General features: G+C 69.8%; 50 protein-coding genes and 1 pseudogene. 27 read left to right on the top strand and 24 right to left on the bottom strand.

Going from position 1 to position 57,671, the window contains the following annotated elements; all coding sequences use genetic code 11:
- The first annotated feature begins 328 nt into the window (after positions 1-328).
- From ACH4XV_RS39510 to ACH4XV_RS39475, 8 genes are all read left to right on the top strand, one after another.
- On the top strand, positions 329-1,090 hold the full coding sequence (locus tag ACH4XV_RS39510) for a serine/threonine protein kinase (protein WP_395797913.1): 762 nt from the start codon (positions 329-331) through the stop codon (positions 1,088-1,090).
- A gap of 69 nt (positions 1,091-1,159) precedes the next feature.
- The gene (locus tag ACH4XV_RS39505; RefSeq protein WP_395797911.1) at positions 1,160-2,755 is read left to right on the top strand and encodes a protein kinase; all 1,596 of its coding nucleotides are present in this window, start codon (positions 1,160-1,162) and stop codon (positions 2,753-2,755) included.
- A 105-nt stretch (positions 2,756-2,860) separates the two neighbouring features.
- Complete coding sequence (locus ACH4XV_RS39500) at positions 2,861-3,739, top strand: hypothetical protein (RefSeq protein ID WP_395797909.1); 879 nt, start codon at positions 2,861-2,863, stop codon at positions 3,737-3,739.
- Between the two features lie 40 nt (positions 3,740-3,779).
- Positions 3,780-4,253 carry a hypothetical protein gene (locus tag ACH4XV_RS39495; protein ID WP_395797907.1) on the top strand — a complete coding sequence of 158 codons (474 nt, stop codon included), beginning with the start codon at positions 3,780-3,782 and terminating at the stop codon, positions 4,251-4,253.
- 106 nt (positions 4,254-4,359) lie between these two features.
- A complete protein-coding gene (locus ACH4XV_RS39490) occupies positions 4,360-5,511 on the top strand; it encodes a hypothetical protein (protein WP_395797905.1) in 1,152 nt (383 codons plus the stop codon).
- A 488-nt stretch (positions 5,512-5,999) separates the two neighbouring features.
- On the top strand, positions 6,000-7,682 hold the full coding sequence (gene aspT / locus ACH4XV_RS39485) for an aspartate-alanine antiporter (protein WP_395797903.1): 1,683 nt from the start codon (positions 6,000-6,002) through the stop codon (positions 7,680-7,682).
- A 43-nt stretch (positions 7,683-7,725) separates the two neighbouring features.
- Positions 7,726-9,426, top strand: a complete 1,701-nt coding sequence (locus tag ACH4XV_RS39480) for an aspartate:alanine exchanger family transporter (protein WP_395797901.1) — start codon at positions 7,726-7,728, stop codon at positions 9,424-9,426.
- Positions 9,427-9,446: 20 nt separating this feature from the next.
- Positions 9,447-11,129, top strand: a complete 1,683-nt coding sequence (locus ACH4XV_RS39475; RefSeq protein ID WP_395797899.1) for a bifunctional aspartate transaminase/aspartate 4-decarboxylase — start codon at positions 9,447-9,449, stop codon at positions 11,127-11,129.
- Between the two features lie 27 nt (positions 11,130-11,156).
- On the opposite strand, the gene ACH4XV_RS39470 is transcribed toward ACH4XV_RS39475, so the two are convergent.
- A complete protein-coding gene (locus ACH4XV_RS39470; RefSeq protein WP_395797897.1) occupies positions 11,157-11,696 on the bottom strand; it encodes a TlpA family protein disulfide reductase in 540 nt (179 codons plus the stop codon).
- A gap of 4 nt (positions 11,697-11,700) precedes the next feature.
- Positions 11,701-12,246 (bottom strand): MauE/DoxX family redox-associated membrane protein, encoded by a 546-nt coding sequence (locus ACH4XV_RS39465; RefSeq protein WP_395797895.1) that lies wholly within the window; start codon positions 12,244-12,246, stop codon positions 11,701-11,703.
- Positions 12,247-12,545: 299 nt separating this feature from the next.
- Here ACH4XV_RS39465 and ACH4XV_RS39460 point away from each other — a divergent pair, with 299 nt between their 5' ends.
- From ACH4XV_RS39460 to lepB, 4 genes are read left to right on the top strand one after another with little or no spacing between them, the layout of a single operon-like run.
- Entirely contained in the window at positions 12,546-12,734 is a 189-nt protein-coding gene (locus tag ACH4XV_RS39460) for a hypothetical protein (protein WP_380010446.1), read from the top strand.
- A complete protein-coding gene (locus tag ACH4XV_RS39455) occupies positions 12,731-12,901 on the top strand; it encodes a hypothetical protein (protein WP_395797893.1) in 171 nt (56 codons plus the stop codon). Before ACH4XV_RS39460 ends, ACH4XV_RS39455 begins: the two co-directional genes overlap by 4 nt.
- Positions 12,902-12,930: 29 nt before the next feature.
- Positions 12,931-14,805: an ABC transporter ATP-binding protein gene (locus ACH4XV_RS39450; protein WP_395797891.1), complete on the top strand. Its 1,875-nt coding sequence runs from the start codon at positions 12,931-12,933 to the stop codon at positions 14,803-14,805.
- A complete protein-coding gene (lepB, locus tag ACH4XV_RS39445; RefSeq protein ID WP_395797889.1) occupies positions 14,802-15,353 on the top strand; it encodes a signal peptidase I in 552 nt (183 codons plus the stop codon). Before ACH4XV_RS39450 ends, lepB begins: the two co-directional genes overlap by 4 nt.
- Here the strand turns inward: lepB and ACH4XV_RS39440 are convergent.
- Complete coding sequence (locus ACH4XV_RS39440; protein ID WP_395797887.1) at positions 15,339-15,749, bottom strand: hypothetical protein; 411 nt, start codon at positions 15,747-15,749, stop codon at positions 15,339-15,341. The two genes, lepB and ACH4XV_RS39440, sit on opposite strands and share 15 nt — an antisense overlap.
- A gap of 127 nt (positions 15,750-15,876) precedes the next feature.
- Between ACH4XV_RS39440 and ACH4XV_RS39435 the strand changes: the two genes are divergently transcribed.
- The gene (locus ACH4XV_RS39435; RefSeq protein ID WP_395797885.1) at positions 15,877-17,046 is read left to right on the top strand and encodes a WD40 repeat domain-containing protein; all 1,170 of its coding nucleotides are present in this window, start codon (positions 15,877-15,879) and stop codon (positions 17,044-17,046) included.
- Between the two features lie 446 nt (positions 17,047-17,492).
- Here ACH4XV_RS39435 and ACH4XV_RS39430 read toward each other — a convergent pair whose 3' ends face one another.
- The gene (locus ACH4XV_RS39430; RefSeq protein WP_395797883.1) at positions 17,493-19,100 is read right to left on the bottom strand and encodes a hypothetical protein; all 1,608 of its coding nucleotides are present in this window, start codon (positions 19,098-19,100) and stop codon (positions 17,493-17,495) included.
- Positions 19,101-19,440: 340 nt separating this feature from the next.
- On the opposite strand from ACH4XV_RS39430, the gene ACH4XV_RS39425 reads away from it, so the two are divergent.
- Complete coding sequence (locus ACH4XV_RS39425) at positions 19,441-19,944, top strand: hypothetical protein (RefSeq protein WP_395797881.1); 504 nt, start codon at positions 19,441-19,443, stop codon at positions 19,942-19,944.
- Between the two features lie 280 nt (positions 19,945-20,224).
- Here ACH4XV_RS39425 and ACH4XV_RS39420 read toward each other — a convergent pair whose 3' ends face one another.
- Complete coding sequence (locus ACH4XV_RS39420) at positions 20,225-20,641, bottom strand: tautomerase family protein (RefSeq protein WP_395797879.1); 417 nt, start codon at positions 20,639-20,641, stop codon at positions 20,225-20,227.
- A gap of 79 nt (positions 20,642-20,720) precedes the next feature.
- On the opposite strand from ACH4XV_RS39420, the gene ACH4XV_RS39415 reads away from it, so the two are divergent.
- A complete protein-coding gene (locus ACH4XV_RS39415; RefSeq protein ID WP_395797877.1) occupies positions 20,721-21,047 on the top strand; it encodes an ArsR/SmtB family transcription factor in 327 nt (108 codons plus the stop codon).
- 242 nt (positions 21,048-21,289) lie between these two features.
- Here the strand turns inward: ACH4XV_RS39415 and ACH4XV_RS39410 are convergent, their stop codons facing one another.
- Complete coding sequence (locus tag ACH4XV_RS39410) at positions 21,290-22,582, bottom strand: glycosyl hydrolase family 28-related protein (protein ID WP_395797875.1); 1,293 nt, start codon at positions 22,580-22,582, stop codon at positions 21,290-21,292.
- 523 nt (positions 22,583-23,105) lie between these two features.
- Here ACH4XV_RS39410 and ACH4XV_RS39405 point away from each other — a divergent pair.
- The gene (locus ACH4XV_RS39405; RefSeq protein ID WP_395797873.1) at positions 23,106-23,612 is read left to right on the top strand and encodes a hypothetical protein; all 507 of its coding nucleotides are present in this window, start codon (positions 23,106-23,108) and stop codon (positions 23,610-23,612) included.
- A gap of 405 nt (positions 23,613-24,017) precedes the next feature.
- Here ACH4XV_RS39405 and ACH4XV_RS39400 read toward each other — a convergent pair whose 3' ends face one another.
- Entirely contained in the window at positions 24,018-25,361 is a 1,344-nt protein-coding gene (locus ACH4XV_RS39400; RefSeq protein WP_395797871.1) for an erythromycin esterase family protein, read from the bottom strand.
- A 368-nt stretch (positions 25,362-25,729) separates the two neighbouring features.
- A pseudogene (locus ACH4XV_RS39395) lies at positions 25,730-26,041 on the bottom strand (NUDIX hydrolase); the annotation flags it as partial.
- A 158-nt stretch (positions 26,042-26,199) separates the two neighbouring features.
- Between ACH4XV_RS39395 and ACH4XV_RS39390 the strand changes: the two are divergent.
- Both ACH4XV_RS39390 and ACH4XV_RS39385 read left to right on the top strand, forming a co-directional pair.
- The gene (locus ACH4XV_RS39390; RefSeq protein WP_395797869.1) at positions 26,200-26,649 is read left to right on the top strand and encodes a hypothetical protein; all 450 of its coding nucleotides are present in this window, start codon (positions 26,200-26,202) and stop codon (positions 26,647-26,649) included.
- Between the two features lie 1,152 nt (positions 26,650-27,801).
- Complete coding sequence (locus ACH4XV_RS39385; RefSeq protein WP_395797867.1) at positions 27,802-28,983, top strand: M48 family metallopeptidase; 1,182 nt, start codon at positions 27,802-27,804, stop codon at positions 28,981-28,983.
- 629 nt (positions 28,984-29,612) lie between these two features.
- On the opposite strand, the gene ACH4XV_RS39380 is transcribed toward ACH4XV_RS39385, so the two are convergent.
- Positions 29,613-29,828: a hypothetical protein gene (locus ACH4XV_RS39380; RefSeq protein ID WP_395797865.1), complete on the bottom strand. Its 216-nt coding sequence runs from the start codon at positions 29,826-29,828 to the stop codon at positions 29,613-29,615.
- 255 nt (positions 29,829-30,083) lie between these two features.
- Here ACH4XV_RS39380 and ACH4XV_RS39375 point away from each other — a divergent pair, with 255 nt between their 5' ends.
- The 5 genes from ACH4XV_RS39375 (at position 30,084) to ACH4XV_RS39355 (ending at position 34,906) form a co-directional block, all read left to right on the top strand.
- Positions 30,084-30,791: a carbon-nitrogen hydrolase family protein gene (locus tag ACH4XV_RS39375; RefSeq protein ID WP_395797863.1), complete on the top strand. Its 708-nt coding sequence runs from the start codon at positions 30,084-30,086 to the stop codon at positions 30,789-30,791.
- A gap of 287 nt (positions 30,792-31,078) precedes the next feature.
- Entirely contained in the window at positions 31,079-32,704 is a 1,626-nt protein-coding gene (locus ACH4XV_RS39370) for a serine/threonine-protein kinase (RefSeq protein ID WP_395797862.1), read from the top strand.
- A gap of 85 nt (positions 32,705-32,789) precedes the next feature.
- Positions 32,790-34,067 (top strand): serine/threonine-protein kinase, encoded by a 1,278-nt coding sequence (locus tag ACH4XV_RS39365; protein ID WP_395797860.1) that lies wholly within the window; start codon positions 32,790-32,792, stop codon positions 34,065-34,067.
- Between the two features lie 237 nt (positions 34,068-34,304).
- The gene (locus tag ACH4XV_RS39360) at positions 34,305-34,514 is read left to right on the top strand and encodes a hypothetical protein (RefSeq protein WP_395797858.1); all 210 of its coding nucleotides are present in this window, start codon (positions 34,305-34,307) and stop codon (positions 34,512-34,514) included.
- Entirely contained in the window at positions 34,511-34,906 is a 396-nt protein-coding gene (locus tag ACH4XV_RS39355) for a hypothetical protein (protein ID WP_395797856.1), read from the top strand. The genes ACH4XV_RS39360 and ACH4XV_RS39355 overlap by 4 nt, the downstream gene beginning before the upstream one ends.
- 579 nt (positions 34,907-35,485) lie before the next feature.
- Here the strand turns inward: ACH4XV_RS39355 and ACH4XV_RS39350 are convergent.
- Positions 35,486-36,115 (bottom strand): NUDIX hydrolase, encoded by a 630-nt coding sequence (locus ACH4XV_RS39350; protein ID WP_395797854.1) that lies wholly within the window; start codon positions 36,113-36,115, stop codon positions 35,486-35,488.
- Between the two features lie 1,384 nt (positions 36,116-37,499).
- Between ACH4XV_RS39350 and ACH4XV_RS39345 the strand changes: the two genes are divergently transcribed.
- Positions 37,500-38,258, top strand: a complete 759-nt coding sequence (locus tag ACH4XV_RS39345) for a DUF2637 domain-containing protein (protein ID WP_395797852.1) — start codon at positions 37,500-37,502, stop codon at positions 38,256-38,258.
- 182 nt (positions 38,259-38,440) lie between these two features.
- On the opposite strand, the gene ACH4XV_RS39340 is transcribed toward ACH4XV_RS39345, so the two are convergent.
- From ACH4XV_RS39340 to ACH4XV_RS39315, 6 genes are all read right to left on the bottom strand, one after another.
- On the bottom strand, positions 38,441-39,166 hold the full coding sequence (locus ACH4XV_RS39340) for a DUF981 domain-containing protein (protein WP_395797850.1): 726 nt from the start codon (positions 39,164-39,166) through the stop codon (positions 38,441-38,443).
- 262 nt (positions 39,167-39,428) lie between these two features.
- Complete coding sequence (locus tag ACH4XV_RS39335) at positions 39,429-39,599, bottom strand: hypothetical protein (protein ID WP_395797848.1); 171 nt, start codon at positions 39,597-39,599, stop codon at positions 39,429-39,431.
- 239 nt (positions 39,600-39,838) lie between these two features.
- Positions 39,839-40,690, bottom strand: coding sequence for a lasso peptide biosynthesis B2 protein (locus ACH4XV_RS39330; protein WP_395797846.1), 852 nt, complete (start codon positions 40,688-40,690; stop codon positions 39,839-39,841).
- Positions 40,687-42,645 carry an asparagine synthase-related protein gene (locus ACH4XV_RS39325; protein ID WP_395797844.1) on the bottom strand — a complete coding sequence of 653 codons (1,959 nt, stop codon included), beginning with the start codon at positions 42,643-42,645 and terminating at the stop codon, positions 40,687-40,689. The genes ACH4XV_RS39330 and ACH4XV_RS39325 overlap by 4 nt, the downstream gene beginning before the upstream one ends.
- On the bottom strand, positions 42,642-42,899 hold the full coding sequence (locus tag ACH4XV_RS39320; RefSeq protein ID WP_395797842.1) for a lasso RiPP family leader peptide-containing protein: 258 nt from the start codon (positions 42,897-42,899) through the stop codon (positions 42,642-42,644). The genes ACH4XV_RS39325 and ACH4XV_RS39320 overlap by 4 nt, the downstream gene beginning before the upstream one ends.
- Positions 42,900-43,124: 225 nt before the next feature.
- Complete coding sequence (locus tag ACH4XV_RS39315) at positions 43,125-44,381, bottom strand: ROK family transcriptional regulator (protein WP_395797840.1); 1,257 nt, start codon at positions 44,379-44,381, stop codon at positions 43,125-43,127.
- 507 nt (positions 44,382-44,888) lie between these two features.
- Here ACH4XV_RS39315 and ACH4XV_RS39310 point away from each other — a divergent pair.
- Complete coding sequence (locus ACH4XV_RS39310; RefSeq protein WP_395797838.1) at positions 44,889-46,118, top strand: serine hydrolase domain-containing protein; 1,230 nt, start codon at positions 44,889-44,891, stop codon at positions 46,116-46,118.
- A gap of 114 nt (positions 46,119-46,232) precedes the next feature.
- On the opposite strand, the gene ACH4XV_RS39305 is transcribed toward ACH4XV_RS39310, so the two are convergent.
- The 5 genes from ACH4XV_RS39305 to ACH4XV_RS39285 form a co-directional block, all read right to left on the bottom strand.
- On the bottom strand, positions 46,233-47,168 hold the full coding sequence (locus tag ACH4XV_RS39305) for a PDR/VanB family oxidoreductase (protein ID WP_395797836.1): 936 nt from the start codon (positions 47,166-47,168) through the stop codon (positions 46,233-46,235).
- A 98-nt stretch (positions 47,169-47,266) separates the two neighbouring features.
- Positions 47,267-48,133 (bottom strand): alpha/beta fold hydrolase, encoded by an 867-nt coding sequence (locus ACH4XV_RS39300; RefSeq protein WP_395797834.1) that lies wholly within the window; start codon positions 48,131-48,133, stop codon positions 47,267-47,269.
- Between the two features lie 53 nt (positions 48,134-48,186).
- Positions 48,187-49,062 (bottom strand): VOC family protein, encoded by an 876-nt coding sequence (locus ACH4XV_RS39295; RefSeq protein WP_395797832.1) that lies wholly within the window; start codon positions 49,060-49,062, stop codon positions 48,187-48,189.
- Between the two features lie 21 nt (positions 49,063-49,083).
- A complete protein-coding gene (locus tag ACH4XV_RS39290; RefSeq protein ID WP_395797830.1) occupies positions 49,084-49,620 on the bottom strand; it encodes an aromatic-ring-hydroxylating dioxygenase subunit beta in 537 nt (178 codons plus the stop codon).
- Complete coding sequence (locus ACH4XV_RS39285) at positions 49,613-50,908, bottom strand: aromatic ring-hydroxylating dioxygenase subunit alpha (protein ID WP_395797828.1); 1,296 nt, start codon at positions 50,906-50,908, stop codon at positions 49,613-49,615. Before ACH4XV_RS39285 ends, ACH4XV_RS39290 begins: the two co-directional genes overlap by 8 nt.
- Before the next feature lie 368 nt (positions 50,909-51,276).
- Between ACH4XV_RS39285 and ACH4XV_RS39280 the strand changes: the two genes are divergently transcribed.
- Positions 51,277-52,140: a helix-turn-helix domain-containing protein gene (locus tag ACH4XV_RS39280; protein ID WP_395797826.1), complete on the top strand. Its 864-nt coding sequence runs from the start codon at positions 51,277-51,279 to the stop codon at positions 52,138-52,140.
- 158 nt (positions 52,141-52,298) lie between these two features.
- Here ACH4XV_RS39280 and ACH4XV_RS39275 read toward each other — a convergent pair whose 3' ends face one another.
- Entirely contained in the window at positions 52,299-53,630 is a 1,332-nt protein-coding gene (locus tag ACH4XV_RS39275; RefSeq protein WP_395797824.1) for a M14 family metallopeptidase, read from the bottom strand.
- A gap of 1,290 nt (positions 53,631-54,920) precedes the next feature.
- Here ACH4XV_RS39275 and ACH4XV_RS39270 point away from each other — a divergent pair.
- On the top strand, positions 54,921-55,487 hold the full coding sequence (locus ACH4XV_RS39270; RefSeq protein ID WP_395797822.1) for a dihydrofolate reductase family protein: 567 nt from the start codon (positions 54,921-54,923) through the stop codon (positions 55,485-55,487).
- Positions 55,488-55,764: 277 nt separating this feature from the next.
- Here ACH4XV_RS39270 and ACH4XV_RS39265 read toward each other — a convergent pair whose 3' ends face one another.
- Both ACH4XV_RS39265 and ACH4XV_RS39260 read right to left on the bottom strand, forming a co-directional pair.
- Positions 55,765-56,805 (bottom strand): YihY/virulence factor BrkB family protein, encoded by a 1,041-nt coding sequence (locus ACH4XV_RS39265; RefSeq protein WP_395797820.1) that lies wholly within the window; start codon positions 56,803-56,805, stop codon positions 55,765-55,767.
- Positions 56,806-56,980: 175 nt separating this feature from the next.
- Positions 56,981-57,211 (bottom strand): hypothetical protein, encoded by a 231-nt coding sequence (locus ACH4XV_RS39260; protein WP_395797818.1) that lies wholly within the window; start codon positions 57,209-57,211, stop codon positions 56,981-56,983.
- Between the last annotated feature and the right edge of the window lie 460 nt (positions 57,212-57,671).

Here is a 57,671-nt window from a genome sequence, read left to right as displayed (position 1 = left end):
CACGCTCAGCGGACGAGTTGATCCCACCCACCGCATCGCAATCGGACCACTGCGCCGCCACTCGGTGACCCGCGCCGCGCACGAACCCGATCGCCCTGGTCCGTGCGCGGTCGAACTGGCCTTTGTGCGACGTGACATGCACGGCGACCGCGGTCCGTCCCGACCCCCGTGCGGGCTCGGGTGACGTGATCGGAGGGTGCATTCCGATCGCGTATCCGCGTATCCGCGCATCCCCGGCCGGGGGCCGAGTGGCGATGTTCCGTCTCCCGTCACCGAGCGTCGACCGGCGTTATCATGCTCGCATGTTGCGGGGGTACGGGGGTACGTGGTGGATACGGTCATCGTGCAGTTGCCGGACCCGGATCCGGGGATCGAAGGGCATGTGTCGGACAGGCCCGCGGTGTTGCGCCTGGGGCCGGGGCAAAGTGCCGACTTCGGGCGTGGGGCGCCCGATGCGCCGGTATCGATCGTGTTGCCCGATCCCGGGGTCTCGCGGCGGGCCGGGGAACTGGTCGCCGCCGAGGACTATTGGCGATTGTCCAACTTCAGCCGCACCGTGACCTATGTCGTGGAGAACCTGGAAGGCGCCGGGGAATACCTCAAGATCGCGCCCGGTCGGCTCGGCGCTCCGGTGCCGTTCGAGTTCTCCCGCCTGGTGCTCCCGGTTGCCGACGGCGACGTGTCGTTCAAGGTCTTTGCCCCTCAACACGCCTATCTGGACCGGGATTCGCAACCTCGCGGCGGCGAACTGACGACCAGTCCGTTCGCGCTCGATCCCACGTCCAAGTACTTCCTGGTCCTGCTCGCGCTGTGCGAACCACGCCTGCGCGGCGCGCTCGACGCGGCGACGCCCGGCGCCGGCGAGGTGTTGGAACGCCTGCGCCCGCTCGCCGGGCACGCCGATCTGACCCGTTCGGCGATCAATTACCACATCGACTACCTCGCCTCCACCAAACTGCGCCTGCGGGAGGCCACCGGGGACGAGGCCGGGCGCACCGGACACAAGCGCGAGCGCCTGGTGGCCCTGGCGCTGCGCTTCGACCTCGTGCGGGAGGAACACCTGACGCTGTTGCCGCCGCGCGGCAGGTGATCCGCCGCGAAGTCGGTCCGGCCACAGCGGGGCCGGAGTTCGTCGAGGAAACGAAGAGTGATGCCGAGGATGGACCAGCCCGAACCGCCCCCGCTCGACGTACCCGCCGGCCTGGTGGTCGCCGACTGGCGGGTGATCGAACCGATCGGGTCCGGCAGTTGGGGCAGCGTGTACGCCGCGGAACGCACGAGCGACGGGTCACCCGTCGCGATCAAGTTCCTGCGCACCGACCTGCTCACCCCGGGCCAGCGCAGTTCCATGGACGAACTGGTCCACCGCGAGGTGCACTTCAGCCGGACCGCGAACCACCCGAACCTGGTACGCACGCACGCCGTGGTCACCGTCGACGATCCCGACCACCCCGAACTGCGCTCCGTGGTCGGCCTGGTCATGGATCGGGCCGCGCGCAGCCTGCGCGACGTGTTGGACACCGCCGATTCCGGGCTCGAAGTACCGGGCGCCGGGCGGATCCTGCGCGGCGTGGCCGCCGGATTGGCGCACATGCACGAACACGGCCGCGTACACGGCGACCTGAAGCCGGCCAACACCCTGCTCTCCGCGACCGGCGACGTCTGGCTCGCCGACTTCGGACTCACCGCCGAACTCGACGGCACGCACGCCTACATCCCACCCCTCGGCTCGCTCGACCACGTGCCGCCCGAGTGGTGGTCCGAACGCACCGGCGAGCGCGGCACGGTGATCCGCCCCACGGCCGACGTCTGGGCGTTCGGCGTACTCGCCCACCAAGTCCTGACCGGCGGACTGCACCCGTTCGTCGGCAGCAACGCCCGGGCCCGCGCGCTCGCCGCCCAGGCCTACGCCCGCGGGGTCAATCCGCTGCGCCTGGACGACCGGGTGCCCCAGGAGTGGCGGCGGCTGATCACCGAATGCCTCGCCCCCGACCACGAATCCCGCTCCCGACTCGACGCGGCGGAGATCGACGAGCGGGTGCGGGCACTGTCCGGCGCCACCAGGCCCCGGCGCCGACGCCTGGTGGCGGCCCTGGTGGTGACCGCCGTGGCCCTCGCCGGGGTGGGCGTGGGCCTCGGACTGCGCGGCGACGGCGACCAGCACCCGCGGGCCGAGGCGGCCCCGTCCGCCGCCGCGAGCCGGCCGGCCCCCGCCACCGGTGCTCCCGCGCCCACGGCGGTGCCGCGCCGGATCGCCGGGGACATCCCCGCGGGGTCCGACGTACCCGCGCAATTGCGGCCGATGATCGCCGACGCGGCCCAGCGCTGCACCGAGGCCGAGGTCACCCCGGCGCTGCTCGCCGCGATGCTCAAGGCGGAGAGCGGCTTCGACGCCCGCGCGGCGCGACCCGAGAGCGACGAGTACGGGATCGCCATGTGGACGCCGCGGGTGTTCAACGCGTGGGCGGTGGACGGCGATCGGGACGGTCGCAAGGACTACATGTCGCCGCCCGACGCGATCGCGACCATGGGCGTCTACGTCTGCTGGCTGGCCCAACACATCAAGCAGGAAGGGCTGCGCGAGGACGTGCCCGCCCTGACCGTGGCCGCCTATCGCACCAGCGACCGCACGGTCCGGGAGGCCAGGAGCGTGCCCCCGCGCACGCGCGCACACGTGGACCTGGTGCTGCGCTACCTCGCGGAGTACACCGGCACGCCGCCGGCTCCCTCCGCACCGGCTGCCCCGTCCGGCTGAAACCGCCGGCCATCCGGCGACCCTGACATCCGTCAGGGACCGTTCGCCCCGTGTCCCGCCTACCGTTTCGACCAGTGAAGGGATCGGCGGGAACGGGGGACGGACATGGCGGATCGCAGGCGACACGTGGCCGCGCTGATCTGCGCGCTCGCGGTGGCGACGACCGCCGGCTGCGGGTCGGACGGGACGTCGACCCCCGGGTCCGCGCCCGCACCCCGCGACCTCACCGAGGCGGAGCGGGGAACGCTCGCCCGGGCCGAGAAGATCCTGACCCGCGACTGCATGCGTGCGGCCGGGTTCGAGTTCCGGGTGACCGACGAGCCGCCCGAATCGGTGGACACCCGCTTCCCGTACGTCATCGACGACCCGGCATGGGCCACGTCGAACGGCTACGGCCGGGCGATCCGCACCCGACGCGACGCGATCGCGGACGACGACCCCAACCAGCGCTACTTCCGCGCGTTGGCGGAGCCGCGCCGGTCGGCGGCCCTGCGGGCGTTCTACGGCGACGGCAATCAGCGCCTGGAGGCCCGTGTCCCGGGATCGGGGACGATCCGGCACAGCGACAAGGGCTGCGAGGCAAACGCCCAGCGCGGGCTCTACGGCGATCTGCCGAGCTGGTATCGGGCCCGAAAGGTCACCGAGGCGCTGCCCCGTCTCGTGCGCTCGGCGGTGGTGCGGGACGCGCGCTACACGCAAGTCGTCCAGGGTTGGGCGGCGTGCATGCGCGATCGGGGACTGGTCTACGACACTCCGCTGCGGGCCCGCGAGCAGTTCCTGCGGGCCGACCGCGCGGACGAGGTCACCACCGCGCGTGCCGAGGCCGAATGCGCGCTGTCCACCGAACTCGGCACCACCGCCCGCGACATCGACCGCGCGTATCGCACGGACATCGACTCCCGGTACTCCACGGACGTCCGCGACCGGAAGGTACTGGAGAACAAGGCACTCACCCGCGCGCAGGGCATCGTCGCCCGCGGCTGAGTCGACATCGGCACGGTTCGAATCGAAGGGAATTCAGCTCATGAAGAAGCGAGTCGGCATGGTCCTCGCGAGTGCGGCGGCGTTGATCTCCGTCGCGACGTCCGTTCCCGTCGCCCAGGCGGCGCAGAACGGACCTGCGGCGTCGGGTGCACGGGCCTTCGCCGACGGCAGGATCCACGCCTGGTCCGATCCGAACCAGCGCGGCGACCACTGCGCCTGGGTGGGGTTCTCCAGAGACTGGGACAACCCCAGCAGCGCCGACCCGGGCTGCCCGGGAATGAAGAACCGCGCGTCCTCGGTGGCCAATTACGGCATCCCGGGCGGGCGCGACAAGGTCAACCTGTACTACAACGAGGATCAGGGCGGTGTCTACGCGTGCATCGGCCAGGGCGACACGTGGTCGGATCTCTCCGGCGGCCGCTACATCTTCGACCACGGCTGGTGGTGGTGGGAAGCCAAGAACACGTCGATCGACAACAACATCGCCTCGCACGGTTGGACGGACAGTTGCTGACCGGGCGACCCGCGTCCGGGGCCTCCTCCCCCGCGCGCCGGGAGTCGCGCTGACCCCGGCGCGCGGTGACCTCGCCGCCTCGGCGGCGGGGTCACCGCCCCGGAGGGTGGGCCGACTGCTCGCGATGCTGGTGCCGGTGCTGTGTGCCGCGATCGTGGCCGGAGTCTGGAACGGGAGCCCGGCCGCCGGCCGACCGGCCGCTTCGTCCGGCACGGCGGCGGGACCGAGCGCGATCCGGGTGCCCGCCGGCGTGACCGCCGGAGTCGCCGTGTTCGATCGGCAGACCGGTACGTTCACCGAACAACTCGACGCGAACCGGCGGTTCCGCTCGGCATCGGTGGTCAAACTGCTCATCGCCCTGGACTACCTGTGGAATCGCGGACCCACATATGCGATTCCGGCCGTCGATCGACCGGCCTTCGACCGCATGTTGCGCGGCAGCGACGACGCCGCGGCCGGGGACTTGTGGACGCGGGCCGGATACGGGGCGATCGTCGAGCGTATGGTGACCCGACTGCGTCTGGTCGACACCGCGCCGCCGGACGACCCGAACTTCTGGGGCTACACCGCGCTGTCGGCCGCCGACGTGGTCCGGATCTACCGCTACCTGCTCGACACCGCGCCGGCTCCGATGCGCGACGTGGTGATGGAGGATCTGCGCAAGTCCACCCGGTGTGCGGTCGACAGCTTCGACCAGCACTTCGGGATCCCATCCGCCTTCGACCGTCCGTGGGCGGTCAAGCAGGGCTGGTCGGGCTTCGACTCGGGCGGTTGCGGGCCGACCGCCGCCGCGCCCTCGGCCGCTCCCGCCCGTACGGCGACAACGGCCGGCCCGGTCGACCTGACCAGTCCGGCACTGCACACCACCGGCACCGTCGGGCCCGGGGACCGGTCGATCGTGGCGGTTCTGACGCTCCATCCGGCGGGCACGTCGTACGGGAAGGCCTACACCGACGTGGGCCGGCTGACCCGTTCGCTGAACGTACCCGGCGCGGTACGACCGACGGGAACCCGATTCGGCACGTGGAGCACGGGGGTGCACGTGCGGAATGGGTCGAACACCGGATCGTCGGTGGTGACGACCCTCCCCGCCGGGGTGGAGGTCCTGGTCGACTGCCAGGTCGAAGGGGAGGAGATCACGGTCCCGCCGTACACCAACCAGTGGTGGGCTCATCTGCCGCAGTACGGGGGTTACATGACCAACATATACGTCGGGTCACCCGACGACCGACTACCCGACGTGCCGCTGTGTCCGTAATGCAGGCGCGGACGCCCAGCACGCACAGAGGGTGGAAGTCCGGCGGTGTGTAACGGGGTTCGCACTACGATCCACCCATCGTGGTGACGGACGAGGAACAACCGGGACGGATCGCCGGACGGCGAATGGCGGTGCCGTGGGTCAACCACGGCACCGCCTTTTCGCTTCGAGAGGCCGTGGCCGTTGGGGCAGGTCCCTGGTCGGCATCGGCCCACCACGACGCGGCATGCGGTCGGCACCGAGCCGGACGCGACCGTGTCCTCGCCGACCAACACCGATGGCGGCGGCGTCATCCTCCGGCGAGGTCCGCGGAGCACGGTTCGGCGGCTTCGGGGCCCGATCTTCGCACGGAGTCGACGACGGGCCCTCCCGGTTCACCCGTTCGGCGCGTCCGACAGGAGCGTCGGGATCGATGTGGAATGTGATGATTCAGACGGCTCGCCGACCACGTCCCGTGGGTGAGTCGCGCGTCGTCACGGAGGGTCCACGTGCTCAACCTCTTGCGGGAGAACGCCGTCCTGGCGCTCTTCGCCTGCCTCGCGCTGGGCCACCTCGTCGGGAAACTGCGGATCGGACCCATCACCCTCGGCGGGATCTGCGGCACGCTGATCGTGTCGATGCTGATCGGCGCCCAGGACGTCGGCGTCAACGCCGATGTGAAGAACGTGGCCTTCGCCCTGTTCATCTTCTCCCTCGGCTACATCGCCGGTCCCGGGTTCGTGGCCAATCTGAACGCCAAGGGCCTGCGGTTCGGCGCCTTGTCGATCATGGAAGCCGTGTTGGTGGTCGTCCTCGCGGTGTCGATCACCTCGATCGGCGGACTGGACGTGGGCACCGGGGCCGGGATCCTCGCCGGCGCGGCGACCGAATCCGCCGCGGTCGGCACCGCGCAGGAGGCCATCGCCCATCTGAGCGGGATCACCCCTGCCCGGTCCAAGGAGTTGCAGGCGCACGTCGCGACCGCCTACTCCGTCTGCTATCTGTTCGGGCTGATCACCATCGTGATCCTGACCAGCCAGCTGTTTCCGCGTCTCATGAAGATCGACCTGGCCGATGCCAGCCGCGAGCTGTGGCAGAAGATGCGCGGCGACGACGCCACCCTGGAACCGGGTCAGGAAGCCTCGATGCCGGCGCTGGTGGGCCGCACGTATCAGGTCGCGCAGGGCGACGGCAGCACCATCGCCGCTCTGGAGGACGCCGTCGAGCGGGGTGCCTCGATCGAAGGCGTCAAGCGGGGGCGGAAGGTGTTGTCCGTGGCCCCCGACCTGGTGCTCGCCACCGGCGACCGGGTACTGGTCGTGGGCCGCCGCGAGGCGGTCATGCGCGTCGGCGACGCGCTCGGTCCCGAGACGACGGGCGTTCCGGGGTTGGAAAGCCCGATAACGGTACGGGAGTTCGTCCTCACCGACCGCAAGCTGTCGGGGGAGACCGTCACCGCGGTCAACCACGCCCACCCCGTCGAGACCGAAGGTGTGTACCTGACCGGCCTCCAGCGCGTCGGTCAGGACCTCCCGGCGACCGGCGAGACCGTGCTGCGCCACGGCGACACCCTCACCGTGGTGGGCATGGCGTCGAAGGTCGACCGGTTCCAGAAGAAATTCGGCGCGAAAGTCCGGACGGAAAGCGCCGACTGGATCTACATCGGCCTCGGTATCTGCCTGGGCGTGCTGCTCGGCGAGGTGGTCATCCACATCGGCAGTGCCAACCTGACGCTGGGCACCGGCGGCGGTTGCCTGATCTCCGGTCTGGTCTTCGGCTGGTTCCGCGCGACACAACCCACATTCGGCGCCTATCCACCGGTGGCGGCCCAGACCATGAAGGATCTCGGGCTCGCCATGTTCATCGCGGTCACCGGCCTGGCGGCCGGCCCGGATGCCGGGCCGCTGCTCAAGCAGTACCCGCTGCTTCTGCCGCTCTCCGGGATCCTCATGGTGGTCGTACCGGCGTTCCTGGGCCTGTGGATCGGACGCAGGTTCCTGAAGATCGAGAAGCCGATCCTCATCGGAGCCATCGCGGGTCAGCAGTGTTCGACACCGGCGATCACCGCGATCACCAACACCGCGAACAGTTCCGTCCCCATGCTCGGCTACACGATCACATACACCCTCTCGAACTTCCTTCTGCCCCTCACCGGGCCGGTGTTCGTCGGGATCATCGGACTCAGGACGTGACGGCGGCGTACCACCCGCACAGCCGTCCACAGGAGGTGTGCGCGTGGGGTGGCTGAAGGACGAGATCTTCAAGCCCTACCCGGAACTGTTGGTCTTCCTGACCGTGGCCTTCGGGTTCCTGCTCGGCAAGATCCGGTACAGGACCATCGCGGTGGGCGCGGTGACCGGCTGCCTGATCGGCGGGCTGCTGCTCGGCGCGCTGATCGAGGTCGGCATCAACGGCACGGTGAAATCGCTGTTCTTCATCATGTTCCTGTTCGCCCTGGGCTACAAAGTCGGCCCCCAGTTCTTCCGCGGGTTGAAGAAGGACGGCCTGCCGCAGGTCGTCAACGCCGTCATCGTCTGCGTCACCGGTCTCCTGGTGTGCTGGGGGTTCGCGGAACTCCTCGACTACGGCCCGGGGTTGAGCGCCGGCCTGCTGGGCGGCGCGCTGACCCAGTCCGCGGTGATCGGCGTCGCCCAGGACGCCATCTCCCAACTCCCCGGCAACGGCGGCGCCAAGGGCCAGGCCGAGGGCAACCTGGTCGCCGTCGGCTACGCCGTCACCTACCCGCTCGGCACCATCCTGTGCGCGGTCCTGCTCGCCAACATCTATCCCGCGCTGCTGCGCCGGAACCTCGCCGACGAGAGCGCGAAGCTCGCCCGCGAGCGGCACGTTCCCAGCGACGACCCGGACCTCGGCGAGGGGTACTACGAGACGGTCCTGCGCGCCTACATCCTCACGCGGTCGGGGTACGACGGCCTGACCGTGGCCGGTTTCGAGGCCGCGCAGCAGGCCGCGGGCCGCCGTATCTACATCACCCGGATGCGGCGTGACGGGCGCCTGCTCGACCATGTCGACGAGACACCGCTGCGCCGCGGCGACGTCCTCGCGGTCAGCGCGCTGCGCGAGGACCTGGTGGCGTTCGACCCCGAAGCCGCTCTCGGGCCCGAAGCCGACGACGTCTCACTGCTCAGCTATCCGACCGAGAACCTGCACGTCGTCGTCTCCGCCAAGGACCAGATCGGACGCAGCATCACCGACGTACGCAGGGAGCCGTTCATGGCCGGCGTCTACATCGAGAAGCTGTACCGCGCCGGATCCGCGTTCCCCTTCGAACTCGGCACCACCCTCGACCGCGGCGACACCGTGGTCCTGACCGGACCGAAACGGCTCGTCGGGCCCGCGGCCGAGCGTCTGGGCACGCCGGTGCCGACGAGCTACGTCACCGACATGGTGTGGATCGGGCTGGGCATCTTCCTCGGCGGCTGCCTCGGCATCCCGGCGCTGCACGCGGGCGGTGTGCCGATCAGCCTGTCCACGTCCGGCGGCGCGCTCATCATGGGCCTGGTCTTCGGGTGGTTGCGCGGGAAGTACCCGACCTACGGAAACGTGCCGCCCGGCGCGCAGTGGTTCATGGACACCCTCGGGCTGTGCATGTTCGTCGCCGTGGTCGGGATCAACGCCGGGCCGAGCTTCACCAGCGGCCTCCGACAGGCCGGATGGGGCCTTCTGGTGTTCGGCGCCGTCGCGACCGTCGTGCCCCTCGTCGTCGGATTCGTCTTCGGCCACTTCGTCCAGAAGATCCGACTCCCCATCCTCCTGGGAGTGCTCGCCGGCGGACAGACCACCACCGCGGCGATCGGCGCGCTCAACGAGAACGCCAAGAGCCAAGTCCCCACCCTGGGCTACACGGTGCCGTACGCCGTCGGGAACGTACTGCTGACCATCTGGGGCTCGGTCATCGTCCTGCTGACCCACTGACAAGCCGAAGGATTCCGACCATGCCGAAAGCCACCTACAGCCGCGAGAAGATGCGCGCGCTCTCCGAGCTGAGCCCGTTCGAACTCAAGAGCGAGTTCATTCGACTGGCCGAGCACCACGCCGCGTCCGCGCCCCCGGCCGACCGACAAAAGCACGTCGCCGCCCTCGCCATGCTCAACGCCGGCCGGGGAAATCCGAACTGGAACGCCGCGGGGCCGCGCGAAGCGTTCCTCGCGCTCGGCCACTTCGCCGTCGAGGAGAGCCGGCGGGTATGGAGCTCGGACGACCTGGCCGGAATGCCCGCACCCGACGGCGTCGCCGCGCGCTTCGACGTGTTCCGCGCCGCTCACCCCGGCCTCCCCGGGGTCGAACTGCTGCACAGGTGCGTGCGGTACGGCGTCGAAACGCTCGGCTTCGCGCCCGACCCGTGGGTGCACGAACTCGTCGACGCCTGGATCGGCGACAACTACCCCGGACCGGACCGCATCCTGGTCCACACCGAGCAGGCCGTCCGCGCCTATCTTCATCACGAGATCTTCGACGGCGCGGTCCCCCAGGACGGTCGGATGAGCCTGTTCGCGACCGAGGGTGGCACCGCCGCCATGTGCTACATCTTCGACTCGTTGACGAAGAACGGCATCCTGCACCGCGGCGACCGCATCGCGTTGATGGTGCCGGTCTTCACGCCGTACATCGAGATCCCGGAACTGGACACATACGGCTTCGACGTCGTCGATATCGAGGCCGACCTGTTCGCCGAGGCCGGGGTCCGCGAATGGCGCTACCCGGAAGCCGAGATCGCCAAGCTCGCCGACCCCTCGATCAAGATGGTGTGCCTGGTCAACCCCAGCAACCCGCCCTCGTTGGCGTTGTCGAGCCGTGTCACCGCGCAGATCAAGGACATCGTCGCGAACCAGAACCCCGACCTGGTCATCGTCACCGACGACGTGTACGGGACGTTCGTCGACGGCTTCCGGACCCTGGCCGCGGATCTCCCACGCAACACCCTGCTCGTGTACTCCTACTCCAAGCACTTCGGCGCCACCGGCTGGCGGCTCGGCGTCATCGGACTGCACGACGACAACGTCATCGACGCGCGAATCGCCGCCCTCCCCGATCCCGAGAAACAGCGCCTCCACCGGCGATACGAGACACTTTCCCTCGATCCCGGCTCCATGCGGTTCATCGACCGGCTCGTCGCCGATTCCCGTCAGGTCGCGCTCAACCACACCGCCGGGCTCGGCTGTCCGCAGCAGGCCCAGATGGCACTGTTCTCTCTGTTCGGCCTGCTGGACGAAGGACAGGCCTATAAGGAGCTCCTCAAGCAGACCGTGCACCGGCGCCTCGGGCTGCTCCTCGAAGGCAGTGGCATGAAAGTCTCCGACGACCCCAAGCGTGCCTGCTACTACGTCGAACTCGACCTGCTCGCCGAGGCCGGCCGCGTGTACGGTCCGGGCTTCGCGAAGTTCCTGGAGAACAACTACGAGCCGGTCGACCCGCTGTTCCGACTCGCCGAACAAACCTCGGTGGTTCTTCTCAACGGTGGCGGATTCGACGGCCCGCAGTGGTCGATCCGGGTGTCTCTCGCCAACCTGAACGACCTCGATTACCTGCGCATCGGCCACGCGATCCGCGACATCTTCCGCCAGTACCACGACGAATGGGCGGACGCGGGCAGGCCCGGCGACAACGGGGACCGGTAGGGGCGGGCTCCGGAAGGTCGTGTGCGGTCAGGTCGTCGAGTGGGCGGACGCGGTGAGTCGTTCGGGGTCGAGGCCCGTCGCGGTCACCGTTCCGTGGGCGTCGATCAGCCCGAACGCCGGATAGCCCGTGATCGCGAAGGCGGTGCCCAGCGGTCCGCGGGGTGACGCCTCGACCACGACGCGGGCGACGTCGCGCAGGGCCTCCGCCTGTGCGCGGGTCGCCGCGTCGTCGCCGTGGAGCACGGCGAGCACGGCGAGCGCCTTGCGACCGCTCTCGCGTCGGGCCGCCTCGACGAACCGCGGCAGCCGCTCGGTACACGCGGGACAGTTCGGCGAGAAGAACCCGAACAACGTTTCACCCAGCCCCTCTCGCGTGATGGTCTCACCGGTCGTCGTCACGGCGGAGAAGTTCGGCGCGGTCGAGCCGACGGGCAACGCGAGAGCGGCGGGCCCGGGGCGCGAATGATCGCGCTGTGCGCGGAGTTTGCGGACGATCCCGAACGTCAGCAGCAGATTCAGCAGGCACAACACGGTCAGTACCACGACGGCGGCGATCAGGAACGGCATGGCGTTACCTCCCGAGGGGGCCGGGCGCGGAGCCGAGATCGAACAGCTCGGCCAACTCGTCGGTGGAGATCACCACGAGTGCCCCGATCACCGCGCACGACACCGCCGCCAGGGCGCCGGCGAGGTGTGTCGGGGTCGCCGCTCCGGCCGCGCCGAGGGCCAGTCCGTTTGCGGCGACCGTGATCAGCACGGCGTTGCGCACCACGTGCCGGCGGCCGATCGGTGTCGCGGACACACCGAAGCACGCGCACGACGCGTTCGTTCCCCGGCGCAGCGCGCCGAGGATGGCGATCGTGAAAGCCGCCAACAGAGGCAGGGCAACGGCGAATCCCGCGAGCCCGCGCGGTGCCGCCGCGAGCGAGAGCGCCGCGGCGATCTCGCCCACGACCACGGCGATCGCGATCGAGCGCGCCCACCGGGCCGGCGCGCCCAACTCCCTCGCGGCGGCGACGAACGCGCGAAATGCCGTGCCGCCGTGTAGTTTTCCGCCTGCGGAGGCCACCAGGACGGTGCCCAGGAGCACGCGGCAAGCAAGTAGCGCGTATCCCATCGATCGCCCTCGCTTCCCTCCACCGGACCGACCGATCGAGGCAATGTAACGCGTTGCCCGGCGTTCCCGACAGGGCCGGCGCACGCCCGCTCTGCGCGCCGGCCGAGAACGCCCGGCGATATATCAACTTGCTTGCGTGGCAAGCGTGTTGGTGGCACGGAGCATTCCGCTCCAGGGGCCGCCGGCCGGGTGGCGCCGCTGCGGGCCCGTGCCGGCCGGACCCCGCCGGGGCACTCGCGAGCACACGTTCGACGGCCCTATTGCGGTCCGCCGACCGCACGCCCTAACGTCTCGTTCCGGTGAAGTCGCTTGCCGGCTTTCCCGGTTCCACCCGTGCCGGAACATCCGCGATGAACCGTGTGATCGAAACCCCGGGTGATGAAACCGGCGTGATCGCTTTTCGGAACGACCGTTCGGGCACGTCCCCGATCACGATCGGCGTGGTCACGTCGATCGACTGGACGACGGACTTCGGAGGTTCACGATGAAGGGCACCATCGCAAAACTCGGCGACCGGCTCCTGGAACTCGCCCTCGGCCGGGAACGCGCCGGCGCCTGCTATGACGACATGGGCCAGACGTGCGCGTGTGTCGACGGCTACGAGTATCGCTACGACTGCTGGGACCGCTGCCTCCCGACCCGCTTCCCCTGCTGAGGGCGGGCAACGGTGGGGATTCCCCGCTGATGTCGACCTCGGCCGAGGCCGCCGAGGGTGACGCGTCCCCGGCGGCCCGGCTGCGGCCCCGGGCGGTGAAAGTCGCCCTGACCCTCCAGTTTCGGGCGGCGCCGGTCGGGGCGACGCTCCTGTTCGCCGCGACGGTGGCGGTCGGCATGCTGCCGGCCACCGCCGCGTGGCTCACCAAGCTGCTGTTCGACGAACTCACGCACGGCGATCGCATCGACAAAAGCCGTGTCGTCGTGCTCGCGGTCGCGCTTGCCGGGATCGGCGCGGTTACTGCCACGCTCGTGCAACTCACGGGATATCTCAACGAGTTGGTGCGACGCAGACTGGTCGCGGCGGTCGAGCGCGACCTGTTCGCCAAGGTCGACGAGTTCCGGGGCCTGCGCCGGTTCGAGGATCCCGCCTTCCACGATCGCCTGCGGCTCGCGCAGCAGGCGTCGGAGGACGCGCCCCACAACATCACCATGTTCACGCAGGAGGTGCTGCGCTCGGCCGTGTCCCTGGGCGCGTTCGTCGGTGTGCTCTTCGCGGTGTGGCCGCCGATGGTCGGGCTGCTTCTGCTCTGCGGCGTGGCCGCGCTCCTGGCCCGACTGTCGATGGCACGGCGTCAGGTCACGGTCTGGGAGATGACGTCCGGGCGCCAACGCCGGCGGTTGTTCTACCGCTCGTTGCTGATCGACCCGCGCGCGGCCAAGGAGATCCGGCTGTTCGGGCTCGGCGGATTCCTGCACGCGCGGCTGGTGCGCGCGCTCGCCGACGCCACCGATGCCGAGCTCGCGGTCGCGCGCCGCACCGCGCTCGTGCAATCGGGATTCGCCGCGCTCAACGCGCTCGTCGCGGGTCTCGGCCTGGTCGTCGTCGTGGTCGGCGCCGCCGACGGCCGATTCGGCGTCGGGGACGTGACGCTCTTCGTCGCCGCGTCGGCCGGCGTGCAGGGCGCGTTCACCGGGGTCGTCATGCAGGCCGGCCTGGCCGCGTCGGGAGTCCGCCTCCTCGGCCACTACCTCGCGCTCATGGACACGCCCGACGACCTGCCCGGCGGCACCGATCCGGTACCCGCCCTGCACGACCGCATCGAGTTCCGCGACGTGTGGTTCCGCTACGACGCCGACGGGCCGTGGGTGCTGCGCGGCGTCGACCTCGTCGTCCCGGCCGGCCGCGCGATCGGCCTCGTCGGGCGCAATGGCGCCGGCAAGAGCACGCTGGTCAAACTGCTGTGTCGGTTCTACGACCCCGAACGCGGCACGATCCGGTGGGACGGTGTCGACATCCGCACGATGAGCGTGGTCGAACTGCGCCGCCGCGTCGGGGCGACCTTCCAGGACTACATGGCGTACGACCTGACCGCCGCCGAGAACATCGGCGTCGGCGACATCGCGCACCGCGAGAACCGCGAACGGGTGCGCGAGAGCGCGAACCTGGCCGGGATCGACGCCGACCTCGCGCGTCTTCCCGAGGGATACGACACCCAGCTCAGCCGCGTCCACCGCGACCGGGACGACGCCGGGGGCGGCGTCACGCTCTCGGGCGGGCAGTGGCAGCGGGTCGCGCTGGCCCGGTCGCTGATGCGCCGAAACGCCGACCTGCTGATCCTGGACGAGCCGAGCGCGGGTCTGGACCCGGAGGCCGAACATCGGGTGCACCGCACGCTGCGCCGGCATCGTCGGGGCCGGACGAGCCTGCTCGTGTCGCACCGCCTCGGCGCCCTGCGCGACGCCGACACGATCGCGGTGCTCGACGACGGCCGCATCGTCGAACTGGGCTGCCACGAAGAGCTGATGGCGTTGCCCGATGGGCACTACGCCCGGCTGTTCGCGCTCCAGGCCGCCGGGTACGCGAACCCCACGGGGTCGACGGTCGTCGAGGAGACGCGGTGATCGGGAGGGGAGGCGAGACGACGAGCGTGCGGGCGGTGCCGGGTGGCGTGGGGGTATCGGCCGTTCTCGCGGCGGTGATCCTGGTGCTCGCCGGAGTGCGCGCTTTGCGCTCGCGCCTCGCACTCGTCCGGGTGACCGGCACGAGCATGGCGCCGACCTTCGCCGACGGCGAACGACTCCTGGTCGACCGCGCCGGGGCGGTGCGTCGGGGGGACGTCGTCGTGTTCCGCAACCCGACGGCGGCCCTCGGCGCAGATCGGGATCCGCGCTGGCTGGTCAAGCGGGTCGCGGCGCTGCCCGGCGATCCGGTGCCGGCCGAGGTGCGCGATGCCGTACGCGCCGCGAACGACGCCGTCGTGCCCGCGGGTTCGCTGGTGGTACGCGGGGATGCGCCGCGTTCCCACGACTCACGCCATTTCGGATACGTGCCGGCGTCCACCGTCCTGGGCGTGGTCGGGACCGGCACTCGAATCCGTCGTGCGCCGATCGAGCCGGCTCGCCCCCACGACGACCGAGGGGGCGGGCCGGGGTCGTCACGAGCGGGGTGACACCGACTCCCGGTACGCCCGGGCCAGGGACCGGATCAGCGTCTCCACGACCTCGTCGTTCGAGCCGAACGTGAGGCGGACGTGCGTGTCGGGGGCGTGCACATCGGCGCCGCGGATTGTCGGGATGCCGTTTCGGAGCAGCGTCGCGTCGATATCGGCGGGCGTTTCCCCCAGGTGCGCGCGGTTCACGAGCATGAATGCGCCGGCTTGGGGCCGCCCCTGTTCGGTGAGGCCCATTTCGGTGATGCCGTCGCAGATCAGGTCGCGCCCGGTGGTGGCGATGGTGCCGGGGATGTCGTGCGGTCGAAGGCGAGGCCGCGATCCGTCGCACGCATGGCTCGCCTGGCGCCCGCCATCCGTCCCACAACTACCGGTTCCTGCGGCCGTCTTCGGCATGGACCGGGCCGTCGACGGCGTGGCGGCACGAGCGGTCCTCGATGATTCCGGATTCCCGAGCGCCGCCCGGTGTGCTGCCGTACGGTTCTCGTGTCGTGCTGTGCAGCCGCGTCCGTCGGGGGGATCCGTGCGCCGTCTCCGTGTGCCGTTCGTCGCGGCCGGCCTTGCCTTGATCGTCTGCGGTTGTTCGGGCGGCGGGGGCGGCTCCGCCGCTCGTACGCCGACCGATCGGGCGCCCGCGTCGGCCGGTCGGGCCTCCGGGAGTGCCGGCACGGACGGTGGGGATCCGGGCCCCGCATCGACTCCCGCCCTGCCGAGTACCGGTCGGCTCGTCCGCACCTTCACCGACGAGTCGGGCGCGCGGCTGGACGGGCCGCTGGCTTTCAGCCCGGACGGTAAGCACATTGCCGGCCCCGGTCAGGGCGCCGACGCCTTCGTCTGGGACAGCGCGTCCGGTGCCGCGGTGAAACTGACGGACCCGGTCTTCCCCGGGCGTCCCGTGTCTTCGCTGTCGTACACGCGCGATGGCAGGGAGTTGGTGACGACGGGATATCAGGACCGCGCCTGGGATCCGGCCACCGGGGCACTGATGCCGGGCGGTTTCCCGCCGCTGACAGCTGCCCAGAACGTCGGTGGGAACCCCGACCAGGGCCTCGGGTTCGGCCGCGACGGCACGACGTTCTACGTCTATACGGGGGTGTCCGCGCCCACCGTGGCCGTGGGCACGTACACGCTGTCCGGCACCGCGCTGGCCCCGGGCGCGTCGCATCACCTGCCGTCGGCGCTCGATACGGCGGCCTACCCGCCCGTGGTCAGCCCGGACGGCCGCTCGGTCATCGGCGCCGCCGCCACGGCCACCGCGCACGCCCCTTCCCTGGTCGATCTCGCCTCGGGCACCGCCACCCCGGTCGTACTCCAACCCATCGACACGAGTCCGGGTACCGATACGACGGCGGTCGGATACAGCCCGGACGGCAAGCTCCTCGCCGTGGCCCGGTTGCAGTCCGGCGGGGAGGCGGTGACCCTGTACGACACGACGACCTGGACGAAGACCGTCTCCTTCCGCGGAAACGCGTTCGCTTTCAGTCCCGACGGCAAAACGCTCGCCGTCGGAAGCAACGACACGGGCCCTGGGGTGCAGCTGTACGCCGTCGCCGACGGCAAGGGCATCGGAACCCTTACGATGGCGGGCGAACTCGCCCATTCCCCGGGGGCCTTGGCCTTCAGCCCGGACGGCGGCGAACTGGCCGCGGCTGAGGGCTTGGCGGGGATCGAACTGTGGAGCGTGCGCCCTTAGCACTCCGTGCGCCGCACTCCCCCGGCGTCGACACGGCCGCTCGCGCGCTCGGCGGTTCCGTACCCCGGTTGTGCGCCCAGGGCGGTAGGCATCGGGAATGCGGCGTAATGGCGCGCTGGTGAAAGCCCGCCCGCCGAATCTTTCGCCCCAGAGGATGTCGATGCATTCCTCGCCATCCCCCGGGCGGTTGCGATACCGGGCGGTGGCGAATAGGGCGCGACCGCCCCACGCTGTCGCTCCGCGCCGCCGATCACGATCGCCTGCCGCATGCGAGAACGCCCGGTGGCGGGGACGCCGCGGCCGGTAAGTGGCCGAGTCGTCCCGCGCCACCGGGCGGGTAAAGCGGCACCGTCTCGAAGCGTCGACATCCGCACCTCCCGACGCGTCGACTCGGTGGCGAACATCTCGAGTTCGGTTGATTCGAGTTCGGTCGACTCCCGCTCGGGCTAACTCAGGCTCAGCGTGAGTGCCCCCGAGTAGGTGCCCGGGCGTACGAACGCCGGGGTCGTCAACGTCAGGGCGGCGTCCGCCGAAACGCTGCCGCCCGTGGCTCGGCCCCCGACCGGCGTCTGTGTGCACAACTGGGCCTGGTCCGCCCCGAGCGGCCCCGGAGTGCCGGGGGTGACCGTTCCGGGCGCGCCGTCGGCCGCCACGCACGCGGGGGTCCAGGACACGCTCCCCGCCGGGAGCTTGTCGGTGCCGTTCTCGGCCGTCAGCTCCGACATCGTGCCGGTGAGCGACCACCCGAGGTCGGTCCCTCGGGCATCGACCACGGTGACCCGGTTGAGCGCGGCGTTCAGGCGCAGCGGTTTGCCGTCGATCGTCGCGCTACCGAAGTCGATCCGACCGCCGGCCTGGGACATCGTCAGGCCGCCGGGCTTGATCTGCCCACTGACCGACTGGGTCAGCTGGGCCGGGCCCTCGCCCACCGTGTACGGCGTCCGCTTGCCGATCGCGGGGTTGCCGAACTCGTACGCCGCGACCGCGGCGGTGGTCGCCGCGGTCACCGTGAACGTCGCGGTGAACGAGCCGTTCGCGTCCGCGGTGGTGGTCACGGCGTCCTCCGTCGGTGCCCCGGGCTCGTCCTGGGGTTGGACGGTGATCTGGGCGTTCGGTGAGAACGCGGTACCGGTGACGGTCACGCGGGTGCCGACCGGACCGGTGTTCGGGCTCAGCACGAGGCCCCGCCCGCCGACCGGTACGGACACCACGGTCAACGGCGCCTCCATGGCCACCGATCCCGATGTGACCTTCAGGATCGCCGCCGTACTGGGAACCGCGCCGGCGACGTGCACCCACCCCGACAGCACGCCGTCGACGACCTTGACGTCGCTCGCGGCGATGGTCGAGTAGCCGTTGTCGCAGAATCCGCCGAACTCGGGGAAGCACATGGTCAACCCCACCGGACCGGCCGGCCAGTGCGCGCCGGACAGCGTGACCCGGGAGTTCGAGTCGACGGTGCTCGGCGTCGCGGTCAGCGTGGGCGCCTGACTGCCCTGTTCGACCGTGTACGACGCGACCACGCCGTTGCCGGAGATCGGCACGCACGTCGCCGTCGCGAGCAGGTTTCCGTTGACGATGGTCTGCACCACGATCGACTTCAGGGTGAGGTCCACCGTGGATCCGGCCGCCGCGCCGACGATCGTCGCGGGCACGGTGAACGGAGGCGGCACGATGGGCGTGTTCACCTCGATCGGTGTTTCGAACGACGGCGGCGCCACCGAGAGGTCATCGGTCGTGCCGCCGGACATGGCGAACGTGTACACGGACTTGATCGTCGCGAGCGGAATCGGGATCGGGCTGGTCGCCGGACTCCCGCCCGCCACGACGTGCATCGAGGTGGCGCCGTCACCGTGCGTCGGGTCCAGGGTCACCTCGAACCGCTGCTGCCCCTCGGGAGCGCCGACCGGGGTCGTGCACCGCATGACCGGGGTCACGGTGCCCGCGCCCGCCGACGGCGCGAGGGCCACCAGGCCGCCGCCGAGGGCCAGGGCGGCGGCGGCCGACACGGCCCAGCGATGGTGGGTCAATCTTCGGGATAGCCGTTTTGACACGTTGCTCCTTCGTGTGGACGGCCGGTGCGGACGACCTGTTCGGAGCCCGTCGGAAACGAAAGGCGTAGCGAACCATTCGCACATTTGGATCATCCATAGTCAAGAGCAAGATGCGACCCGATTCATTCGACACGTGTCACCATGATCGAGAAATACCCGGGAAACCGAATATTCTTTGCCGATATGAGTGGTCGTGAATTGCGATCATGAATTATCGATCTTGACTTTCGCCGTCGGAGAATTACGTGCCGATCCTGCTTGACGGAATCCGAAACTTCGGATTCACTCCAAATGCGCCGACAGGAACTTTCCGCAGTATCTGTCGAAAGGGGCACCTTCCATGTCACGATCCAAGGCCCTCGCGGCCGGCGCCGCCGTCTTCGCCGGTGCCATGGCCGCGACCGTCGGGCTCAGCGGCACAGCCACGGCCGGCGGCCCGTCCACCGCGAAGTACGACTGCCTGACCTCGGTCGGGGTCAGCTACACCGGCAAGAGCGCGACGTTCACCACCAACGCGTCGCACCAGATCTCGGCCACCATCGCACTCGCACCGCTGATCACCATCAACAACGGCGACCTCACGATCACCGCCAACCTCGGGGGTCCGAGCGGCACGGTCACGTTCAGCGGCACCGCCGGCACGTCCGGCCCCTTCGGTCCGGTCAACCTGGGTCCGCTGAACAAGACGGCGGGCACGATCTCCGCCGGTCAGGCCCTGACCGTGATCCAGTCGGCCAGTGCGCCCAGCGCCACGAACTGGTCGGTCAAGCTGCACCACAACCCCAACAACGTCGACATCTGGTGTGTCGGCAAGAGCGCGTTCAGCCCGGCTTTGACCTACTGATCCACCAGCCCGCCCTCGGCGCGGCGGGGGATCGACGGCAGGGGGTTCGACGCCGCTTCGATCGTCACGTAAGGGCCGGCCAGGCCCGAAGTGCCGTCGAACCCCGGTGCGCGCGACGTCGCCACGCCACGACGTCGCGACCTCGCGACGGCCCGACTCCCGACCCTCGGCCGCGCGACGAGCCGCCGTCCGCGCCGTCTATGCCGAGTGATCGCCGGTCTTCCGACGTCCCCTCCCCCGCGGGCTCGGACAACTCCCCCACCGCGCCACCGATATCGGCTCACGTGGCCTGTTGGTCTTCCGTCCCGGCGATGGACTGCAATGCGATCAGTTGTGCCTGACCGTTGCCCGCCGACCAACCGTCGAGAGCGTTCTCGGTCAGCGTGACGAACACGTCGCCGGCACGTACGCCGACTTCGGTCAGGTTCGCTGCGATGCGTCGATACAGATCCAGCTTGAGTTCCCGACGTCGTCCGGTCACCAGGGTGATCTGTACGTAGACGATGTCCTCGCGAGCCACGTCGAGGTAGTCCGGGTCAAAGATCAACTCGTCCGGGGCGTGCGGGGTGACGATCTGGAAACGGTCCTCGGCCGGGATGCCGATGGCGTCGACAAGAGCCCGGTGGACGCCGTCGGCAATGGCGCGGCGCATGGCGGGCGGGCGGGTGGAGGCGAGGTCGATACGCACCAGGGGCATGAGTCGCTCATTTCCGTCAGTGGTCGTACGGTAGGGTGAAGTGTACGACGCTGATCGAACACTTTGCCAAGGAAGTCGATTGTCCCTACGCTCCAGTCGCCTCACGCACGCCGATCCGGCCTCGGTGTCCCTCCAGGACGCGCTCGACGCGTTGAGCGATCCGGTACGCCGCGCGATCCTGCGGGAACTCGCGGCCGCGCCGGATTGGGAACGCGCATGTGGCACATTCGACTTGCCCGTCACCAAGGCGACGCGCAGCCATCACTTCGCGGTCCTGCGCGCAGCGGGCCTGGTGGAGCAGCGGGACGAGGGATCGCGGCGTCTCAATCGGCTGCGTCGTCCCGAATTCGAGCTCCGATTTCCGGGTCTCCTGGATCTGGTCCTCCGCGAGCCGCCGCCCTCTTGAGCCGCCGCCCTCGTGAACTGCCGGAAGGGCCGCATCCGGTCGACGCTGTCGTGGGGTGGGTGCGGCACGCCGGGACGCCGTCGAGGCCGGCGATACCCCGGGAGAGCGCGGCGCGTTGCGCGGCAACGCCGCGAGCCACGCCCGCGTCCGCGCCCGCGCAGCGGGCCCGACGAACGCGGCGGTTCGACGGGTTGCGGCGCGGGCGCGTGATCGGCGGCCGGGCGCCGGGGCCGCCCGAGGGCTCATGCCCGCAGTTCGGTCCACGTCCAGGTGCCGCCGACGCGTACGTACAGGCGCTTGTCGGCGGTGTCGACGGCCATCGTGCCGTCGAGCGGGGGGTATTGGAACGACGCGTCGGTGACCGGGCCCGCGACCAGGCGCAGCGGTGGGTTGGGCTGGTTGCGGGTGGGGATGGCGCCACTGGCCTGTCCGCCGGTGTTGCCGTAGGAGTTCTCGACACGGAAGTCGCCGGTGGAACTCTGTTCGTAGTAGATGTGCGTCCCGGCGGGTTTGGTGCCGTACAGGCCGTTGACGTTGCGCAGGACGCCGGTCTGACCCTTCGCCGAGTACAGGATCACGCCGGAGTTGACGGTTTTCGTCGTGCCGCACGCGATGAGGGTGTCCTCCAGCGCGCTCACCGAGGGGGCCCAGTCGATGATGTTCTGCGGAGTGCCGTACCCGGTGGCGAAGTTGCCCGCGTACGCGTAGATGTTGCGGGCGAACACGTGTCGGCAGGACGCGTCGACCCTGAAGTGTGGTCCGCCCTTCATCGCGGATGTCTCGAACTTGCAGTCGGTGATGTGGATTCCGTTGGGATTGTTGGTTCCCGCGGTGCCCTGGGTGACCCACAGCGCGCCGGTACCGAAGTTCTCCAGGCGGCAGCCGGTCAGGTGGACCTGGTTGACGTTGTCGGTGCTGTAGCCCCATTCCCAGGTGTTCGCGGTGGAGGAGTTTCGCAGCCAGACGTTGGGGTGTCGACTGCTGTCCGCGGGGCCCGTGCAGGATTCGACGACCATGTCGTGGAATCGCGAGTCCCACAGTTCGACGGCGTCGACGGCGATGTCCGCGTTGCTCGTCAGGTATACGTCGCGAATGTGGGCGTTGTTGGTGTAGTAGAGCTCGAGCAGCAGGCCCGTCCTGCCGTTGCCGTTGAGGCCGAGGTTCTCGATCGCGCAGTAGCGCCGGTGCGTGGTGCCCTTCGCGTCGAGTGAGGGGCCGGTGCCGGAGATCCGCAGGAGGATGCCGTCGCTCTTCTTGACCAGCATGGCGGCCTTGCTGCCGGCGCCGATCAGGCGTACGCCGTCGCCGTTCACGGACAGCGCGGCGGCGGGTTTGCCGGCGACGGGCACCGGGGCCACCAGGTATCGGCCGGCGGGGAAGTAGACCGTGCCGCCTGCCTGCGACGCGGCGTCGATCGCGGACTGGACGGCCGCGGTGTCGTCCGCGACGCCGTCGCCGATCGCGCCGTGCGCCTTGACGTCGTACCAGTCCGCGGCGTTGCCCGCCGCGGTCGCCGGGGCCGATGTCGTCGCCACGACCCCGACCCCGACCGCGGTCGCCGTCACCGCGCCGGTCAGGAACGCCCGACGGCCGCCGGCTCTCCGCCGCCTTGTTCCGTCCTCCCCATCCCGCCGTCGTGCTCTTTCGTCGGACGAGTGTTCGCCGTTCATTGCCATACCCCCGTGGAAGCGCCGGACGGATCGCCCGGCTTCGGTGGATGATGCCACGGCGCGTCCTCTGCCGTTGCCTTCGCGTGAAGCGGCCACGCGAAACCCGCGCTTACCGGACACGTCGACGGGACGACGCCGGCCCGGGCAACAGCCGCGCGGGCATTCGCCGGAGGACTGCCAATTCCGTCCGAAGCGGCGAGAGTTGTATCGGCTCCGCCGCGGCGTACCTCACGCCTCGAGGTCCGGACCGCCTCGGGTACACGCTGTCGCCGAGCAATCGGCGAGCCGCAACGGCCGGGTGGGAAAAGCCTCTTGCCTTCGTCGGCGACCGGCGGGAGGATCCGGCGTCCACATCGCGTGGGCCGGCTCGGAAAGGGACGGACAATCCATGGCAACCGAAGCGCATCACCCGCCCGTTGGGACCACGAGCGATCCGGGGACGGTCCTCACTCCGATTTTCGTGGCGGACGCGTGCTCGACGTCCAAGATACTGGCGCAGGGCGGGCGCCTGTGGATGTTCACCGACCGACTCGTGTACGTGGACGTCCCCTTCGCCTCCAAACGCGGCTTCAGGACCGTCGCCGCCAGCCGCAACCACCCGCTGTTCTACTCGGCGAACAAACGTCAGGCGCGCGACGGGGACAACTTCCGGGTGGGCCGCGCCTACGACTTCACTCCCGACGAATGGGCCCGATACCTCGCCGGACAGGACGCGGACCGGATCGTGGAGATCCCCTGGGAATCCATCCAACACTCCCGAATCAAGGTCCACTGGTCCGGTGAGACCAAACTGCGCCTCGAACTCCGAGACGGCAACACGCTCGCCGTCAAGTGGCGCACCGGGTGCGGAGCCGACAGCATGCTCCAAAAGACACTGCCGTTCCAGACCCGCTGATCACGCGGTGTTCGACCCGGGCTTCCCGTCGGTGGTGTGGCGGCGGCGCCCGACGCGCGCGGCCGAGTACCCGACCGATCAGGCCAGGTGGCGGCGGGTCGTCCCGTGGCGGGCCGAGGGTGGATTGCGGGCACCGCGGCTTGGTGGTTGTTCGTGGAGTTCACGCCTTCGCCTCGCGACCTGCTGTGCGGGCTGTGCCCCGTGGAATCCGGCACGTGGGGAAGGGCGTCGACCGGTTTGCGGTCGACGCCCTTCCTTGTGTTCCGCCTGGGCCGCCACCCGGGCTCCGCGCAGCACCGGCGCCACGCGTCCGCGATCCGGCGGGCGATCGGCCGATCCGCGCGGCCGACTTTGTGCCCAAGGCCTACGAATCCGATACCGGACCTCTGCGCCGTGATCCGACGGTCAGCGCATATGGGTCTCGGTGACGCGGTGCAGGTGGACGACGACGTCATACGTCTGCGCGAGACGGATGTTGTTCATGATGTAGGGATCGGGCCAGGAGGCACCGATGCTGCGGGTAGGACGAGGTGTCCCGAGCCAGTCGCGGGCGGCGCGTGGGGCGGTGCGCGTGTCCAGGTAGTAGTCGCGCGTCGAGACCTTCTCCAGTGTCTCCTCGTTGCCGCCGGCCGCTGTCGGCCCGACCTCGCGGGGGCGGAACGGCGACGTGGGGTCGTGTGCGTCGACGGCGTTGAACCGGCCCTGTCCGAAGGTGAATCCGACGGCGACGTAGCGCGAGCCCAACGCGTCGCGGAGGAACTGGCCCTGGACCTTGGGGTACAGGTCGGTGTTGTCGGGTTCGGTGCCCACGTGGGTGTTGTGGGCGGAGAGCAGCACGCGTTCCCCGGTGTACCGCTGCCACCACGCGGTGTTGGCGGCCATGCTCTCGTCCCGGTGCAGCTGTGCCTTGGCGCCCTCGGACCCCATGAAGTCGAAGCCCTGGGACGTGCCGACCTGGGCGATGGACCTGGCGTGTTGCAGTACCAGTTGGTACTCCTTGGGATTGCCGCCCGGTCGCTGCCGTTCCAGCAGGTCGTAGGCGCTGCGGACGTCGTCGCGCATCCGCCGGCGGGTGTCGAGGGGAAGCGTGCGGCGTTGCATCATGGTGTCGCTGACGCCGGCGGTGGGGCGAGACTCCCGGTACAACCGCTGGAACTCGGGCAGCAGGGCGGGGTAATGGCGGGCGACGTAGTCGGTGACGGCGTCGAACTGCACCGTTCCGGCGTAGTTGACGTCGTTGCCGACGACACGCAGGGGGCGGCGGTCGGGGTGGCGTTGGTTCCACTCGCGCATCCAGCGGAACTGGGCGGCCATCTCATGGGTGTTCCACAGCGCTCCGCCGTTTTGGAGTTCGTCGGCCATGAGGGTGTCCAGGTTGCCGGCACCGCCGCGAACCCAGGCATCCAGGCGCAGGCCCGCGCTCCAGTGCATCTCGAACGCGAAGGTGGTGAAGCCGCGGCGTTCCACGAGGTGGCGCAGCAGTCGGTGCTTGATGTTCTGGAACTCGGCGGAGCCGTGCGTTGCTTCGCCCACCCCGAGTACCTTGGCGTCGCCGACCATGCGGTCGAAGGCACGCAGATCGGCGTCCGGGGCGGCGGGGTCCGTGGAGCCCAGTGTGTGCGCGGCCGCGGCAAGGGCCCGTACGGGATTGGTGTCGGTTGCCGATCCCGCGTGTGCGGTGCCGATCCCGCCCACGGTCGCCCCCAGGCACAGCACGATCGGCACGAAGGGGCGCAGCACCTGCCGCACTGCGCCCGAATGTGGGTAACTCTTTTGATTGGAAGTGTGGTTCACGATTGTGCGCGGTACACGCGGAGTGTCGTTTCGCATGCGCCCAGGCTAGGAACCCGGCCCCTCGGCACGCATCGTCCGCCGGCCCGAGGACCGGAGTCCCCCTGCGGCTCGGCCGGTTGGTACTCGGGTCCGGTATCCGATAGCCCGACCGAACTCACGTACTGGGTGACCGAGTTCGTGTGCGGTGCGTGGTGTTCGGTGCGCCGTTCCAAGTGGCGCCGAGGCAAAACGCGTTCGAGGACCTCCCCGAACCGCTGACGGCCGCGCGTCCGGCGCTCCCCACCCCGCCCGACGCACCCAGCACCCGCCGGCCGCCGGCCGCCGGGACGCAGGCGGTCGCCGGTGATGCGAACCCGACAGAAGATGCCGACGTTGCGATGCTCTGGCCCACCGGGAAGGGCGCGTTCGGCCGCGGGCATCACCCGGGAGCCGACGCCCAGCAGGCGTTCGACCACCGCATCGCAGCCGGTCTCCTCGGCAACCTCTCGGATCACCGCGTCGAACGGATCCTCCGCGTGCTCGACCCTGCCGCCGGGCAGCATCCAGGTACTCTCGCCCTCGCGCGGCACATGGTGGGCGACCAGGACTCGTCCACCCTCGATACACATGGCATACGCCGCCAACCGGAAACTCATCCCCGAACCTCCCCTGCGGAACCGTATCCCGCGTCCGCCGACGCCCGGTGCCCGCGCACCCTGGCACCGGCTGGCACAAGTTCGTTGCCGGCATCCGAGTCCGCGTCGGGCAACAACCCCGGCTGCGGCGCGAAGGCCGGGCCGGCACGATGGCGCGCATGAACATCATCCCCGGGCGCGGCGTAGCCCTGGTCGAGATCGGTGACGCGCGATCCGAGGTCGAGGCCAGGACCGGCGAACCGGTTCACGGGCCGGGTCGATCGAAGGCCGTCTACCGCACCGATCCGGCCCTGGTCGTAAGCTACCTGCCGGACGACACCGTCGAGTTGGTCGAACTGGGTCACTCAGCCGGCGCCGGTACCGAGGTGTACCTCGACGACGTCCGGTTGACCTGGCAGTTCCTGGACGACGTAGTCGCCGAGCTGACCGCCCTCGGCCACACCGGCACAGAGACGGACATCGGCTATGCGTTCCGGGCCGGATTCGCGATCTGGTCGATGGGTTCCCGCCATGCCTCCGAGCTCGACCCCGACGCGGACGAGGACGACGAACGCGAGATCGTCGAGGGCGTGTCGGTCGCCCCGTACGCCTACTTCACCGATAGCTGAGCACAGCCGATTCGAGCGCGTGGCGAACGCGTGTGTTCGCCGTGGGCTTCCCGTTCCCCGGGGCCGGGATGCTCCCCGGCCCGCACGGTGGTTCGCGAAGCCGCGCGATCGGGGCGCGACGGCGGCGTCCCCGTCACGGCGTCGCTCCCGATGGGCTACCGTGAACGGATCTCCTACCCGGACGGCGGCCGCTATGCCGCCGCCGTCTTCACCCGGTCTCGGCCGAGTTCGGACGATGGCGCGATCAGTCGCGCCATCGGTACCGCCGCGGCCAGGGCCGTCGCCGCTCTGCGGGACGAACGCCCGTAACGTGGCGGACGTTGCTCGCCGCAGCAGTTGTACATCCTCGCAGTGACGAATCCGCGCAGTGGCAGCGCTACTTCCTCAGCAAACGGTCGAGACGCGCTCGCAAGGCGGGCGAAGTCAGTCCCACGTCACGGTTGTCGCGGCCGTCGAGCATGTGGTCCAGCCAGCGTTCGTACCAGGCCAGGAAATCGGTGGCCGACGAGACATCAAGCCCCAGAGGCCGTCGGCGTTGCCGGTGACGACGCGGCCTGCCAAGAGCCCGGTAAGGCCGACAAGCACCAGATCGCTGCACCCCGCCTCGATGACGTGCAGGAATAAGTCGCCTTGGTGAGGCGAGCCGCCGGCGGACGTGAACCCCCGAGGGCGACCGGGTTCGCCTCGAGGATCTATCGTGAACAACCGACACGACCACAACGGCATCAGACCGTAGAAGGGCGACGCTCCGCCTTCGCCCAGCGTGGTCAGGAAGCTGCGGTGGGAATCGGGCAGTTCGATGTGATGGTCGGCCTCGGACTCGGCAACTCTCGGATCGTGCAGGGGGCGTTCGAGGCGGAACCCGTGCGGCTATGCCCGATATCGCGCACCCGACCCGACGAGGCGGGGTGGGGGCGGCGGCCGTCCTTGGTGGGTCCGGGGGCGGGTTCGCGGTGTGGTGGCCGGGGACTACGCTGCCTGGTCGGGCGTGGTGGCAGGAAGTGGGGCGGTTCCGGGGAGGGGCTGTCGGGGGGAGGCGTGGTGGGTGTTCGGGTGGAGGGTTCCGGTCTGGTTCGGGCATGTCCCGACTGTGGGGCGGACGTTCCGGCGGAGGAACGATTCGTCGCCTGGTGTGCGGAGTGCGGGTGGAACGTGGATCCCGCCGGTGCCGAGGAGCCCGCGCCGGGGCGGATCGAGGCGGCTCGGCGACGGCTCGCGCACCGCGACGGGGAGCGGCTGCTCGCCGAGGTCGAACGCGGCGGGGACGCTCGGCAGCCTCGCGACGCGAAGCGGGTGCTCACCTACGCGGTGGCCGTGCTGGTGCATGCCATGACGCTGGTGCTGCTCGTGCTCGGCGTGGTGCTTCCGATCGTGGCCTGGGGCACCGTGTTCGGGCCGGTCCTGGGGGTGTTGTTCCTGGCGATGGCCTGGGTGCTGCGACCGCGGCTCGGCGCGCTGCCCAAGAACGCTCCCGTGCTCGAACGGGCTTGCGCACCGGCGCTGTTCGCGCTGATCGACGAGATCGCGACGGTCGCCGGCACGACCGGGGTGGACGCGGTGGTGATCGATGGGCAGTCCAACGCGGGCGTAACCACGTACGGTCTGCGCCAGCGGCGGGTGCTCCATCTCGGGCTGGGCCTGTGGGAGGTGCTGACGCCGCGACAACGCGTCGCGGTCCTCGGCCACGAACTCGGGCACTACGCCCACGGCGACACGCGGCACGGCGTCGTGGTCGGGTGCGCGTTGCGCTCGTTGCGGGTCTGGTACTACCTGCTGGCTCCGGCCCGGCGGCCGGGGCCGGGCAGCGTGGTGGTCAACTCGCTGATGTTCCTGCCCCGATGGGGCGTCTACGGGGTGCTGGCCCTGCTCGACCATCTGTCCGTGGGCGCGGCGCAGCGTGCCGAATACCTCGCGGACCGCACCGCCGCCCGGGCCGGATCCAGTGCGGCGGCCGTGGAACTCATGGATCGGCTCCTGATCGGCGACTCGGTCGACGCCGAGGCGCGGCGGCAGGCCGTTGTGGCGAACACCCGCGTCGGGCGGCCGGTGCCGCGCGCCGAGCTCGAGGCGGGCCTGTGGGCGAACCTCGCGGCGCATGTCCGAGGCATCCCGGAGCGGGAGTACGAACGGCTGCGGCGGGTCTCCGCGTTGCGCGGGCACAGCGTCGACGCCACCCACCCGCCGACCCATCTGCGTCGGCAACGGGTGCGCAACGACGAGCAGTACCCGGGCCTGGTCCACCTCGACCACGACCGCGACACCACGATCGGCGACGAACTCGCGAACGCACGAGCGCAGTTGGCCAGGGAAGTACTCCGCGACACGACCCGCTGAGCGGAAGTCGCGAAATCGGATGCCGGCGCCCTCGCAACGAGGGCCGCGACGACGCCAATGCGCTCGATACCCATGCACGGCCCAACAAATCGGTTCCCCGCGGGGCACGGCCGACCACCCGAACGAACCCCCACCGCCACCACGACCGGCGGCGCCCGTGACTGCTTTCTGTGGACCAGGAAGGAGCCCTACTGCCCGCGACGCGTCGACGAAAACGTCGCCCTGACAGCCCTGCTCATCGCCACCGGGCACACCCGCGCCCGGGACTCGGACCCCGCACACGGGTAACGCCGCTCCCACCCCGCCCCGAGGGGCACGTCGGGCGCGCGGCCGGGGACGCCGCCGGCCCCGGTTGGGACCTGACGGTCGACAACCTGAGCGATGGACCGCGAACGGCAACCCCCATGATCGTGCGCACGCCGGATCCCGACGATTACCCACCAGGTCGGCAGCCGATTCGGCGGCTCCACGCTCGACCCCCTGGCGCGCTGGTCATCGTGCATGGTCCGTGGCGTGGCCACCGACGCGGGCGCCGGCCCCGTGGCGCTCGGCCTCGATGGCCGGCCGCAGCACATGACGTGACGTGTGGTCGTTCCCGGCATCCTGTCGGCCGACACCAGAGGTCTCGGTCACATCAGGATGCCGAGTACGAGGATCAGCACAGTGGTGACCATCACCAGGAGAATCCCACCGCACCCGTCGTTGGCCTGGCGCTTCCTCGGCCGCGATCCGCTGGGGCGTTTCCCGCCCATGTGGGCGGCGCAGTAGCGCTTGCCCGGCACGGTCGGCTTCCCGCAGGTCGTCCCGCCCCGCCCGCGCACCGTCGATCGCTGACACCTGCCCACGTGAGCCTCCCGGGTCCGACGGATGGTCACCCCATGCTGTCGAACTCTCGCCGCCCGTACCGGCAGTTCGCCGAAACCGTCCCGGCCGGCTCCTGGTCGAGCAGGCGCGGGACTTCGGCGGCCGACTCACGGCCAAGGTCGGCCGGGGCGGGTGCGGTTCGCGCGTTCGGGCCCTGCGGCTCTGCGACACGGAGATCGCGCGGAGCCGCTCCCGTCCGCGGCGGGTGCTCCCCATGCCGTGTCATGCTCGGGCCCATGAAGATCGCCGCTGCCCAACTGACCTGTGTCCCCGGGGACATACCCACGAATGTTCGGCAACTCGCGGCTCTTGCCGTGCAAGCGCGCGAGCAAGGCGCCGAGCTGATCGTGTTCCCGGAGCTCGCGCCGACCGGGTACGAACTCCGCATGGCGGCCGAGGATCCCCATTTGTGGGTGGCTGCGGACGATGCCCGCCTGGATCCGCTGAGGGGCATCGGGATTGCCTGCGTCGTCAACTGTGCCGTCCCGACCGACGAAACACGGCCCGCCATCGGAACCTTCGTCTACGGCGGCGCGGGCGAGCTGATCACCACGTACCTGAAGCAGCACCTCTACGAGAACGAGCAGAGTGTGTTCACCGCGGGTGATCGGGACGGTCGCTTCGAACTCGGTGGTCTGCGCTTCGCCCTCGCCACCTGCTTCGACAACCACTTTCCGGACCTCACCGCCCGCGCCGCGGCGGACGGTTGCCATGTGCTCCTGGCCAGTTCGCTGTACGGCACGGGCGACGGCATCCGCGAACGGGCGACGGTCTACCCGGGCATCGCCAAAGACTCGAACATGCATGTCGTCCTCGCCAACCACGTCGGCTCCGCGGGCCCATGGACCGGCTGCGGCGGCGCCGCGGTGTGGGCCCCGGGCGGCACCCTCCTTGCGGAGGCCGACAACCACACGACCTCGCCGGCCCTCGCCGACGTCCGCTAGCGACGGATGCCACGTTCGGCAGCGGGGCGTTGCGCGCCGGGCGCCACCGTGGCCGACGGTCGGCAGTACGACCGCGGCCGTCTGGCAGGACGCACCGATTATGCGGGACATCCGGCGCCGTGTGGTTTTGGACATGACGATCCCTGGTGCGTCCGGACATTGTCCGCTCGGCCCGGTCGGTCGTCGACCTGGAATTTCGGCCGCGCGACGCGTCGAACTCGGCGCTGGCGCTTGGTGGTTGGGGGTCGGATACACTGCCGGCTGTTCATCCGGGGGAAGGGGCGGGCATGTCCGGACCGGGCATCGAGCCGTTGCACGACGACGATCCGACGTGGATCGGGCCCTATCGGCTGCTCGGCCGGATCGCCTCGGGCGGGATGGGCCGGATCCATCTCGGTCGCGGCACCGACGGAGGTCTCGTCGCGGTCAAGACGCTGCTCGCCGACGGCGAGGTGGGCACGGTGAATCGGCGTCGGTTCGCCCGTGAGGTCAAGATCGCCCGGCAGGTACGTGCCGAGCACACGGCGCGCGTCCTGGCCGCCGACCCGGACGCCGAGCGCCTGTGGATGGCCACCGAGTACGTCCCCGCCCCGTCGCTCGCCGAACTGGTGCGGCATGCCGGGACGTTGTCCGGTTCGGCGGTGCGCTGGGTGGCCCGCGGCACCGTGGAGGCTCTGGTCGGCCTGCACCGCCAGGGCATCGTGCATCGGGACGTCAAGCCGCAGAACCTGCTGCTGCCCGCCGAGGGGCCGTGTCTGATCGACTTCGGGATCTCGCACGCCCAGGACCTGACCCGGACGTCGCTCTCGCTCGGGACCGTCGCGTTCACCTCACCCGAACAGGCCCGCGGCGAGGAGTCGACCGCCGCGTCCGACGTCTACTCGCTGGGGGCCACGCTCTTCCACCTCGCGGTGGGCCGGGCGCCCTACCCCGTGGGGGAGGACATGATGCGGCTGCTTGCCCGGGTGGCCGATGCGGATGTGGATCTCACCGGTCTGCCGGCCGAGTTGGCGCCGGTGATCGAACCGTGCCTGGCTCTGGACCCGGGCGATCGGCCCACATCGGCGGAGGTGCTGTCGAGGGTGTCAGTGGACCTCGCGGAGGCACCCACGGCCGAGCGGATCGTGGGGTGGTTGCCGCCGCGATGGTCGGCGTTGGTGGCGGAATACGCCCGGTACGGGCAGGACTTGTCGGCGTGGTCGTGGGACGGGGATGTCACCCGGGTCGATACCGACAACGACGCCGGCGACACCACGGACGACGCCATCGACGACGCCACCGCTGCCGATCCACCGGAACCTCCGCCCGGAAGGCGGGCCCGGGTGCTCGTTCGAGCGGTCCGGCTGCTCATGGTGTCCATCCTAGTCGCCATCGCCGGCTTCCTCGGGATCGCGTACTGGTACAGCGAGCAGGCCGAGAAGCTCAGTGCCACCGATCGGGCCTTCCAAGCGCTGACCCCGGGTGACTGTCTGGGTTCGACGCCGGTCGCCGGCGAGTGGGCGAAGCGGGCTCCGAGCGTGGTCGACTGCGGCCTGCCGAACGCCTACGCACGGGTCACCTCGGTTCCCGGCGTGAACGGTGGATCGTGCCCGGTCCGCCCCGAAGTCATCCTCTGGTTGCGCGCGTTCCCGAAGGCGGAAACCTTCGTGCTGTGCGCGGAACGGCTGTACCGGGTCGGTCAGTGCACCGTGGGCAAACGCGAAGGGGGGTACATCACGAGTGTGCAGATGCACGAGGCCTGGGACTGTCGGACGACGCAACTTCCCGCCGGATATACCGAGTTGCTCAGAATCACCGAATACCCGGCAACCGGGCAGAAGTGCCGCCGGGACGACCGGGATACGGCGGATTCCGGCGAGTACTTCCGCTACGTCGTCCGGACCGGTGAGGTCGCGTGTCTGGTCCGGGTGTGAGCGGTGGTCGGCAACCAAGCGATCCGCAGCCGCCGACCGCCCTTGGTACGGCCTTCGATGAACGGCACCCGATGAACGGCCTGCGATGAACACCCCGACCACCCCGGACGCCCCGGATACCCCGGACACCCCACCCCTCACCGCGCTCCGCCTCGACCCGCTGAGCCGCGACGACCCGGACCGCCTCGGCGACTACCGCCTGATCGGCCGACTCGCCTCCGGCGGCATGGGCCGCCTGTACCTGGCTCGCTCGACCGCGGACGGCAGTCTGGCCGCCGTCAAAACTCTGCTCGCCCGGGGCGGGATCGGCGAGGTCGAGCGTCGCCGGTTCGCACGCGAGGTCGGGCTCGCGCGGCGCGTTCGCGGCGAGCACACGGCGCGGGTCCTGGCCGCCGACCCCGAGGCGGCCCGTCCGTGGATGGCGATCCGGTACATCCCGGCCCCCTCGCTGGCCGAACTCGTCGCCTCCCGGGGCACCGCCGACGAGGCGTGCGTGCGTCGACTCGGCGCGAGTTGTGCGGCGGTATTGCTGGATCTGCACGAGGGGGGCATCGTGCATCGTGACCTCAAGCCGCAGAATATGCTGCTGCCGAACGCGGGGCTGCGGTTGATCGACTTCGGCATCTCGCACGCCGTGGACGTCACCCGGACCCACCTGACCCTGGGCACCATCGCGTTCACCTCCCCCGAACAGGCTCGGGGCGAGCCGTCCACCGCGGCGTCGGACGTCTACTCGCTGGGGGCTACGCTCTTCCATCTCGCCGTCGGGCGCCCGCCGTACCCGGAAACGGGAAGCGACCTGCGGCTGCTCGCCCTGGTCGCCCGCGCCCAGGTCGATCCGGCCGATCTGCCGGCCGGACTCCGCGAGTTGATCCTCCCCTGCCTGGCCCTCGAACCAGACGACCGGCCACGGACCGCGGATCTGCTCGGCGCGTTCACCGAGCCGGGACGGGCACCGGGCCTGCCGAACGCCGCCGAGCTGCGGATCCCCGACGGCTGGCGCGTGCTGATCGACGCGTACGAACGCGAGGGCCGCCAACTCGCGGCGGTCGGACCGCACTTCGCTCGCCCCACAATCGTCACGGCACCGCCACGGCCGCCCTCGCCGGCGCAACCCGCCGCCACCCGAGCCGATCGCACCATGCCCGAACCGGCATCCCCCGGACGTCCCGGCGACCGGCACGACCGTCGGCCCGGCGAACCCGGCGACGTCCCACGCAGGTTCGCGGGCCTGTCCGCAACCGGTTGGCGGGCCGCGGCAAAGGCCGGTACCGCGCTGACCGTACTCGTGGTCTACGCCCTGCTGCTGCTCGCGGTCCTGGCCGTGGTGGTCGCCATCGTCGTCGCGGTCGCCCGCGAATGATGCGCGGTGACCACGCGCGACCTCGATCCGCGACACCCGGTCGGGGCGCGACTCGGTCCCTTCAACTTGGAGAGAGCCGGCGACGTGGCGGTCCGCGAGGGCGACTCACCGTGTCCGCTCGCCGCGAACTGCCGCCTGCGCGGGGCGCTTCGGCGTGCGCAGGAGGCGTTTTCTACGCCTCGCTCGACCCGATCACCCTGGGCCGACCTGATCACCTCCGAGGCCCGCGCGGGATGCATGGACCTGACGGACAACGCCATCCCGACCGCCGCGCGCGCCGCCCGGTGCGGCCCACTGCCCTTCATGCGGGCGATACACGCCCGGCTCATCGAACGCGGCGTCCCCGCCGCCGACATCCACTACGAGGACTTCGGCCCCGACCTGTGGCTCGGCGGCGAATTGCCGGGTGGCTCGTGTCGGCCGGATGGTTCGGGCGCAGCGTCTTGACGCTCACGCTCCGGGGTCTCCAGCCGGTCGGCTTCGTGCTGGGGTTGTGCGTTCGCGACTGCCTCGCCTGGCCCGTCCCGGACGGACCCGGCGGCGGGACCCTGTGGTTGCACGCCGCCGACACCGGCACGGGGCACTCCGTCGCCGCGGTCGGGTCCGCCCCGGGGCGCAGTCCGAGTGTCCTGCAGAGCGGGCCCCGGCGCCTGTGGGACGAGGTCGAGACGGCATGGCGCTGGCGGGACGGGCAAGGGCGTCCCACCGTCCAGGACTTCTGCCTCACCGCCACGATCACCTCGACCGGTGAGACGGCCGCCGTCGCGCAACAGGCATGGTACCGCGACCGGAAGCATCCACTCGCCATGCGGACCACCACCGCGATGCGGGACATCTGACCGCACATCACACTCGTACGCCTTGGACTGCCGTCCGTTCCTCTCCGGACTCGGCCTTTCGGGAATAGGTGTCGCGTTCGCGGGCAACGGGTCGATTCGGCGCCGGTGTCCGGGCCTTGGCGTGCGGGCGATGCACGCTACGGCGAGCAGCCACGCCGGCTCCCCCGCCGGCCCGCGATCGACCGCTTCGGGTCGTTCGTTCTGTGCATACGACAGGGCGCCCGGTGCGAACGACACGCACGCGCACAGACGCCACGATGGCAGTGTCGACACAGGACGTCGACGCACCGAAGGCGTTCGACACGCGGAGGCCGGCAAGGTACCGCAACATGGGGAAAAACAATGCAGTTCACCGGAAGCGCACTTCGCCGCACGGCAACCATGGGGGTGCTGTCGATCATCTTCGCCGGCGCGGGCCTCGCGGCCTCCGTCGGACCGGCGAGCGCGGTCAGCAACTGAGGCACGCGACGGGTCGGGGGTCGAGCGCTCGGCCCCCGACCCGTCCCGGCCCATCGCGCCGGGGACTTCGCCCTGAGGCCCGTGCTCGACGGGACCGGTTCGGCCGGGCATCCGTCCCGGTCACGTCGATACCCCGTCGGGTGGGACCTCGACGACGGACCTGTCTCCCGCGATGGGTACGCCGAGGATCTCGTGTGCGCGGCGTTGTGCCGTGTGTGCCTCGCGCAGTCCGTCGCGGCCCCAGCCCAGGAGATCGACGGCGGTTGCCGGGTCGACCAGGAGGCGACGCCATTCCCGTCCGGTCGCCGGGTCCGGCCGCGCCGGCCCCAGGCGGGCGAGGCGGGCCGCGTAGCGGACGCGGGCGACGGGGGTCCCGCCATAGATCAGGGCGTCGTGGTCGTGGAGGTAGCCGAGGTAGGTGTGCGCTCCCGGTACGGCGCCGGCCTCCTCGTACGCCTCGCGGGTGAGCGTCGCCCACGTGTCGGCATCCCCGTCCTCGGTGGCGCCGCCGGGCAGCGCGAGCATGCCTCTGTCCGCGACCAGGAGTACGCGTCCGTCGTCGGCGAACAGCCACCCCGACGACTGGGCAACGGGCAGCGTGTCGGGCACGGGCTTGTCGGGGTGCCAGATCCAGGGGCGGCCCATGCGCGGGGCGGCTTCCAGGCCCAGTTCGCGGCGCAGCGGTTCGTTGCCGTGGTCGGCGGCGCGGATTCGGGTCAGGCGTTGGTCGGTGTGTCGAGCGCGCGCCACGCCGTCTCGGCCGCCATCGGCAACGCCACGGCCTGCTCGGCGGTGCCGGCCGTCGGGCCGGGGGGAATGACCACCGCGCTCAGCGGACCGCACCGCCGATGGCCGGCGGGGCGTTCACGAGAGCGTAGCCGTCTTCGTTTTTCGCCCGCGCACCGTGCGCGTTGGGCAAGTTCGTGCATTCTTGCCAACCGGACGGTCGCCGGCTATCCCTCTGCACAGCCTTGTGGGTGACCGGATTGGTGAGTCCCTACAAGACGAACAGTCGATACCGGAGCCGCTCCCGCCGTGTGCAATGCGCCAGAAGCGTGAAACATAACGCGCATTATGCTGTCGACGGTACATTCCCAGTAGCATGCTCGCGGCGGCGGTCACCACCGTGTACCGGCGTCGCCGACCGACCCTGCTCTCGGGCGGGCGTCAAACCACCGGGTCGAAATCCCGCAGAATATATGCGCAAAACACCGCGAACCCCCCTCACGAACGATCACCGACGTCCGAAGGATTCGCGATCGAGGAAATCCGAAAAGGAGACAGACCACCCAGAATTCACCGGGCACGGGCCGGGGACATGGAACCGCGAGCGGAAGTCGACTCGCGACGTCGCCATGCGCTGCCTCCCATACGCGTGCCGTCGAGCCGATATCCACCGGGTGGATGTACGGCGATTCATCTTTGCGCGGCGAGCACACAGTCGGGACGGAACGGGTGCGGTTTCTGTGCGGTTTCGTACGAGTGCGACCATCATCCGTGACACCGATCGCGCCGGGCGTGCCTGTGGCCTGTGGCCTGTGTAACGCCGCGACGGCCGCGATTCGTGAACCGACGGAATGTCGGATCCGGCGGAAACGGATTCGACGCAGCAGCACGCCCTCCTCGCGATTCACGGCATCGTGGCCGACACTCCGCCCCGACCACACCGTTCGAACGGAACGCCGTTCCTTGATGGGAGACACCTGTCGTGGCCGTACGCACCGAAAGGAAGACCACCCGAAAACGTAGAGGCACCGGAAATAATTCACTCCGACGGCGCACATCCGCTCCGAGGGTGAGCGTCGTTTCATCGAATGTGACTCTTCATGAAGCCGCCGCGTTCACATCCCCCTTCACAATCGCCAGGCGCTGCTATCAATTGGGAGACTGGGTACTGGTCCCCCGCGCGACCACATTCCTCAGCTGGTCGCCGCATGCCCACCTCAAGCGTGGCGGAGAATGCGTTCGACTTCGGCACTGCTCCGCCGACATGGAGCAATTCGCCCTGTCCATGGCTTTGACCGCAGCCGCGTTCGCGCGCCGCCTTGACGACATCGTGGTCCACCTTCGGTCGTGACGCCCCGAAGTCCTCGGGGCACGGGCCCCTCATCGCACACAGCAACGAACGAGGCACATGTACGACGGCATCGGACACGACCTGAGCTCCTCGCCCATCCTCCCGACCTCGCCCGACGGCGCCATCCCGCCCCTTCGTCCCGACGCGTGGTCGGCCTTCGACACGGGCGTGCCGCCCGACCCACCCTTCGCGTCCGAGACGACGCAGGAGTGGCGATTCGAGAAGGAACTCGCCCGGCTTCTGCAACAGCCCGCTCCAGGGACCCCCACAACCACCACCGACGGGCTTCCCGACCGACCTTCCACACACCGGGACAACGCTCCCGCCGCCCACCGACGCCGCACCCCGACAACCACCAAGCCCGCCCGGCAAACGGTCACCGGCGCACCGGTACTCGATCGGCTGAGCTACACCATGGTCGCGGCCATCGTCGTCCTGGTCGCGACGATCAGCCTCCTCGGCGCGGCCGTCACCTTGGAACCACTGCGCCACGCCGCCGCCACCGAGCACGGCCTGGCGGCCCGCTGGTGGCCGGTCCTCGTCCACGGCCCCTGGATCGTGGCCTGCCTGTCCATCCTGCGCTCCAGCCTCCACCACCACAGAGCGGCGCACTCCTGGATCGTGTCCGTCACCTTCGCCGGACTGTCCATGGCACTCGCCATCGCCGACGCACCCAAGAACGTCCACGGCATCGTCGTCGCCGCCCTCCCCGCCATCGCGATAACCGCGTGCCTGCATCAACTCGTACGCCAGATCACCCTCACCCGACCACCTCGGCGAACCAACCGAAGCCCGCGGCGCCACATCCCCCTGTGACCCACCGCATCGCGACCACCACTCGACGCCCCACCGGATTGGACCCGGGCAACCGACCACCACCCGGCAATCGAGGGACCGGCGCCGGGAGTTCGGCGCATTGCCCGGTCGGGACACCCCGACCGGGCAACGCGCGCACCGGGACGGCCGGCAGAAACCGACCATGCGCCCCGCGCGGGGTGTCACATCGTGTTGACGATCAGGCCGATGTGGGTGAAGTAGTTCAGCCCGCCGAAGAACAGGAAGGCCAGTCCGGACAGGGTCCAGGCCACTCCGACCACGCGTACCGGCCAGCCCTTGGGGCGCAGCAGGGCGAGCGGGAACAGGATCGCGCCGATGCCGACCAGGACGTACAGGCTGGAGATGAAGCTCGCCTCCAACATCGGGTGATCCGCGAACTCGCCCGAGATCGGCTCCTCGGGAGGCGCGGCGAACAGCGTGTACTTCCAACCCGCCGCCGCGATCCCGAAGCAGGCGAGGCCCATGCCGAACACGAAGACCGAGATGGGCGACGCCAGTCCCGCCGTACGGATCGCGCGGTCCGGATCCTCGGCCAGGGCCGCTCCTCGTTTCCAGAGGTACAGCGACGCGCACGCGAGCAGCACGCCGAAGCCGAGCGACGGCTCGCCGAACACGACGTTGTCGAACGGGAATCCCTGACCGGCCAGCGGCCAGGTGAGGGTCATGTGCAGACCGGTCGTGATCAGGACGAACGCCAGGGCCCCGAAGGCAAGAGCCCACGCCTCCGGGACGATCCGGCGCCCGGGTGAGAGGAGTTGCCATCCCAACGCGACCACGAGCAGCAGGCCGGCTCCGGCCGCCACGGACATGATTGTGTTGTAGGTCGGCATCCGGTTCCAGTCGATCTTCAAACCGGCGGCCGCGAGATTGTATGCATCTTGTCTCATATGTGGACAATAGTTATCAAGTATCGCCACTCATTCGATCCCTCGGCCGCCGACGCCGGCATTCACCCGATTGCGGACCGTCCGGCGCACCGGCACCGGACGGTCCGCGTCGACACCCGTGCCCGCGTCGGCGACCGACCACCAACTGGCAACGCCGAGAGAGATGTACCTCGACGGGTTCCGTGTGGCGATCCAACCGCATGTTGCCGGGGTGAGCGGGTGCCCGGGCGGGTGGCGGCGCCCGGGCGGGTGGGGGCGTGGTTCAGGGCAGTAGGCCCAGGCCGCGCAGCAGGATGGGCAGGGCGGCGACCAGCAGGCCGCCGGCAATCTTCGCGGCGCGGATGATCTGGCGCCTGCCGATGGTGAAATCGGCTTCGACGGCGATCGTGATCCAGGGCTTGCGTCGCGCTCGCCCACGCTTGTTCTCGCTCATGTGTCCTCGCTCCTCCGAGTACGCGAACCGGTGTTGTACCGACCTGTGTGGGGAGCGTAGGGACGGCGTTCGGGTGCGAGGTAGGCATGATCGGGCACGAGAAATCGTGCCGAGCGACTTCGGATTCCACACGGTCGGACACGGTGGGTGGAATGCGGCGGGACTGCGGATTCGAGGGTCGACGGCGTCACCGGGGCCGCGGAACGGTCAATCCGAACCGTGCGGCGATCAAAGGACGTTCAGACGGTCAGGACCGCGCGGTAGGGCGGGGGCTCGCCGTCGTCCTCCGGCGCGGAGAGCGAGGCGGCGACCGCGGCGCCGTCGCACGCGACCCATGCGTGGAATCGGAACGGATCGGGGGCCGCTCCCAGGCACCAGTCCAGGCGGCGTCGATGCGCGGCGGACAGCAGGACGGCGGCCAGCGAGATCTCCAGGCACGCGGCGCGCCCGGGGAACCAGCGCGCGGTACGGCGCAGGGCCGCGAGGCACTCCTCGGCCCGACGCGGGTCCTCCGGTGCCGAGGCCCATCGGCCCCGGGTCGCGCGCACCGCGCGGTGTACGACGGCGAAGGGCAGCCGCACGGCGAGCGCGGCGCCGAGCAGGGCGATCGTTGGGCCGAGGGTCGGGCGTCGTGGGCCTGCCGGGTATCGACGCGATACCGCGCGTCGTCGGGCCATCGGCCGGGCGCGGGTCGCGGCGCCCGAAACGGCGCCGGGGACGGCGCCCGCACCATCGCTCCGCAAGGGGTTCGCCGCCCGCGAGGGGGCTTCGGCCGACCCGAAGCGGGCGGCCCACCCCCGGGTGGTCGACCGCGACCCGCCCCGCCCCTCGCCTTCCGCCTCCACCAGGCCGAGCGCGGTCAACTGGCCCAGCAGCGCGGCGCCGTCCGCGGCGATCCGCTCGCGTGGCAGGTCCGGGTGCCGGTCCGAGACGGCCGCGACGCTCTGCGCGAGGCTTCGTCCGGACGACCAGCACTGCCAGAAGTCCCGCGCACCGGAGTTGAACACGTACCACTGCCCGTCGGCGCAGTCGAGCACGACCACGCCTCCGTCGGGCATCGTCTCGTGGCGCACGTGCGCGGGAATCCTCACGATCGTTCCTCCCGCCGGGCGCGCAACCACACTTCCGTGGCCACGAGTTGCCGGAACGCGCCGAGTGGTACCGCGACGCCCGCGGTGAATCGCGCCAGGCTCCGCAGCACCGCCGCCGGTTCGACGACGCCGGCGTCCGCCAGGGCCGAGTCCGCCCACAAGGCCCGCAGCCACGGCTCGGCCCGCCGCGCGCCCAGGTATTCCTCGCGGGTGTAGTCGCCCTTCGTCCGGCGGCCGAGTACGGCGGGCAAAACCGTGCCGCGCAACGCCGCCGCGAGCAACGGCTTGCCGCCCGCGGGGTCGACGCGCTCCTCTGGCGCGACCGCGAGACACGCCCGCACCACCCGGTCGTCCAGGAACGGCGCGTGCACGTCGACGCCGTGCCGGTGGCCGAGTTCCCGCAGGTGCCGTTGCGCGTCGGCGGAATGCCGCAATTCGGCGGCGGCGGCGATGTGCACGGCGGCCGAGGCGCCGTCGAGGTGGTGTGTACCATCGCACGCCGCCCGTTCCGCGCGGTCCGCGAGTGCGCGACGCGTCGCCGGTGTCAGCCACGACACCGCCTCGCCGACCGGCGGCCACCACGTGACGCCGTCGGTCCACGAGGTGGGGCCTTCGGCGATCGCCCCCGAGCGCAGCGTCGCGGCGAGGTGTACGAGGGCTTCCGCGCCCGATGTCCTGGCCGTACGCAGCGCCTGCGCCGCCAACGCCGCGGGGGAGGTGTCGTGGCGTCGGGCCTGCGCCAGGCAGTGCCGGGCGAACGTACGCGCATGCCCGCGGCTCGCGACATGGGCCAGATACGCGGGGGGCGCGCCCAGAACCGCGTCTCCGCCCTCACCGGTCAGATGGCAGTCCTGCGGGCCGACGGCGGCCAGGCGCAGCAGCGACCGGCCGCGGGCGAGCATCCCCGGCACGGGTTCGTCGTCGTCGGCCCGCCCGATGAGCGCCGTGTGCGGCTGTTGCCTCCGGGCGGCGTCCAGGTCGAACGGCAGTGTGTCGTGGCGGCCTTCGACCACGATGTGCCGCAGCCGGGCGTCGAGACGGGCCAACCGCCGGGCGTGGGCCAGGTCGCCCGCCGGGGCATCGGGGTGGTGGTACGTCACCGCCGCCACCGGCCTCTGCCCGGAGCGTGCCGCCAGGAACGCCAGCGTCGTCGAGTCGAGTCCGCCGCTGAAGTCGCTTGCCACGGCGCCGGCGGCACAGCGGGCGGCCACGGCCTCGGTCAGCGCGTCGTGGAGCGTGTGCGCGCCGCGCGCGAGGGGGCCGATTCCGAAGAGCGTCCCGGTGCGGCCCACCACGGGCGGCACGCCGGGCCGTAGTCGAACAACCGCGCCGCCCGCCACGCGCGCGATGTCGTGGAACGGTGATCGATCCGCCCACAGCGGCGGCACGTGCGCGCAGGCGATCCGCGCGGCGGCGGTGACGGCGTCGGGCTCACGGCGATGCAGCCGAGCGAGCAGGCGTGCGTGCGACGCGGCGACGGCCCATCCGTCGGCGCACGAGACGAACACCGGGTACTGTCCGGCCAGATCGGATCGGATGCGCACGCCGTCGCGGGCGGCCACGATGCACATGTAGGCACCCGGCAGATCGAGCCCGCGACCCACACGGCCCGCGCGACCTTCGATCCCTTCGGCCCGGATCCCCTCGCGTCCGATCATGTCGCGAAGCTCGCGCGCAAGCCGTTCGTCGGACGCCAGGCAGTGACCCAGTACCACCATGCGCACGTCCCGGTACACCGCCGAGCGCACCTGCCCAGACCGCCATGCCCCGTACACGCGCAGCCCCGGCAACGCCGACCACACGGGGGTACCGGGCAGGCCCAACGATGCGGGGTCGGCGGCGGGTTCGGCCGGCGACCTTGCGGGTTGCTCCCGGACGGCGACGACGAACCCGGGTGCCACGGCGACCTCGGCGAGCCGCGCGCGGCCGGGCGCCGTCGCGGAGGAGGGGTTCACCAGTAGAACTGCGAATTCGCGTCCGCCTTGCCGCTGGCGGCACTGCCCTTGGTGGCCCGACGCACCGATCCGACGGCGACGACCATCGGGGGCCGGTAGTCATCGGCTCGGCGGTCGCCGAGGGACGGTGTTTCGGTGGACTCCACGGGGTCGGCGGACAGCGCGTCCTCGGGTGCTTCCGATGCGTCGGGTGCTTCGGGTACCTCCGGTGCCTCGGGTGCCTCGGGTACGGAAGCCTTCGGCGATTCCGGCATGCGAGCGTCGCCAACCCTGCGCATACTCCCCTGCCTTCGACTCGTCACCGCCGCGGCCACGAAACGTTTTCTCCACCATACAAGCGGTGGTCGACTTTCGACCCCACCTCGACAGGACCCGGAAATCAGGGGTGTCGGACCCCGACGGGAACCTTCCGGAATGAATGAATCGAACACCACGGACGGGCGGACAATGCCCACCCTGAATCCTGATCCACTGTGAAATCAACGGTTTTCGGCGAATCCCGCGCCCTGAATGCCCAGGATGAGCGCGCCGCGGGCGATGGCGTCGGGGAGCCGGCTCGGCTCCAGGCGGAAGCGCGGGTGTTTCGCCTCCGGATCGCCGGGGCCCACCAGTTCGGGACGGGAGGCGTCGAGGCGGACCGCGGCGAGCGCGGTGCGGTCGATCGCGGACCGGCAATCCGCCAGGATCAGGTCGTGTGCGGACCCCAGCGCCCCACCGAGCAGAACGAGACTCGGGTTGAGCACGTTGCAGACGTTGCCGAGGACGAGGCCGAGGTGGAACGCTGCCTCGCGCAGGACCCGCAGGCACACCTGGTTGCCGGCGCGGGCCTTGTCGGCGATCTGGTAGAGGTCGGTCGGCTGCGCGGCGACGGGCAGCTGCCCAAGGCCCGAACGCACGTTGCGGATCAGGGTGTTCGCCCCGATCAGGGTCTCCAGGCAGCCGCGTCCGCCGCACTGGCAGTAGTCGCCGTCCGGATCGACGACGATGTGCCCGATCTCCGCCGCCGAGCCACTGCCGCCGCGGATCACCTGACCGCCGACGACCAACCCGCCGCCCACGCCGGTCGATCCCTTGATCCACAGCAGAATCTCCGCGTCGGGGTGGCAGTGCACGCTCTCCGCGAGCGCGCCCAGTGAGCCGTCGTTGTCCATGACCACGCGCAACTCGCCGCGCAGCGTGCCGGGACGCGCCTTGTCGCGCAGCAGCCGCTCCAACTCTGCGCGCGGCTCCGGCTGATCGCGCCACAGCGGGAACACCGGAGGGGTCAGCAGCCCGGAGCGCGGATCGACCGCGCCCGGGACGGCCAGCCCGACCGTCGCCATGTCGTCGAGTGATTCGCCCAGTTCCTCCGCGAGTCCGGTCACCGCCGCGAACACCGCGTTCGACCATGCCTGGACACCGTGCCTGGCGCCCACGTCGTCCTGCCTGCCGACCGGCGCGAGGTGCGGACTGTCGACGCGCCGGGCCACCACCGACGTGCGCTGGAAACCGAGTTCGATGCCCACCGCGACGCCGGTCAGCGGTTGCAGGCTCACCTGCTGCTCGCGTCCGGACGCCTGGCGCCGCACCACCCGCTCACCCTCGAGGGTGTTGAGGATGTTGCCCGCCGTCGCCGCCGCGATGCCGGCGTACTTCGCCACGTCGGTCTGGTTCCCGCCGCGGATCATCAGGGCCTGCAGGACGCGGCGGCGATTGCCGGCATCGCCCGCCTTGAGCAGGCTACGGAGATCGGCCACGAATTCCCCCGGTGGGTCGGCGAACGAGCGAGCGCGTCGGCGATCGTTCACAGTAAAGGCGTCTGCACCCGAAACTCAGGCTAATACTTCATTTCGTATCCGGCGGGACTTCGGACCGAATCGTCGAACCCCCCGAAATGAACGCCGCCACCCGGCAGCCGATGTGTCACGAGTCATACCCGACGAACGGCCCATCTGGACGATCGCACCCGAACGCCGGTTCACCCCGCCCGACCCGGCGATCGAAAGCCGCCACCGTGACCTCGAACCCGGACGGGCGCGGTCGTCGGGCGGGTCGCCATCGCGCCGGGCCCGAGCGAACCACCGGGCGCAGTCGCCGAGTTCGGTCTCCGGGTGTTCCCCTGGGGGAAGTCCCGGAGGTGATCGCGGCGTTCGGGCGCATCGTCTCGGGGAGTCTCCCTCCCTCGGGCGGACGATGACGCGGCCTACGGTCGAAGGAGAGGTTTGGGTCCGTCAACCCACCCTCTGATCTCGGGAGGCACAAGCGTGCCCGCCTCTTCGCGTGCCCGCCCGCGCGCCCTCGGCGCACGGCTCGTTCGGATCGCGGTCGGACTGTCCGCCGCCATGTCGCTCACCCTCGCCACCGCGACCTCCGCCGCCGCGGACGCCGTGGCCCCGACGCCACCGCCACCGCCGGGCGTCGACGCCGTGGGCCTGGCCGCCGACCTCCAGGCCCTGGTCGCCGGCGACATCTCCACCGCCGCCACCATCGAGGTCCGCCGGGACGGGAACGTCGTCTGGCGCGGCTCCGCCGGCGTCCGCGACCGCGACACGAACGCGCCCGTGCGCCCCGACGGCCGCTTCCGGGTCGGCAGCACCACCAAGTCGCCGGTCGCCACCGTCGTCCTGCAACTGGTCGGCGAGGGCAGGCTCCGTCTCGACGACCCGATCGACGCGTACCTGCCGGGTCTGCGCATCCCCCACGGGCCGGCGGGCGAACCCGTGCGCCTGCGCCATCTCCTCAACCACACCTCCGGCATTCCCGACTACGCCGACGACCCGGCCCTGTTCCCCGACTTCACGAACGAAGCCGCCGTGCGAACCTGGCTGCGCACGGGTCGATGGCAGACCCGAACCGCGCGCGAACTCTCGATCGCGTCCCTGCGCAGGCCGATGACCACCACACCGGGAAAGGACGACTTCCACTACTCCAACACCAACTACCTCCTCGCCGGGATGATCATCGAACGGGTCACCGGAAGGACCTACGCCGAAGAGGTCGAACGCCGCATCCTGCGTCCCTTGGGCATGCACGACACCGGATTCCCCGGTGACTCGCCGGAACTCGACCGCCCCTACGCGAAGTCCTACCTGCGCAACGGGGGCCGGGTCTTCGACGTCACCCGGCTGAACATGTCCGGGGCGGGCGCCTCGGGACAGATGATCTCGACGACCCGGGACCTGGCCCGCTTCGACGCGGCCCTGCTCTCCGGCAAGCTGCTGCGCCCGGCCGAACTCGCCGAGATGAAGAAGACCGTCCGCGGCGGCGAGGACGGATACGGACTCGGCCTGGGCAACTGGCCGCTGACCTGCGCCCCCGATCCGTGGGGCCTCGGCGGTACGGCGATCGGCACCCGCACCGGCATGTACGCGAGCCCGGACGGGCGCACCACGGTCGTGGTCGCGTTCAACCCGTACGGGCTCAACGTGACGCCGGCCCACGGCAGGGTCGTCGACAACATCATGAAGCACACGTTCTGCGGCAGGTCCGGCTGACCGGAGCCCGCGCATGGCAGCGCGGGGCCCTCGTCACGCCCGTGACGAGGGCCCCGCCGCGATTCGTCCGCCAAGGACACGGGCCTGATCAACAGCGCCGGTGCGCACGCGAACTCAGATGTCGAGGACGATGCGTTCGGTGCGGGCGCGCGAGACGCAAATCATGATGTACTCGCCGCCTTCCTTCTCCTCTTCCGTGAGAACGTGATCGCGGTGATCGGGCCTGCCCTCCACCACGAGCGTCTCGCAAGCCCCGCATATCCCTTCGGAGCAGGAGCTCTGCGTGCTCACGCCGGCGTCTTCGAGTGTCTTGAGGATGGTCCCGTCGGCGGGCACGGTCACCGTGATGCCGCTGCGCTTGGCCACGACTTCGAACGGTCCGTCGCCGGCTGCGGGCACGGCGGCGGGCGGAGCCGAGAAGCGCTCCAGGTGGAGTGCGCCCCGCGGCCAGGAGGAGGCCCGCTCCTCGATGGCGTCGAGGAGCCGGCTCGGGCCACAGGTGTAGATCGCGGTGTCCCGGCAGGGGTCACCGAGTGCCGTGTCGAGGTCGATCGGCCCGGCCTCGTCGGCGGGATGCACATGCACCCGCACGGAGTCCAGCTCGTCGAGGAACGCCATCGAGGCCCGACTGCGGCCGCCGTAGGTGAGTTTCCAGTCCAGTCCCCGGGACTCCGCGTCCCGAATCATCGGTATCAGCGGGGTGATGCCGATGCCGCCGGCCACGAAGCGGATGCGGGTGTGGGAAGGCGGGTCGAACGGGAAGTGGTTGCGAGGACCCGCCACCTCGATCAGTGCGCCGACGCGCAACCGGTCGTGGACGAACCGGGAACCGCCTCGGCCGTCGGCCTCCCGCAGGACGCCGATGCGATAGGACTTCCGATCCTCCGGGTCACCGCACAGGGAGTACTGCCGGACCGAGCCGTCGCCGACCGTCAGGTCGATGTGGGCCCCGGGTTCCCATCCGGGCAGGTCCTGCCCGATCGGATCCACCAGGATGAGGGAGACGACCCCCGCAGCCTCCCATCGGATCTGTCTCACCAACAACTGCATGATTCTTCCTTCGCTTCCCTGCCGCGCGCGAACTCGCCGGAAAGGCAACCGCCGAGGGGAGCCGGTCGGTGGTCGGATGCGGTGGTCGGATGCCGTGGTCAGGCGCGGAGGAACTCGGTGACGACCGAGTCGTGCTCCTCGGGCTTCTCCCACTGCGGCCAGTGGCCCGCGTCCGCGATGCAGGAGTACTGCGCATCGGGGATGAGCGAGGCGAGCTTGCGGCCGAACTCCGGGCCGGTACCGGGGTTGTGGTCGCTCCAGAGCACCAGGGTCGGCTGTCGGATCCGGCCGAGCATCTGCGGGGTGACGCGATGCGGAGAGTCGGACCGGAAGCTGTTCCGCATGACGTTGACAAGGCCCTCGCGGGTCTCGGGGCGCTGGTAGAAGAACTGCCGCAGCGTGACGAGTTCCTCGGTGACGCGGTCCGGCTCGGCCATCAGCCACTCGAGCCGTTTGCGGACCGTCTCGCGGGTCGGGTCGCCGATCGCGGCGAGCGAGCGCGCCCTGAGCGCGTCGCCGGCCGCGAGCCGCTCCGGCGTGACGGGCCCTTCCTCCACCTCGGCGCCGGCGGTCGTATTGAGGATGATCCTTCCGACGCGGTCGGGGTGGTGCAGTGCCATCCACATGCTCACCCAGCCGCCCAGGGACTCGCCTTCGAGGTGGGCCGTGTCGGCGCCGATCGAGTCCATCAGGTCGACGACCTGTTCGGCGTAGGTCGGCACCATCTCGGTGGTGAAGGGTCGGCCCGAGGAGAAGCCGTGCCACAGCAGGTCGATGGCGATGACGCGGAAATGCCTGCTCAGCCGCATGATGTTGCGGCTGTACGCCTCCGCGTGGCCGCCGTTCCCGTGCATGAGGATGAGCGGCTCCCCCTCGCCGGCTTCGATGACACGGGTCTTGAACTCCTTGCCCCGGTACCCGATCGAGGCACCGACCAGGTCGTTCCACATGCTGTTCACGGACATCGGTCCGCCTCCCTTACTGCGAGAATTCGACGATCGACCCGCCGCCGAGTCGGTCAGCAACTCTGGTGTCCCCACACCTTGTCGCCGGTGTGGTGGGTGGAGATGTGCGTCGCGGGGTCGATCAGCAGACCGCCGGCGCCGTATTCGAGCCTGAAGCCGGACGGCGTCTGGAGATAGCAGGAGATCATCCGGTCGTTGACGTGCCGACCGAGTCCGACCAGCGGCTTGGCACCCGAGGCGTGGACGCGATCCATCGCGCGGCCGACCATGTCGACGTGCGTCGGCTCCAGCATCAGGTGGCTGACCGAGGGCGCCGCGGGGTCCCCCTCGATCAGGGCGAGACTGTGATGGCGCTCGTTGACGTGCAGGAAGTTGATCAGCCGCGGGGGCATGATCACGTAATCGCTGAGCCCGAATCCGAGCACGTTGCGGTAGAACTCGTTGCAGGCATCGAACTCCACGGTGCGGAGCACGATATGACCCACCCCGAGCGCGCCGGCGACGAACTCCACTCCCGCAGGTGAGTGGAACGGATCCGGATCGGCGCTCGGGCCCCAGTAGAACTCCAGCCGGTTGCCGTCCGGATCGTGGCTGCTGTAAAGCTCCGTGACCCCACGATGCCGGGCCGACTGCGGCGTCTCCTCGACCACGTCGAAGCCGTGCGTCGCGAGATGGTCGACCAGCGCCGCGAGTGCGTCGGGTGACGCGGTCTCCCAGCCGAGGTACGCGAGCCCCTCCCCGGCGCCCGCCTCGACGGCGATCCGCCACGAGCGCTCGTCCATGCGCAGGCGCAGTTCCGTCTCCGCCGCGTCAGGCGTGGATACGTCCTGGAGTCCGAGAATGCCGGTGCCGAAGGTTCGCCAGTCCTCGACTCGGGCGCTGGTGAATCCGACGTAACCGAGCGCGCGAATATAGCGGTCCTGTTTCATGACGGGTCCCCTATCCAACGATCAGACGATGTCGGTCATGTCATAGGGCTGCACGTCGGCATCGAGCACCACCGCATGGCGGAGAATCTCGAAGCCCTCGCCCTTCGCGGCCAGGAGGTCGTCGTACGTCCCGGCGGCGTGGACCCGGGAGTGTCCGTCGAGACCGGTGCGCACCAACACCACACTCGCCTTCACGTTGAGAGTGCCGTCGCTCTCGACGAAGACGCGCAGGTTGCCGATCAGATGGACCCGGGGCTTGCGCTGCATGCGCCAGTAGCCGGAGAGGTAGGCCGCACGGACCTGGAGCGCGACGATCCCACGCTCCTTCGTCAGGTACAGACCCGTGTCGGCATTGTCCCGATCCGTCACGGAGTACTCGGCATTCTGGTGGAAAAGCCCCAGCCAGTCGCGGTAACGGTCCTCGTCCAGGCATGCCGCCCAGTCGGCGTAGAAGGCACGCACCCGCTCGATCAGGGCCGGGTCGTATGTGCGGGTGCCACTGGTCGGCGCCGTCCGCGGCTGCACGACCTCGTGCTCGAATACCTGCTGCTCACTCATGAACGAATCCCTTCTCCAACACGATGGGCTCTTCGTTGATGTAGGAATTCCAGAGCTTGTGGAAGCACCGCAGCGAGTACTCGTCGAACTTGTCGCCGACCTTGCCCGGCTTGAGACCGCGGCCCATGTGGGAGGTCGCCAGGCTGGTGCCCCGCAGTCCGCTCTGCGCGCGTACCGCCGCCTCGAGGTCGTCGGCGCTGATCTTGCCCCAGGAACCCTGGGAATCGGCGCCGGTCTCCAGGCGACGCTTGCGCTCCGCCGCAGACTCACCGACCTTGCCCAGGATGATGAGCTCCACGATCGTGCTGTCCAGACCGAGGGGAGTCGCCACCTCCAGGAAGATGCTGCTGCCGTCCGCGTCGTACTGGAGGTCGAAGTTCGGGAAGACCGCGAAGATCGTGTTGCCGTGCCGGACGTCCCGCTCCCACGCCGCGAGTCGGGCTTCCTGTTCCTGCGCGGTATGGCCGCGACTGGCGGAGTCCTCGACCGTCAGCGTGAGGTTCTCGCCCAGCTCGGCGGAGAGGCCGGCGGCGTACTTCTCGATGTTGAAACCGCCGTACGCCGGGAACGTCAGCATCGAGTGACCGCTGGCCAGCTCGTAATTCTTGCCGGGCTGCATACCGCCGCGGCCGTCGGCGATCATGCGGTGCAGGAACTGCGGGTGATAGTTGTCCCGGAAGTTGTCGGTCCAGAGCTTCCAATTGCCCGGGTAGTCCCATCGGGCGCGGCCGATGACCTCGGTATCGGCCATGAATTCCCGCAGGTACCGCGCCGCCTCGCCCAGGTAGTCCTCGAAGTTCTCGACGGCCGGGTCGATGGCGGCGAATACGAGTCCGGCGAACTCCGCGACCTTGACCGGTGTCAGGCCGTACTGGGATTTGTCGAGGCCCTCGCCATAGGCCCGCGGGAACGGAACCCCGATGAGGTCGCCTTTGTCGCTGAATGCCCAGGCGTGATACATGCACTTCACCGAACCCGGGCACGTGCCCTTGGCGCCGAGGAGTACCTCGACTCCGCGGTGGGTGCACGCGTTGTGGAAACCGCGAATGACCCCGTCGGTGCCGCGCCACACCGCGACCGGTTCTCCGGCGATCCTCGCCGTCCGGTAGCTACCCGGCTCGGGAAGCTCCGAGGTGTGGCAGATGAGCTGCCAGGTACGCCGGAAGATCTTGACCCGCTCCTCTTCGTAGAGGCCGGGGTCGGTGTAGTTCCTCCGGGGCACCAGCATGGGCGAGGTACGCGTGTGCTCGTCGAGGGGCGGCGTCGGACGTTCTGCCTGCGCGGTCATGGGTTTGTCTCCCTTCGAGACGCTCGCATCAAACTGTCGTTCACGCGATCCGCCCGGAGCGGGTCGACGTGTCCGAACCGCCGCGAACGCAGTGCGACGAACAATCCACGCTGTGCCCGAGAATTTCTGCGGTCGATGTCATGTGTGCTCACTTCGAGATCTCGCTCGGCGAATACGGTGCCGATTTCCTGCGCCGAGGATCCGGGATGGATTCGATCGGTTTGGTTGCCGCATCAAAATCACCGGGAACCGGGTGGCTTCAGTGTGGAGGGAATTGCCGGTCGCGCGGCAGAGCCGGTCGATACGCGGTCCAAGTAACGCGTACCGGCAGTACGTGTCAGGCCGTCCCGGGCGTACAGTTTCGGACCATGGCACCTGAAGACAGTGACCTGGGAGGTTTCCTCCGCTCCCGCCGTGCGCGCGTGAACCCGACAAGCTTCGGCGGTGCGCCCGGCATCGGGCGGCGAGTACCCGGCCTTCGGCGGGAAGAGGTGGCCGCGCTCGCCGGCATCAGCGTCGAGTACTACGCCCGCCTCGAACGCGGTCAGAAAGTGCGTGTCTCCGAGGCCGTACTGGGCGCCATCGCACGCGCCCTCGACCTCAACGATCTGGAGGCCACGCACCTCCGCGACCTCGCGCACTCCGTGGAGAAGAGCCCGACGGCCGCCAGGGCACAGGACCATGACGGCGATGCCGTACGCCCGGCGCTACAGGTGATCACCGACGCGCTCAGTCCGCTGCCGGCATGGATCAGCAACTACCGCATGGACTTCCTTGCCGGGAACCGCGAAGCGCGCGCGATCTACGCGCCCCTGCTCACCAACCCCGAAGACAAGGGCAACCGGGCTCGCTTCATCTTCCTCAACCCGGCCGGTCGAGCCTTCGAGTGCCGATGGGAGCGTGTCGCCGACGAAACCGTGGGAGCGCTCCGGTGGTACGCCACACGTCATCCCGACGATCGCGAACTCGCCGAGCTCATCCTCGACCTCAACGTGCGCAGCACGGAGTTCCGGTCCCGCTGGGACGATCACAACATCAGCCACCATCGCTCGGGCGACGTGCATGTGAACCCTCCGGCCATCGGCGACCTCAAGCTCCCCTACGAGCGGCTCGACGTCACGCACGACCCGGGCTTGAGCCTGTTCATCCACGTGGTGGAAGCCGGTTCGCCCCTCGCGCAAAGGCTTGCCGCCGTGGTGGCCGACGGCCTCTCGGCACCCCCGCGCGTGTAGATCGCCGACCGGTGCGGGCCTTCGGGTCGTATCTGCGGCCGGACCTGTCCCGACGGCGGTGAAAAGTCGCCCGGGGTCCGGGGCCGTTAAGGCGTTCGGTGGGGTCCGGACTCCGGGCGACGTGCCGCGTTATCGAGGCGACGACGTATCCGACCGCGCTAGCTGCACGGTTTGCCGATGGCGCGTGGCGGACAGTCGGCGTAGTCGAGCAGGTGCAGCACCGCGTTCTTGTTCCGCGTGGTCTCGCGCGGGATCACCTCGTCGGGCGGATAGAAACCGCCCCCGCCGGAACGGGGGTACATCTCGAACGTGTAGGCGTATATTCGCTGGTCACCCCAGAGCCAGTCGTCGATCGTGCCGTCCGTGATGTAGAGGTCGGACGACTGCTCGGGCGTGTAGCCGTTGGTCGCGGCCATCGCCTGACCGATCGTGGCGAACGTGTTGTACTCGTCGAGCGACATGCCCGGTACGACGTTCGTGTACGTCCAGCCGAACGGCCACAGCACCAGTTCGCTGTAGGTGTGGAAGTCGATCGCGGCCGTGATCTGCTGCTTGCCGCCGATCCTGCGTCCGCGCACCCAGTCGGCCATCGCCTTGACCTCGGGCGACGACTCGGCTCGCGGACCTCGATACGTCTCACTCGACGGGACGGGCGAGGAACCGTTGCAGCAGCCGAACTTGTAGTTCCAGTTCCGGTTCAGGTCGGTACCGACATTGCTCGAACCGGCGTTGGGCTGACGGTTCTTGCGCCAACTGCGGTACGCGCCGGTGGCGATGTCGAACTCGCCGCCGTCGGGGTTGACGTCGGGCATGATCCAGATCTCGCGACTGTCCACGAGCGACTTGATCCGGGCGTCGTTCGCGTAGCCTTCGCCGAGCATCTTGACCAGGTAGAGCGCCATCTCGACGGTCAGGTGCTCACGGGCGTGCTGGTGGGCGGTGAACAGCACTTCCGGCTCGTTCTCGTCCACGGTGGGGTTGTCGGAGATCTTCAGGACGTACAGGTCGCGCCCCTGATAGCTGCGGCCGATCACCTGTTTGGTGATGATGTCCGGATGGTTCGCGACGGCCTTGTCCAGCTCGGTGACCATCTCGGCGTAGTTGTGGTAATTCGAATCGGACGGCGGGAAGTCGAACGCGTGCGCGTCCTGCTCCGGCGCGCGCGTCGACGGCGAGTCGACGCGGAATCCGAGTGCCCTGATCCGGCGGACCTCGGACGGCGTCGCGGTGATCACGAGTCGACTGTCGTCGACGCCGTCGATCGAGGCGCCGGTGCCGGCGATGGCGGTGCGCTGCTCTGCCGTGCGCACTCCGACGACCTGGTATTCGGCCCCCGACTCGACCTTGTCCGCGCTCGAACTGCTCTGTCCTACGGCCGTGTTCGAGGTGGCGCTCAACAGCACGACCGCGCCGGCGAGCGCGCCGGCCAGTGCCGACAGACGCCTTCTCCTGCCGATCGATGTCCGTGTCAGTGTTCGTGTTCTCTTCACGCATGCCTCCTGAGGGCGGCGTCGGCATTCCCCGACGCCGGAGGGGGTTTCCTCGCGTGCGGACGACCGCCGCTTCGATGGGGACCGGGCGGCAGCCGAGAATGCGTCTCCGAACACCGGCGGGGCGTCACGGCCCGAGGGCACAGCCGAATCGACGTGGGGACGAGGACCCGGTGACATCGGCTGCCGGCACCACGGCCGGAAGCCGAACACGAACGCGCGACCGAAGGTCGGAGGGGACGAACGCGCGCTGTACGGGAAACCGCTTCCCGCACCCGGCCCCGGTCCCTCACGAACGCGTTTCGGAAGTCGAGGACCCGATCGACACGGGAAGCCGTCGTTGCTGTGGTGGAGTTCCGGACTCGTCGCCCGACGCGGGCGGCGGAAGCCGGACGGGAGGTGCTGCGAGACCGACCGTCAGGCGGTCACGTCGCATTGTGTCCGATACGCGACACATGGACAGCCATAAATCGAGCCGAACCCGCGACCGAGATCACCGGTGCCCGGGCCGACGGCCCCGCTCACTCAGCGGTGGCAAAGCGGATGCGGATCGGCCGCCCGAATCCACCCCCGCGTGCCGTGCCCTGCGGCGATGTCGAGGTCGACACCGACCGACGTCACGCACCGCCACCCCCGCACCGCACGCGCATCCTCACGGCACACCCGCCACATGGCGAAACCACGTGTCCGTTTCCCACCGGCCGAACGCGCTTCCGGCACGCAGGGTGGACGCCGCTCCGGACGCCCGGTACCGATCGTCGGGGGATCGCTCTGGCCCTCACGGTCAGGACCAGGACCGCGACCGCCTCGAAGGCCGACGCCACGACGAGCGCCGCATGCTTCCGCCCCGAGACCCAGTACACGGAACAAGGCGACGAACGACGTTATGCAGAAGGCGGGTTCATCGACTCCGAGCTGAAGCAGCCTGCGGGACGCCGGGCGCGGATCGCTCCGGTGCGCCGTCTCCCAACCGAACACGGGGGTCCTGCGTTCCCGCCGCGGCAACGAATCACCGCGAATGACCGTTGCCCGAGCCGGAACCCGACACAACCGAACCACCACGGCCGCGGCCTTGCGGCGGGTACTCCGGACGTCGAACGGGGCCTGGCCGCCTGCGTCGCACTCGCGGCCGACTGGTCTACTCGTGGCAGGCGACGTCGTGTACGCACCCACGGGTACGCCACGGGAGCGCGGACCCCGTCCCCCACCGCGAGCCGGGGTCGCGTACCGATGAGTTTTCCGCGCCGCGCCGGTCCATACCCCGGACACCCACGGACGGAAGGCCGCGCCATGCGGAAACTGATCTACGGCATGAACCTGACCCTGGACGGCTACATCGCCGCGGCCGGCGACGACATCGGCTGGAGCGGACCGCCGAGCGACGAGCTGTTCCAGTGGTGGCTCGACCACGAGCAGGCGAGTGACCTGTCGCTGTACGGGCGCAAGCTGTGGGAGGCGATGAGCTCCTACTGGCCGACCGGCGACCAGCAGCCCGGCGCCACCCCGGCTGAGATCGAGTTTGCGCGGAACTGGCGGGACACGCCGAAGGTGGTGTTCTCCTCGACGATCAAAAAGGTCGACTGGAACACCCGCCTGGTCACCGGTGACGCGATCGCCGAGATCACCCGGCTCAAGGCCGAGGACGGCGGCCCGATGACCATCGGCGGCGCAACGCTCGCCGGGGCAGCGATGCGGGCCGGGCTGATCGACGAGTACATGATCGCCGCCCATCCGGTCCTGGTGGGCGGCGGCACGCCGTTCTTCACCGCGCTGGACAGCTGGGTGAACCTGAAGCTGGTGGAGACGCGGACGATGCCCGGCGACGTGATTCTGACCAGGTACGAGACGAAGCGCTGAGCAGCACCACCCACGCGCTTGTCTTGTCGCCATGCAGATGGCGAGCGAGACGAGCGCGAGCCGGCCGATTGCCATGTCGTGTGAAAACACGGGATTCCGCCGTTCTCGAACGACATGGCTCGCGTGGAAAAGGGCCGTTGAGATGTCCGAGCGCAAGAAATCGGATCGGATTGTGTCCACCACCGGTCATGGCCGGGCCGGCGCGGACCGGTTCGCGGCGTCGGGTGCGGTCGGCGACACGATGATTGCCCGGCGACGCCGCCCGAACCCGCCGGCCTCAGGTCGTCCCCTCCAGGCGGCGGCGGTCCTCGGCGGTCCACTTGCGGGTGTCCCTCGGACGGACGTAGGGCTCCCGGTCCTCGGGCAGCCCGCCGGCGATCGCGCGTCGCCGGGCGAGTTCGGCGTCGAACTCGAGGCCGAGCAGGACCGCGAGATTGGTGATCCACAACCACACCAGGAAGATGATCACACCCGCGAGCGTTCCGTACGTCTTGTTGTACGAGGCGAAGTTCGCGACGTAGAAGGCGAAACCGGCGGAGGCGACCATCCAGATCGCCAGGGCCACGAGGCTGCCAGGGGTTACCCACACGAAGCCACGACCGGCGGCGTTGGGCGCGGCCCAATACAGGATCGCGATCATCATCATCACGACCACCACCAGGATCGGCCACTTCACGATCGACCACACCGCCAGCACGCCGTCGCCGACACCCAGCGCGGTACCCACGTGCCGAGCCAGAGCACCGGTGAAGACCACGATCAACGCACTCACACACGCCAACAGCATCAGCGCGACGGTCAGACCGACCCGCAGCGGAAGGATCTTCCACACCGGCCGGCCCTCGGGCATGTCGTAGACGGCGTTGGAGGCCCGGATGAACGCGGCGACATAGCCGGACGCGGACCACACGGCGACCATCAGACCCACCACCGCCAGCAGCGAACCCAGGCCGCCGTCGTTGCGCAACTGCCGCACCGCGTCGCTGATCACGTCACGTACCGAACTCGGCGCCCAGGTGTGCAGATTGTCCAGCACCTGCTCGGTGGCGGACTCACCGGCGACACCCAGGAGGGAGACCATCACCAGCAGGCCGGGGAACAGCGCCATGACGCTGTAGTAGGTCAAGGCCGCGGCCCGGTCCGAGAGTTCGTCGTCCTTGAACTCCTTGACCGTACCGCGCAGCACCGCCCACCAGGCGCGTTTGGACAACTCGGTGGGCTCGGCGGGCTCTCGTTCCTCGACCTGCTCGGAGGGACCCACCTCGATCGCACGATCGGCGTCGTCCCCTTGGCGTCCGTGTCGCGATGCGCGTGTCATATCCGACGGATTTCCGCCCCGGCCCACCTCATGCCCGGTTCGACGCCCCATCCTGTCGGAACGGGGCCGATGCCGAACTCGCACCCCGCGCTCCTCCGGCACCCATGCCTCCCGGACCGCACTCACCCTGCGGCCGGCAACCCATCACCGAACGGAAGTTCGGACTCGAGCGCTGTTATCGCGGTTCGTGGTCGTAGACCTTGAGCTCCCGAGTGATATCGCTCCCGTCCACCCAGAACGTACCCTTGTTGGCATACCTGTCCCACGCGACGATCTGCGGACGAAACCACTCATTCCACGAATGTATCGGCCCGTTGGGAATGTGCCATCCCTCGCCGCCGGTCATGGAGTGCACCCAGGTGAAGCACAGCGAGCGCTCGGGAAGCGCCCGGTCATTGATATCCACGTAATCCCACCACCGGTTCCCGTCGGGGGAGTTGACGATCTTCCCCGTGCCGGGCGTGTGGGGTTCGGTGTTCCAGACAGGTAGTAGTTCCAGGCATCCGTCGACACAAACTCTGTGTTGCCGCCTTCCTGGGTTGTCGCGCGCGAGTAGTCCCAGGCGACGTCCTCCCGCGTGTACGTTACGGCTGTCCGCGGGCTGAGGGTGACCTTGCTCTGATGTGTACCGTCTCGTGAACTCGAGAAGGTGGCACCCGAGTCGGTCTTGCACCGGACGCCGATCGACTTCTCGTTCACCCCGGCCGAGCAGTACACGTAGAACGTGACGTGGCACGTCCCGCCGTCCTCGGTCACGGATCTGCTCACCAAACTAGGACCTGTCCGGTCGATCATGTGACTACTTCGCCTCCGGGTCGTTGATATGGATATGGGGCGGGGCGATCTGACCGATGCGGAATGGGAGC

This window comes from Embleya sp. NPDC020630, from assembly GCF_044334985.1.
GTDB lineage: Bacteria > Actinomycetota > Actinomycetes > Streptomycetales > Streptomycetaceae > Embleya.
This window is presented reverse-complemented; position numbering and strand designations above follow the sequence as displayed.

What these genes read in the sequence shown, in the direction of transcription:
- ACH4XV_RS39495 (WP_395797907.1), top strand. Translation starts at nt 3,780, where the DNA reads ATGAAGAAGCGAGTCGGCATGGTCCTCGCGAGTGCGGCGGCGTTGATC.
- ACH4XV_RS39265 (WP_395797820.1), bottom strand. Translation starts at nt 56,805, where the DNA reads ATGACACGCGCATCGCGACACGGACGCCAAGGGGACGACGCCGATCGT.
- ACH4XV_RS39365 (WP_395797860.1), top strand. Translation starts at nt 32,790, where the DNA reads ATGAACACCCCGACCACCCCGGACGCCCCGGATACCCCGGACACCCCA.
- ACH4XV_RS39305 (WP_395797836.1), bottom strand. Translation starts at nt 47,168, where the DNA reads ATGCAGTTGTTGGTGAGACAGATCCGATGGGAGGCTGCGGGGGTCGTC.
- ACH4XV_RS39290 (WP_395797830.1), bottom strand. Translation starts at nt 49,620, where the DNA reads ATGAGTGAGCAGCAGGTATTCGAGCACGAGGTCGTGCAGCCGCGGACG.
- ACH4XV_RS39360 (WP_395797858.1), top strand. Translation starts at nt 34,305, where the DNA reads ATGGACCTGACGGACAACGCCATCCCGACCGCCGCGCGCGCCGCCCGG.
- ACH4XV_RS39470 (WP_395797897.1), bottom strand. Translation starts at nt 11,696, where the DNA reads ATGCCGTTCCTGATCGCCGCCGTCGTGGTACTGACCGTGTTGTGCCTG.
- ACH4XV_RS39375 (WP_395797863.1), top strand. Translation starts at nt 30,084, where the DNA reads ATGAAGATCGCCGCTGCCCAACTGACCTGTGTCCCCGGGGACATACCC.
- ACH4XV_RS39405 (WP_395797873.1), top strand. Translation starts at nt 23,106, where the DNA reads ATGGCAACCGAAGCGCATCACCCGCCCGTTGGGACCACGAGCGATCCG.
- ACH4XV_RS39370 (WP_395797862.1), top strand. Translation starts at nt 31,079, where the DNA reads ATGTCCGGACCGGGCATCGAGCCGTTGCACGACGACGATCCGACGTGG.
- ACH4XV_RS39390 (WP_395797869.1), top strand. Translation starts at nt 26,200, where the DNA reads ATGAACATCATCCCCGGGCGCGGCGTAGCCCTGGTCGAGATCGGTGAC.
- ACH4XV_RS39270 (WP_395797822.1), top strand. Translation starts at nt 54,921, where the DNA reads ATGCGGAAACTGATCTACGGCATGAACCTGACCCTGGACGGCTACATC.
- ACH4XV_RS39335 (WP_395797848.1), bottom strand. Translation starts at nt 39,599, where the DNA reads ATGAGCGAGAACAAGCGTGGGCGAGCGCGACGCAAGCCCTGGATCACG.
- ACH4XV_RS39505 (WP_395797911.1), top strand. Translation starts at nt 1,160, where the DNA reads ATGGACCAGCCCGAACCGCCCCCGCTCGACGTACCCGCCGGCCTGGTG.
- ACH4XV_RS39295 (WP_395797832.1), bottom strand. Translation starts at nt 49,062, where the DNA reads ATGAAACAGGACCGCTATATTCGCGCGCTCGGTTACGTCGGATTCACC.
- ACH4XV_RS39455 (WP_395797893.1), top strand. Translation starts at nt 12,731, where the DNA reads ATGAAGGGCACCATCGCAAAACTCGGCGACCGGCTCCTGGAACTCGCC.
- ACH4XV_RS39500 (WP_395797909.1), top strand. Translation starts at nt 2,861, where the DNA reads ATGGCGGATCGCAGGCGACACGTGGCCGCGCTGATCTGCGCGCTCGCG.
- ACH4XV_RS39280 (WP_395797826.1), top strand. Translation starts at nt 51,277, where the DNA reads ATGGCACCTGAAGACAGTGACCTGGGAGGTTTCCTCCGCTCCCGCCGT.
- ACH4XV_RS39465 (WP_395797895.1), bottom strand. Translation starts at nt 12,246, where the DNA reads ATGGGATACGCGCTACTTGCTTGCCGCGTGCTCCTGGGCACCGTCCTG.
- ACH4XV_RS39440 (WP_395797887.1), bottom strand. Translation starts at nt 15,749, where the DNA reads ATGCCGAAGACGGCCGCAGGAACCGGTAGTTGTGGGACGGATGGCGGG.
- ACH4XV_RS39320 (WP_395797842.1), bottom strand. Translation starts at nt 42,899, where the DNA reads ATGCCGGAATCGCCGAAGGCTTCCGTACCCGAGGCACCCGAGGCACCG.
- ACH4XV_RS39300 (WP_395797834.1), bottom strand. Translation starts at nt 48,133, where the DNA reads ATGTCCGTGAACAGCATGTGGAACGACCTGGTCGGTGCCTCGATCGGG.
- ACH4XV_RS39475 (WP_395797899.1), top strand. Translation starts at nt 9,447, where the DNA reads ATGCCGAAAGCCACCTACAGCCGCGAGAAGATGCGCGCGCTCTCCGAG.
- ACH4XV_RS39420 (WP_395797879.1), bottom strand. Translation starts at nt 20,641, where the DNA reads ATGCCCCTGGTGCGTATCGACCTCGCCTCCACCCGCCCGCCCGCCATG.
- ACH4XV_RS39285 (WP_395797828.1), bottom strand. Translation starts at nt 50,908, where the DNA reads ATGACCGCGCAGGCAGAACGTCCGACGCCGCCCCTCGACGAGCACACG.
- ACH4XV_RS39345 (WP_395797852.1), top strand. Translation starts at nt 37,500, where the DNA reads ATGTACGACGGCATCGGACACGACCTGAGCTCCTCGCCCATCCTCCCG.
- ACH4XV_RS39340 (WP_395797850.1), bottom strand. Translation starts at nt 39,166, where the DNA reads ATGAGACAAGATGCATACAATCTCGCGGCCGCCGGTTTGAAGATCGAC.
- ACH4XV_RS39450 (WP_395797891.1), top strand. Translation starts at nt 12,931, where the DNA reads ATGTCGACCTCGGCCGAGGCCGCCGAGGGTGACGCGTCCCCGGCGGCC.
- ACH4XV_RS39425 (WP_395797881.1), top strand. Translation starts at nt 19,441, where the DNA reads ATGTCACGATCCAAGGCCCTCGCGGCCGGCGCCGCCGTCTTCGCCGGT.